Source organism: Formivibrio citricus (assembly GCF_900115065.1).
GTDB classification, from domain to species: domain Bacteria; phylum Pseudomonadota; class Gammaproteobacteria; order Burkholderiales; family Chitinibacteraceae; genus Formivibrio; species Formivibrio citricus.
Map to the genome: position 1 here is coordinate 1 of NZ_FOVE01000003.1, position 57,671 is coordinate 57,671.

44 protein-coding genes (1 of these 44 running past the window's edge) are annotated in these 57,671 nt (G+C 59.7%); 16 read left to right on the forward strand and 28 right to left on the reverse strand.

Features of this window, described 5'->3' with window-relative positions; translation table 11 throughout:
• The coding region (locus BMZ36_RS02375; RefSeq protein WP_143085952.1) for an IS3 family transposase at nucleotides 1–689 on the forward strand (689 nt) is incomplete at its 5' end.
• A 281-nt stretch (nucleotides 690–970) separates the two neighbouring features.
• Here BMZ36_RS02375 and BMZ36_RS02380 read toward each other — a convergent pair.
• Nucleotides 971–1,681 carry an REP-associated tyrosine transposase gene (locus BMZ36_RS02380; protein ID WP_091190893.1) on the reverse strand — a complete coding sequence of 237 codons (711 nt, stop codon included), beginning with the start codon at nucleotides 1,679–1,681 and terminating at the stop codon, nucleotides 971–973.
• Nucleotides 1,682–2,013: 332 nt separating this feature from the next.
• Here BMZ36_RS02380 and BMZ36_RS02390 point away from each other — a divergent pair, with 332 nt between their 5' ends.
• A complete protein-coding gene (locus tag BMZ36_RS02390; RefSeq protein WP_218142611.1) occupies nucleotides 2,014–2,400 on the forward strand; it encodes a hypothetical protein in 387 nt (128 codons plus the stop codon).
• A 103-nt stretch (nucleotides 2,401–2,503) separates the two neighbouring features.
• On the opposite strand, the gene BMZ36_RS02395 is transcribed toward BMZ36_RS02390, so the two are convergent.
• The 3 genes from BMZ36_RS02395 to BMZ36_RS02405 all read right to left on the reverse strand — a co-directional run bounded on the left by BMZ36_RS02395 (nucleotide 2,504) and on the right by BMZ36_RS02405 (nucleotide 5,705).
• Nucleotides 2,504–2,908, reverse strand: a complete 405-nt coding sequence (locus BMZ36_RS02395; RefSeq protein ID WP_091190897.1) for a gamma-glutamylcyclotransferase family protein — start codon at nucleotides 2,906–2,908, stop codon at nucleotides 2,504–2,506.
• Entirely contained in the window at nucleotides 2,868–4,553 is a 1,686-nt protein-coding gene (recJ, locus tag BMZ36_RS02400; protein WP_091190901.1) for a single-stranded-DNA-specific exonuclease RecJ, read from the reverse strand. Before recJ ends, BMZ36_RS02395 begins: the two co-directional genes overlap by 41 nt.
• Nucleotides 4,554–4,706: 153 nt before the next feature.
• On the reverse strand, nucleotides 4,707–5,705 hold the full coding sequence (locus BMZ36_RS02405) for a hypothetical protein (RefSeq protein WP_091190906.1): 999 nt from the start codon (nucleotides 5,703–5,705) through the stop codon (nucleotides 4,707–4,709).
• A gap of 99 nt (nucleotides 5,706–5,804) precedes the next feature.
• Between BMZ36_RS02405 and BMZ36_RS02410 the strand changes: the two genes are divergently transcribed.
• Both BMZ36_RS02410 and lolD read left to right on the forward strand, forming a co-directional pair.
• Nucleotides 5,805–7,040 (forward strand): lipoprotein-releasing ABC transporter permease subunit, encoded by a 1,236-nt coding sequence (locus BMZ36_RS02410; RefSeq protein WP_091190909.1) that lies wholly within the window; start codon nucleotides 5,805–5,807, stop codon nucleotides 7,038–7,040.
• Nucleotides 7,033–7,710: a lipoprotein-releasing ABC transporter ATP-binding protein LolD gene (gene lolD, locus BMZ36_RS02415; RefSeq protein ID WP_091190913.1), complete on the forward strand. Its 678-nt coding sequence runs from the start codon at nucleotides 7,033–7,035 to the stop codon at nucleotides 7,708–7,710. Before BMZ36_RS02410 ends, lolD begins: the two co-directional genes overlap by 8 nt.
• A gap of 140 nt (nucleotides 7,711–7,850) precedes the next feature.
• Here the strand turns inward: lolD and BMZ36_RS02420 are convergent, their stop codons facing one another.
• Both BMZ36_RS02420 and corA read right to left on the reverse strand, forming a co-directional pair.
• A complete protein-coding gene (locus tag BMZ36_RS02420; RefSeq protein WP_091190916.1) occupies nucleotides 7,851–8,444 on the reverse strand; it encodes a MarC family protein in 594 nt (197 codons plus the stop codon).
• Nucleotides 8,445–8,554: 110 nt separating this feature from the next.
• Nucleotides 8,555–9,520, reverse strand: coding sequence for a magnesium/cobalt transporter CorA (gene corA / locus BMZ36_RS02425; RefSeq protein WP_091191358.1), 966 nt, complete (start codon nucleotides 9,518–9,520; stop codon nucleotides 8,555–8,557).
• 161 nt (nucleotides 9,521–9,681) lie between these two features.
• Between corA and alaS the strand changes: the two genes are divergently transcribed.
• Both alaS and BMZ36_RS02435 read left to right on the forward strand, forming a co-directional pair.
• On the forward strand, nucleotides 9,682–12,312 hold the full coding sequence (alaS, locus tag BMZ36_RS02430; protein WP_091190919.1) for an alanine--tRNA ligase: 2,631 nt from the start codon (nucleotides 9,682–9,684) through the stop codon (nucleotides 12,310–12,312).
• A 112-nt stretch (nucleotides 12,313–12,424) separates the two neighbouring features.
• Nucleotides 12,425–12,745 (forward strand): hypothetical protein, encoded by a 321-nt coding sequence (locus BMZ36_RS02435; protein ID WP_091190921.1) that lies wholly within the window; start codon nucleotides 12,425–12,427, stop codon nucleotides 12,743–12,745.
• 149 nt (nucleotides 12,746–12,894) lie between these two features.
• Here the strand turns inward: BMZ36_RS02435 and BMZ36_RS02440 are convergent, their stop codons facing one another.
• The 9 genes from BMZ36_RS02440 to aroC form a co-directional block, all read right to left on the reverse strand.
• Nucleotides 12,895–14,520, reverse strand: coding sequence for a methyl-accepting chemotaxis protein (locus tag BMZ36_RS02440; protein ID WP_091190925.1), 1,626 nt, complete (start codon nucleotides 14,518–14,520; stop codon nucleotides 12,895–12,897).
• A gap of 180 nt (nucleotides 14,521–14,700) precedes the next feature.
• The gene (locus BMZ36_RS02445) at nucleotides 14,701–16,323 is read right to left on the reverse strand and encodes a methyl-accepting chemotaxis protein (protein ID WP_091190931.1); all 1,623 of its coding nucleotides are present in this window, start codon (nucleotides 16,321–16,323) and stop codon (nucleotides 14,701–14,703) included.
• A gap of 93 nt (nucleotides 16,324–16,416) precedes the next feature.
• Complete coding sequence (gene mltG / locus BMZ36_RS02450; RefSeq protein ID WP_091190934.1) at nucleotides 16,417–17,442, reverse strand: endolytic transglycosylase MltG; 1,026 nt, start codon at nucleotides 17,440–17,442, stop codon at nucleotides 16,417–16,419.
• A complete protein-coding gene (yoaA, locus tag BMZ36_RS02455) occupies nucleotides 17,423–19,369 on the reverse strand; it encodes a DNA repair helicase YoaA (RefSeq protein WP_091191360.1) in 1,947 nt (648 codons plus the stop codon). The genes mltG and yoaA overlap by 20 nt, the downstream gene beginning before the upstream one ends.
• Nucleotides 19,370–19,477: 108 nt before the next feature.
• Nucleotides 19,478–20,410, reverse strand: a complete 933-nt coding sequence (locus BMZ36_RS02460; protein ID WP_091190938.1) for a dihydroorotate oxidase — start codon at nucleotides 20,408–20,410, stop codon at nucleotides 19,478–19,480.
• Nucleotides 20,411–20,454: 44 nt separating this feature from the next.
• Complete coding sequence (locus BMZ36_RS02465) at nucleotides 20,455–21,132, reverse strand: DUF4197 domain-containing protein (RefSeq protein ID WP_091191362.1); 678 nt, start codon at nucleotides 21,130–21,132, stop codon at nucleotides 20,455–20,457.
• Nucleotides 21,133–21,176: 44 nt separating this feature from the next.
• Nucleotides 21,177–22,469 carry a hydroxysqualene dehydroxylase HpnE gene (gene hpnE, locus BMZ36_RS02470; RefSeq protein ID WP_218142612.1) on the reverse strand — a complete coding sequence of 431 codons (1,293 nt, stop codon included), beginning with the start codon at nucleotides 22,467–22,469 and terminating at the stop codon, nucleotides 21,177–21,179.
• A gap of 88 nt (nucleotides 22,470–22,557) precedes the next feature.
• Complete coding sequence (hpnD, locus tag BMZ36_RS02475) at nucleotides 22,558–23,394, reverse strand: presqualene diphosphate synthase HpnD (RefSeq protein ID WP_091190943.1); 837 nt, start codon at nucleotides 23,392–23,394, stop codon at nucleotides 22,558–22,560.
• A complete protein-coding gene (gene aroC / locus BMZ36_RS02480; RefSeq protein ID WP_091190948.1) occupies nucleotides 23,391–24,491 on the reverse strand; it encodes a chorismate synthase in 1,101 nt (366 codons plus the stop codon). The genes hpnD and aroC overlap by 4 nt, the downstream gene beginning before the upstream one ends.
• A gap of 345 nt (nucleotides 24,492–24,836) precedes the next feature.
• On the opposite strand from aroC, the gene BMZ36_RS02485 reads away from it, so the two are divergent.
• Nucleotides 24,837–25,220: a YXWGXW repeat-containing protein gene (locus BMZ36_RS02485; RefSeq protein ID WP_091190951.1), complete on the forward strand. Its 384-nt coding sequence runs from the start codon at nucleotides 24,837–24,839 to the stop codon at nucleotides 25,218–25,220.
• Between the two features lie 277 nt (nucleotides 25,221–25,497).
• Entirely contained in the window at nucleotides 25,498–26,073 is a 576-nt protein-coding gene (locus BMZ36_RS02490) for an acetate uptake transporter (protein WP_091190952.1), read from the forward strand.
• A 590-nt stretch (nucleotides 26,074–26,663) separates the two neighbouring features.
• Here the strand turns inward: BMZ36_RS02490 and pnp are convergent.
• From pnp to BMZ36_RS02545, 11 genes are all read right to left on the reverse strand, one after another.
• Nucleotides 26,664–28,823: a polyribonucleotide nucleotidyltransferase gene (pnp, locus tag BMZ36_RS02495; protein ID WP_091190956.1), complete on the reverse strand. Its 2,160-nt coding sequence runs from the start codon at nucleotides 28,821–28,823 to the stop codon at nucleotides 26,664–26,666.
• 205 nt (nucleotides 28,824–29,028) lie between these two features.
• Nucleotides 29,029–29,298, reverse strand: a complete 270-nt coding sequence (rpsO, locus tag BMZ36_RS02500; protein WP_091190961.1) for a 30S ribosomal protein S15 — start codon at nucleotides 29,296–29,298, stop codon at nucleotides 29,029–29,031.
• 110 nt (nucleotides 29,299–29,408) lie between these two features.
• Nucleotides 29,409–30,302 carry a tRNA pseudouridine(55) synthase TruB gene (gene truB / locus BMZ36_RS02505; RefSeq protein WP_091190966.1) on the reverse strand — a complete coding sequence of 298 codons (894 nt, stop codon included), beginning with the start codon at nucleotides 30,300–30,302 and terminating at the stop codon, nucleotides 29,409–29,411.
• 115 nt (nucleotides 30,303–30,417) lie between these two features.
• Nucleotides 30,418–30,792 carry a 30S ribosome-binding factor RbfA gene (gene rbfA / locus BMZ36_RS02510; protein ID WP_091190969.1) on the reverse strand — a complete coding sequence of 125 codons (375 nt, stop codon included), beginning with the start codon at nucleotides 30,790–30,792 and terminating at the stop codon, nucleotides 30,418–30,420.
• A gap of 150 nt (nucleotides 30,793–30,942) precedes the next feature.
• The gene (gene infB, locus BMZ36_RS02515) at nucleotides 30,943–33,579 is read right to left on the reverse strand and encodes a translation initiation factor IF-2 (RefSeq protein WP_091190972.1); all 2,637 of its coding nucleotides are present in this window, start codon (nucleotides 33,577–33,579) and stop codon (nucleotides 30,943–30,945) included.
• Nucleotides 33,580–33,595: 16 nt separating this feature from the next.
• A complete protein-coding gene (gene nusA / locus BMZ36_RS02520; protein WP_091190977.1) occupies nucleotides 33,596–35,071 on the reverse strand; it encodes a transcription termination factor NusA in 1,476 nt (491 codons plus the stop codon).
• An 80-nt stretch (nucleotides 35,072–35,151) separates the two neighbouring features.
• Nucleotides 35,152–35,613 (reverse strand): ribosome maturation factor RimP, encoded by a 462-nt coding sequence (rimP, locus tag BMZ36_RS02525; protein WP_373277397.1) that lies wholly within the window; start codon nucleotides 35,611–35,613, stop codon nucleotides 35,152–35,154.
• Nucleotides 35,614–35,747: 134 nt separating this feature from the next.
• Entirely contained in the window at nucleotides 35,748–36,233 is a 486-nt protein-coding gene (gene tadA / locus BMZ36_RS02530) for a tRNA adenosine(34) deaminase TadA (RefSeq protein ID WP_245747753.1), read from the reverse strand.
• A gap of 3 nt (nucleotides 36,234–36,236) precedes the next feature.
• Nucleotides 36,237–37,394 carry a GGDEF domain-containing protein gene (locus BMZ36_RS02535; RefSeq protein ID WP_091190981.1) on the reverse strand — a complete coding sequence of 386 codons (1,158 nt, stop codon included), beginning with the start codon at nucleotides 37,392–37,394 and terminating at the stop codon, nucleotides 36,237–36,239.
• Nucleotides 37,395–37,606: 212 nt separating this feature from the next.
• Nucleotides 37,607–39,265 carry a DNA repair protein RecN gene (gene recN, locus BMZ36_RS02540; protein WP_091190985.1) on the reverse strand — a complete coding sequence of 553 codons (1,659 nt, stop codon included), beginning with the start codon at nucleotides 39,263–39,265 and terminating at the stop codon, nucleotides 37,607–37,609.
• Nucleotides 39,265–40,149 (reverse strand): NAD kinase, encoded by an 885-nt coding sequence (locus BMZ36_RS02545; RefSeq protein ID WP_091190988.1) that lies wholly within the window; start codon nucleotides 40,147–40,149, stop codon nucleotides 39,265–39,267. Before BMZ36_RS02545 ends, recN begins: the two co-directional genes overlap by 1 nt.
• Before the next feature lie 430 nt (nucleotides 40,150–40,579).
• Here BMZ36_RS02545 and hrcA point away from each other — a divergent pair, with 430 nt between their 5' ends.
• The 4 genes from hrcA to BMZ36_RS02565 all read left to right on the forward strand — a co-directional run bounded on the left by hrcA (nucleotide 40,580) and on the right by BMZ36_RS02565 (nucleotide 45,854).
• Entirely contained in the window at nucleotides 40,580–41,641 is a 1,062-nt protein-coding gene (gene hrcA / locus BMZ36_RS02550) for a heat-inducible transcriptional repressor HrcA (protein ID WP_091190994.1), read from the forward strand.
• A complete protein-coding gene (gene mltB, locus BMZ36_RS02555) occupies nucleotides 41,638–42,684 on the forward strand; it encodes a lytic murein transglycosylase B (RefSeq protein ID WP_245747754.1) in 1,047 nt (348 codons plus the stop codon). Before hrcA ends, mltB begins: the two co-directional genes overlap by 4 nt.
• A gap of 78 nt (nucleotides 42,685–42,762) precedes the next feature.
• Complete coding sequence (locus BMZ36_RS02560) at nucleotides 42,763–45,135, forward strand: PAS domain S-box protein (RefSeq protein WP_091191002.1); 2,373 nt, start codon at nucleotides 42,763–42,765, stop codon at nucleotides 45,133–45,135.
• On the forward strand, nucleotides 45,132–45,854 hold the full coding sequence (locus tag BMZ36_RS02565) for an MMPL family transporter (RefSeq protein ID WP_091191006.1): 723 nt from the start codon (nucleotides 45,132–45,134) through the stop codon (nucleotides 45,852–45,854). The genes BMZ36_RS02560 and BMZ36_RS02565 overlap by 4 nt, the downstream gene beginning before the upstream one ends.
• A gap of 310 nt (nucleotides 45,855–46,164) precedes the next feature.
• Here BMZ36_RS02565 and rlmB read toward each other — a convergent pair whose 3' ends face one another.
• Both rlmB and BMZ36_RS02575 read right to left on the reverse strand, forming a co-directional pair.
• On the reverse strand, nucleotides 46,165–46,914 hold the full coding sequence (rlmB, locus tag BMZ36_RS02570) for a 23S rRNA (guanosine(2251)-2'-O)-methyltransferase RlmB (protein ID WP_091191013.1): 750 nt from the start codon (nucleotides 46,912–46,914) through the stop codon (nucleotides 46,165–46,167).
• 28 nt (nucleotides 46,915–46,942) lie between these two features.
• The gene (locus BMZ36_RS02575) at nucleotides 46,943–49,810 is read right to left on the reverse strand and encodes a bifunctional diguanylate cyclase/phosphodiesterase (protein WP_177187747.1); all 2,868 of its coding nucleotides are present in this window, start codon (nucleotides 49,808–49,810) and stop codon (nucleotides 46,943–46,945) included.
• Between the two features lie 151 nt (nucleotides 49,811–49,961).
• On the opposite strand from BMZ36_RS02575, the gene mfd reads away from it, so the two are divergent.
• The 4 genes from mfd to BMZ36_RS02595 form a co-directional block, all read left to right on the forward strand.
• On the forward strand, nucleotides 49,962–53,393 hold the full coding sequence (gene mfd / locus BMZ36_RS02580; RefSeq protein WP_091191023.1) for a transcription-repair coupling factor: 3,432 nt from the start codon (nucleotides 49,962–49,964) through the stop codon (nucleotides 53,391–53,393).
• A 147-nt stretch (nucleotides 53,394–53,540) separates the two neighbouring features.
• Nucleotides 53,541–53,864, forward strand: coding sequence for a ferredoxin FdxA (gene fdxA / locus BMZ36_RS02585; protein ID WP_091191027.1), 324 nt, complete (start codon nucleotides 53,541–53,543; stop codon nucleotides 53,862–53,864).
• Between the two features lie 132 nt (nucleotides 53,865–53,996).
• Nucleotides 53,997–54,308 carry an ArsR/SmtB family transcription factor gene (locus BMZ36_RS02590; RefSeq protein WP_177187748.1) on the forward strand — a complete coding sequence of 104 codons (312 nt, stop codon included), beginning with the start codon at nucleotides 53,997–53,999 and terminating at the stop codon, nucleotides 54,306–54,308.
• 133 nt (nucleotides 54,309–54,441) lie between these two features.
• A protein-coding gene (locus BMZ36_RS02595; protein ID WP_091191031.1) for a BadF/BadG/BcrA/BcrD ATPase family protein crosses the window boundary here: on the forward strand, nucleotides 54,442–57,671 show its 5' portion. It continues 1,534 nt past the right edge of the window; the window shows 3,230 of its 4,764 coding nt (coding positions 1–3,230); it begins with the start codon at nucleotides 54,442–54,444; its stop codon lies beyond the right edge, outside the window.

The following is a 57,671-nucleotide window of genomic DNA, read 5'->3' on the forward strand; positions in this document are numbered from 1 at the left end:
AACTGAACCGGGAAGGCATCACGGTAGCCCGCTGTACGGTCGAGCGGCTGATGCAACGCCAAGGCTTGCGCGGCGTGGTGCGCGGCAAAGTGGTCCGCACCACGATCAGCGACAGCAAGGCACCCTGCCCGCTGGATCGAGTCAATCGACAGTTCAAGGCCGAGCGCCCCAATCAGCTGTGGGTCTCGGATTTCACCTATGTCTCGACTTGGCAAGGTTGGCTGTATGTAGCCTTCGTCATCGACGTTTTTGCCCGACGCATCGTGGGCTGGCGCGTAAGCAGTTCCATGCACACCGACTTCGTGCTCGACGCCTTGGAACAAGCACTGTACGCCCGCCAGCCAAGCCCGGAGGAAGCCTTGATTCACCACTCGGACCGGGGGGCGCAGTACGTCTCGATTCGCTACAGCGAACGGCTGGCAGAAGCAGGGATTGAACCCTCCGTCGGCAGCAAGGGGGACAGCTACGACAATGCCCTGGCGGAGACGATCAATGGCTTGTACAAGGCGGAGATGATTCACCGACGGGCACCGTGGAAAACCAGGGAATCCGTGGAACTGGCAACGCTGGAATGGGTATCCTGGTTTAACCACCACAGGCTGCTTGAGTCGATCGGCTATATCCCTCCTGCGGAAGCTGAGGCAAACTACTACCGGCAACTCGCCAGTCAGGCCGCCATTGCGATCTGACTTAAATCAACCAGCCTCCACGAAACCCGGGGCGGTTCATAGGGTAAGAATCGATATTTCGATATTTTCCTCACCGACTAAGGCTTATGGTTATGTTTCCGGCGAAATGGAGCTCGACAAACTGCCGGAGCCAAATGCTCATTTGCCTTGGCCTGTGGCTTGGGTTCAAGAGCGCCCCTCTTACTTCACTCCAGAACAAAGTCTTGTTCAGTCAGTTCAGCCATGGTCTTTTGGTACAGATCAAAGGGGTCAGACTCGATTGATTTTACAGATCAAAGGGGTCAGACTCGATTGATTTTAAATTTCTCGGATTTCCTATCCCCTCCACGCTGCAATGGCTCCACCCTTCGATCCAGCAACGCAGCCACTTTTTCCTTGAACCGCGAATCTCCCAGCACCCACGCTTTGTTGATGGATGACCTCACCTCATCCAAAGTTTTCTGGTCAAGCAACACATTGAACAAGGCGCGGTACGCCGTTTTCCTGTCTTCGGCAGACTGTCCAAGTGACTGATACAGCGTATGCGGTACAAGCAAAGGATCGCTGACGCCCAGCGCATTCCCCCGGTAGCTGGACCATGGATAATCGGCAGGGTGGTCAACCATCCCCGCTCGCACAGGGTTCATCTCTATGTAGCGATAACACGTCAGCGCATAGGCATCGCCATCAATCAAGCTTGCCTTGTACCGCCCCTCCCATAGGGTTCCAGTTCGCTGGTAAAGATAGTTAAAGTACTGAACATAATAACGCCCTACCCGCTGGATCATCTTGGAAATGCCGTCTTCCATATGCGCGGTAACCAGTAAATGCACATGGTTGGTCATCAAAACATAGGCATGGATATCGCACTGATGCAACTTGGCCGCATCCTGCAATTTACCAAGATAAAATCGGTAGTCTTCTTCGGCACTGAAGATCGGTTCGCGGTTATTGCCGCGGACCATGACATGCTGGGGGTGGCCGGGTAGAACAAAGCGAGGAAGGCGAGCCATAGGAAAGCCTTATAAGAAGGGGCGCTTCAAGGATAACGGTTGATGATCAATAAATCAATCGAGTCTGACCCCATTGATTATTTTGACCCCATTGATTATTTTCAGCATCGCTTGGTGTACCAGGTTATTGATGATCAACACACCGTCAAAGTGCTTCGTATGTGGTCGCATTATGAATAAAGGCGCCGCAGGAAGTGAGCATTTGTTTATCGATTGAGAAACTTTGGCCCAAATAACTGCTATTTTGTGAAGCACAGCCGTACAACGCATAACGAAGTTGATGCGTACACGCTGCAGAACTTCACAGGCATCAATCATTTTTAAAGGCTCCCATGATCGATTGTTATGATCCGGAAATCGCTCCCGATCCGGAGGAGTGGCTGGCTCTCGATGAGGGCTCAAGAATTGAGCAAGTTGAACGCTTTCACCGGAATGCACGGATTCCGTTACCGAAAAGCGCCCGGCACATGCATGCGGTCATCCACAGCATCGTGGAAAACCAGTTGGCAATGGAAGATCAGGAGATTGTTCGAGCCGTCTTGCAGCGGCTGATTTTGGAGGGGCTAACCCGCCATGATGCCGTTCATGCCATCGGTTCCGTCTTGACTGAACATATTTACGATTGCCTTCACGGGGATAGCCATTTACCTGACTGGACCGCGCCCTACTATGCCGAGCTGCAGCAACTCACCGCGGAAAAGTGGCGTCACAATCATTGATCCAGCCAGGTGAAGTTTGCAAGACGAACTGAAGCCCGAGCAACGGCATGGTGCATGTAATACCGTGAAATTTCCGCCATTCGATGACAGTCTCAGACCACCATCACGGCAAATTCCAGCTCCCATCCGCCAGCAAATCACCCTCGGGCCGCACAGAAAAATACGCCCAGGCCCGGATCTCTTCATTACCTGCCGTACGTACGGCGATTTCTTTGCGCACATACAGTTGCGGACATTCTTCAAGCTCGTCGAGCTGGGCCAGTTCCTGCGGGATGACTGAATAGAGTTCGCCCTGCACGGGGTAGCGGGCTTCGCTTTCGACCAAGTGGGGCCACGGGTCGGCGCCCTGATAGAGCGCGTAGTGCTCGCAGGTTTCGCCCTCGCCCATGCAGACCGCTTGCGCCAGCCAGTGGTGGTTGCTGCCGCCACGCTTGAGCGTGCCGTAGACAAACACCACTAGCCGGTCGTCACTCGCAGTATTCGATCTGCAGTTGCAGGATTCTTTCATCGCGGAATTCGTTGACGCCGATCTTGTAGACGGCACAGATTCGCGCCGGCAAGGGCTCGGCAGACTGGAAGCGCATGGCGTCGAGCACCTGGCCGTGGGCATTGGCGAGCTTGAGCTTGAGATGGCGCGCGCCGACAACGCGCTGCTCCACCACGCGGAATTCACCCTGGAACAGCGGCGGGGGGAAATCCTGGCCCCAGACCTGTTTTTCCAGCTTTTCCGCGACTTCCAGCGCAAAGGCATCCGGCGGCAGTTCTCCGTCTGTCTCGATGATGCGGTCCAGATGTGCTTCGGTCATCAGTTCGCGGCAGACCGCTTCGAACGCGGCGCGGAAAACGGGAAAATCCGCCTCGCGCAGGGTGAGCCCGGCGGCAGCTGCATGCCCGCCGAAGCGCACGATCAGGCCCGGCTGGCGCTTGGAAACGAGATCCAGCGCATCGCGCAAATGCAGCCCTGGAATCGAGCGCCCCGATCCCTTGATGAGCCCTTCTCCGCCTTCGGCAAACACCAGCGTCGGGCGGTGGAATTTGTCTTTCACGCGGGAGGCAAGGATGCCGACCACGCCTTGGTGCCAGTCCGCCCGGTACAGGCAGATACTGTAATCGCTCTCGATCGACAACCCGGCGAGCAGGCCTTCAGCCTCTTCGCGCATGCCGGCTTCGATCTCGCGCCGTTCGCGGTTCATCTGATCGAGTTCGTGCGCCAGCGGCAGGGCAGCGGCTTCGCTGTCTGCCAGCAAGCAGGCGATGCCCAAGCCCATATCGTCCAGGCGACCCGCGGCATTCAGACGTGGCCCGAGCGTGAAGCCGAGATCGAAGCAGGATGCCTTGGCAAACTGGCGCCCGGCCACGGCAAACAGGGCCATGATGCCGGGCGAGGCGCGGCCGGCACGCATGCGTTTCAAGCCCTGTTCGACGAGGATGCGGTTGTTGGCATCGAGCTTGACCACGTCGGCGACCGTTCCCAACGCAACGAGATCGAGCCATTGCGCCAAGTTGGGCTCGGCCTTGCCGGCAAACGCGCCGCGCTGACGCAATTCGGCGCGCAGGGCCATGAGCACGTAGAACATGACCCCCACGCCGGCCAGGCTTCGCGACGGAAATTCGCAGCCGGGCTGGTTGGGGTTGACGATCAGCGCATCGGGCAGCTCGTCGCCGGGCAGGTGGTGATCGGTAATCAGCACTTCGATGCCGCGGGCATGCGCGGCTTGGACACCCTCAATGCTGGCAATGCCGTTGTCCACGGTCACGATCAGGTCGGGTTTGCGCGTGGCTGCGAGTTCGACAATTTCCGGCGTCAACCCGTAGCCGTACTCGAAACGGTTGGGAACCAGGAAATCCACACAGGCGCCGAAAGCCGCCAGCCCGCGCATGGCCAGCACCGTGGCCGTAGCGCCGTCGGCATCGTAGTCGCCGACGATCAGGATGCGCGCCTGCCGGGCAATGGCATCGGCCAGGCACTTGGCTGCCGCTTCGGCATTCTTCAGCCGGGAAAAAGACAGCAGGTTGGTCAGTTCGTGTTCGAGTTCGCTATGGCAGCGAATGCCGCGAGCGGCGTAGAGGCGCGCTTCCAGCGGCGAAAAACCATGTTGCTGCAAGGCGGATTCCAGCTCCGGCGGAGCGTGGCGGATACGGATTCGGGGCATTGAAAATCTACTTCGTTCTGTGCGGTTATTCTGAAATTCATTCAAGCGGATAAGGGATTGCCCGACTTCCGATTGCGAAGGCTTGGCCGCCCATTGATTCGGCCAGTGAAGCTTGGGGGGTGCCGTCATACCGGCGCCGGCCGGGGTGACGATCTACCACGGCAGCCAAGGACGTCGCCACATACACCACAAAGCCCGTCGATCCAGAGCAATGCGGAGCCCGGCTTCCGGCAAGATCAGTTCGAGTGTACTGATCTTGCCGGCGGAAAGCCACTCATGCGCGGGCGCGAACCAGTCGCCTTCCAGCATGGTCCAGCCCTCGCGCCACGTCAGCGCATCGCCCCACAAGGCGGGATAGGCCAGATCGTCGAGCACCACCAGCACCTTCTTGCCGGGCAGGTTTCCCAGCATGCCGGGGCGGGGCCCGCGATGACAGCCGGCCAGTCTGGCCAGTGCGGCAATCATCGGATCGTCGGCCATCAGCCACTCGGCCGGCTTTTGCAGATCGTGGCGCAGCGGATAGCGGCCGCCGCCCCACAACCACAGGCTGTTGATCAGCGGCAGGCCGAGGCTGGCGCGGATATCGTTCACCGGGTGGGCATAGAGCAGCATCTGCATTTCGTTGATGCGCCGATGCCAGCGCGCCGCATCCGGCCCTTGCGGCAGGAAGGCGCCGATATCCTCGTTGCCGAATGCGGATTCGAGCTCGGCGAATTTCACTTGCGGCGCGTCTGCAAGGCGCAGCAGCCACCGGTCCGGCGTGGCGGCGATGAAGTGCATGTCGTCGCCGGCGAACTGGTGGTTAAGCGTAGCCACCAGTTGCACAGCCTCGTCCGGACTGACATGCAGGCCACGCGGATCGGCCATGCAGGCGCCGAACTGGTTCGCCATCAGATGAACGGGGTCAGCGCGCAGCCAGTAGCCCGGCTCCGCATCAGCGTGTTCGGCTGCCAGCGTCAACGGTCCGGCGGGAAAATCATCCAGGCCGAACGCTTGCGCCAGCCAGTCAAGGCAGCGCACGGGCTCGAACCGTTCGCGCGCGCCGCGCCCGCAAAGCAGGGAAAAAGCCGCCGGCTTGAGGCCGACGGTAACTTCGGCGGCTTCGGTTTCTTTCGGCCAGACGGCATGGGGGATGACAAGTCGGAGGTGCATGGGTCCATGATAGCAGCAGCACGGTAACAATGAAGACCCCGCATCCGGACCCGCCTGCCGGCATGCTAAACTTCGCCGTCCCGAACAGATAAGACCACAATGTACGAACTCATGATCGGCCTGCGCTATATCCGCGCCAAACGCCGCAACAGTTTCATTTCCTTCATTTCGATGATTTCCATCGTCGGCATCGCGCTCGGTGTGGCCGCGCTCATCATCGTGCTGTCGGTCATGAACGGCTTCCAGCAGGAAGTGCGCACGCGCATCCTCGGCATGGCCGCGCACGTTACCCTCACCGGCCCTACCGGCCAGCTTGAAAACTGGCAGACCGTCAGCGCGCGGGCGGGCAAAGCGGAGCATGTGCGGGCCGTGGCACCCTACGTCAACGGCCAGGGGTTGATGACCAACGGCGAACAGGTCAAGGGCGTACTGGTGCGCGGTATCGATCCAGCACTCGAAAGCGGTGTCAACGAGGTAGCCGACAAGCTGATCGCCGGCCGGCTCGACAGGCTGGCTCCCGGCGAATTCGGCATGATTCTGGGCTGGCATCTGGCCGCAAACCTCGGCGCGCGTCCTGGCGACAAGGTCACGCTCATCACGCCGCAGGGCCAGGTCACGCCCGCCGGCATGGTGCCGCGCCTGAAGCAGTTCACCGTGGTCGGCATCTTCCGCGCCGATTACTACCCCTACGATTCCGGCTTGGCGCTGCTGCACCTGCAAGATGCGCAACGCCTGTTCCGCATGGGCGATACGGTAAGCGGCGCGCGCGTGAAGCTCGACGACCTCAACAACGCCCGCGCTGTCGGCGCCAACCTCAGCCGCCAGATGCCCAACGTACTGGTTTCCGACTGGACCCAGGAAAACCCCAGCTATTTCCGCGCCGTGGAAATCGAAAAACGCATGATGTTCATCATCCTCACGCTGATCGTTGCCGTCGCCGCATTCAATCTCGTCTCCACGCTGGTCATGGTGGTCACGGACAAACAGGCCGACATCGCCATCCTGCGCACGCTCGGTGCCACGCCGGGGTCGATCATGAAGATTTTCATGATCCAGGGCGCGGTTTCCGGCTGTATCGGCACGCTGTCCGGCGTGGTGGGCGGGGTGCTGGTTGCGTTGAACCTCAACGTGATCGTGCCGGCCATCGAACAGTTCTTCGGCGCGCGCTTTTTGCCTTCCGATGTCTATCTCATCAGCGAGATGCCATCCAAAGTGCTGTTCGGCGACGTTTCCAGCATCGGCCTGATCGCCCTGCTGCTCGCTTTCTCGGCCACCTTGTATCCAAGCTGGCGCGCTTCGCGCATCAACCCGGCGGAGGCGCTGCGTTATGAATAAGCTGATTCTCAAGGCCACGGGGCTCGCCAAGACCTACCGTGCCGGCAAGCTCGAAACCCCGGTGCTCGCCGACGTCGAATTTGAACTGAGCCAGGGCGAGACCGTTGCCGTGGTTGGCGCATCCGGCTCGGGAAAATCCACCCTGCTGCATTGCTTGGGCGCGCTCGACATCCCGAGCGCCGGCAGTGTCGAGCTCATGGGGCAGGATCCTTTCAAACTCGGTGAAGTCCGCCGCAGCCAGCTGCGCAACCAGCACTTGGGGTTCGTCTATCAGTTCCACCACCTGTTGCCGGAATTCACGGCACAGGAAAACGTTGCCATGCCGCTTTTGATCCGGCGCATGAACAAGGTCGAAGCACTCAAGCAGGCCGCAGACATGCTGGAAAAGGTCGGGCTGGGGCACCGGCTGGAACACAAGCCGGGCGAGATGTCGGGCGGCGAGCGCCAGCGCGCGGCAATTGCCCGCGCGCTCGTCACCCAGCCGGCCTGCGTGCTGGCCGACGAGCCGACCGGCAACCTCGACCGCCACACCGCAGCCACCGTGTTCGAACTCATGCTGGAACTCAGCAAAAACCTGGGGACCGGTTTCGTGATCGTTACGCACGATCCGGAGCTGGCAGCCAGATGCGGCCGGATCATGAAGCTGGCAGATGGCAGGATCGTGGATTGATGCGGTTGAACCACAGAGACACAGAGAAAAAACAAACAGCCGCCCTTGCGGGTGAACCACACAACAAGCTGATTTCTCGTCCCTCTCTGTGCCTCAGTGCCTCTGTGGTAAAAAATTCAAGATGAATCGATCCAACAGGATCAAGCCGGGACCACCAGATAGGCGCGGATTCCGGTCATCACCATGTGCACGGAAATGACCGCCAAAAGCAAGCCGGAAAGGCGCTCAAAAGCTTCCATCAAACGCGGCGGAATAAAGTGCCCGACGCGCACCCCCCCCACCAGCAGGATGGCCGATACCAGCCAGGCCAGCGTCATCATGCCCATGCCGACCAGCGGATTGGCTTCGGATTGCGCCGACATGATCATGACCGTCGCCAGCGCAGACGGGCCAGCCATCAGCGGAATGGCCAGCGGAACAATAAAGGGTTCCACCTCGGCTTCGCGCGCCACACCTCCGTTTTCGTCCGGGAACACCATGCGCAGCGCGATGATGCCCAGTACCACGCCGCCGCAGATCGTGAGATCGGACGAATCCACCCCCAGCAAACCGATGAAGCGCGCGCCCACGGCGTAGAACAGCACCAGCAAGCCCAGCGCGATGAACGATTCGCGCGCCACCACCTTCCAGCGGTGCTCAGGCTCGACCTTGCTCAGGAGACTCAGCACTACCGGCAGGTTGCCAAACGGATCGAGAACGAAAAACAGGGTGATGGCGAGGGAAAGGACTTGCATGGAATCGCTGCTTGGTACGTTGTTGGGCGCAAGTGTAGTGGATGTGCGGCTTGTACGGGTAGCGGCTATCCCCTATTCCGGCAAGCTGTCGGGATGGACAGCGCCGAACTTCAAAGCCAGCCGGCATGCCTGAAACGCCTGTACATGACCAGACTGGTCACGCCAATCACCGCAAGCGCCAGCGGGTAGCCGTACTCCCATTGCAACTCGGGCATGGATTTGAAATTCATCCCCCAGATGCCGACAAAAGCGGTGACCACCGCAAAGATGCCGGCCCAGGCAGCCAGCTTCTTGTTGACTTCGCTTTCCTCGATGGCAACCATGGAAAGGTTGACCTGAATCGCCGTCCCGATGGTATCCCGGATCGTGTCGATGGAGGCGTTGATGCGGCTCAGGTGATCGTGCACATCGCGGAAATACTCGCGCCCCCGCGCGCACACTTCGGGGCCGCGGTTGCCGAAAAGCTTGCCTGACGCTTCCATCAATGGCGCGACCGCGTGCTTGAGCAGCATGACCTTGCGCTTCAGCTCATACAACCGCTCGATGTTGGAACGCGCTGCATTCTTGGAAAAAATCTGCTCTTCGATCTCTTCCAGTTCGGATTCGAGCTGGTCCATGAGCGGGAAATAGCGATCCACGACCGCATCCATCAGCGCGTAAAGAACAAAGCCGGAACCATGCCGAAGCAGATGCGGTTCCCGCTCGCAACGCTCGCGCACTGCAACGAAATGGCGTTGACTGTGACTGCGAACCGAAAGAACGTAGTTATGCCCGACAAAGACGTTCATCTCGCCCAGGCGTAATTCGCCCTTCACCTGCTCCAGCAAATGCATGACGACGAAAAGCGATTCTCCATACTCCTCGATCTTCGGGCGCTGGTGACCGTGACGGGCATCCTCGACAGCCAGCTCGTGCAGGTGGAATTCCTTTTTCATCAACTCCAGCTCTTGCGCCGTGGCATCGCACAGGGCCACCCAGACGAAACAATCCGGTTTTTCCAGGTAATCGCTGATTTCTTCTTCCATCAAGTCCGCAAGACGTTCACCGTCCCGGTAGGCCACACAGTTGACAATCATGATTCCCCCTGTTTTTTCAGCGCTTCGTCTCAGGATCAGCGTTTCGCCAACAGCCATAACCACAGTACCAGCATATCAGATGGACGCCATCCCCTCCCGCGCCAGGCGCTTTTCCTTTAGAATTCCCGCCTTTACTGCTTAATTTTCCAGGCTGAGTTGCCATGAAATCTGCCGAGATTCGCCAGAAGTTCCTCGATTTCTTTGCCCAGAAGGGCCACCAGGTTGTCTCCTCGTCGTCGCTGATCCCTGCCAACGACCCGACCATCCTGTTCACCAACGCCGGCATGAACCAGTTCAAGGACGTGTTCCTCGGCTTCGACAAGCGCGCCTACAACCGCGCGGCATCCAGCCAGAAGTGCGTTCGCGCCGGCGGCAAGCACAACGACCTGGAAAACGTCGGCTACACCGCGCGTCACCACACCTTCTTCGAAATGCTGGGCAACTTCAGCTTCGGCGATTACTTCAAGCGCGATGCCATCGTCTACGCCTGGGAATTCCTGACCACGCCTGCCGGCCTCAACCTGCCCAAGGAAAAACTCTGGGTCACGATCTACGCCGAAGATGACGAAGCCTTCGACATCTGGCACGAAGTCATCGGCCTCGCCCCCGAGCGCATCATCCGCATCGGCGACAACAAGGGCGCCGAGTACGCCTCGGACAACTTCTGGGCGATGGGCGACACCGGCCCCTGCGGCCCCTGCACCGAAATCTTCTACGACCACGGCGCGCACATTGCAGGCGGCCTGCCGGGCTCGCCTGACGAAGACGGCGATCGCTACATCGAGATCTGGAACAACGTGTTCATGCAGTTCAACCGCGACGAGAACGGCGTGATGCACCCGCTGCCCAAGCCTTCGGTCGATACCGGCATGGGCCTGGAGCGCGTGTCTGCCGTCATGCAGCACGTGAACTCCAACTACGAGATCGACCTGTTCGTCGAACTGCTGAAGGCCGCGGCCAAGGCTACTGGCGTGGAATACAACCAGACCACCCCGTCGCTCAAGGTCATTGCCGACCACATCCGCGCCTGCGCCTTCCTGATCGCCGATGGCGCCCTGCCCTCCAACGACGGCCGCGGCTACGTGCTGCGCCGGATCATCCGCCGCGCGATCCGCCACGGCTACAAGCTCGGCCAGAAGGGCCTGTTCTTCCACAAGCTGGTCGCCACGCTGGCCGACGTGATGGGCGATGCCTATCCGGAACTGCGCAGCCGTCAGGCGCATATCGAGGACGCGCTCAAGCTGGAAGAAGAACTCTTCGGCAAGACCGTCAACCACGGCATGGAATTGCTGGAGCAGGCACTGGCCGGCGGCAAGACCGTACTCGACGGCGCCACGGCATTCAAGCTCGCCGATACCTACGGCTTCCCCATCGACCTGACCGCCGACATCTGCCGCGAACGCGGCCTGAGCGTGGACATGGAAGGCTTTGAAGCCGCGCTCGAAGCGCAGCGCCAGCAATCCAAGGCCGCCGGCCAGTTCAAGATGGCTGCGGGCCTCGCCTACGAAGGCAGCGCCTCGCATTTCCACGGCTACAGCGAAACCAGCTACGAAGCCACCGTTCTCGCGCTCTACAAGGGCAGCGAGCAAGTATCCGAACTCAAGACTGGCGACGAGGGCGTGGTTGTACTCGACCACACGCCGTTCTACGCCGAATCGGGCGGCCAGTGCGGCGACGTGGGCGAAATCTTCGCCGCCGGCGGGCTCGACACCCTGTTCGACGTGACCGACACGCAGAAGGTCAAGGCCGACGTATTCGGCCATCAGGGCAAGCTCGCGCGCGGCAGCCTCAAGGTGGGCGACAGCGTCACTGCCAGCATCGATCTGCACAAGCGCATCGCCACCACGCGCAACCACTCGGCCACCCACCTCTTGCACGCCGCGTTGCGCGAAGTGCTCGGCACGCACGTCGAGCAGAAAGGCTCGCTCGTGACCTGGGAGCGCACGCGCTTCGACTTCTCGCACCCGAAGGCCGTCACGGCCGAAGAAATCGCCAAGGTCGAGCAACTCGTCAACCATGTCATCCTGCACAACAAGCCGCTCGCCATCGCCCTCATGAGCTATGACGACGCCATCAAGGCCGGCGCCATGGCGCTGTTCGGCGAAAAATACGGCGACGAAGTCCGCGTGGTGAAGATGGGCGATTTCTCGACCGAACTCTGCGGCGGCACGCACGTGGCGCACACCGGCGACATCGGTTTCTTCAAGATCATCGCCGAAGGCGGTGTTGCTGCCGGCATCCGCCGTATCGAAGCCGTGACCGGCGAAGGCGCACTGGCGCTGGTGCAAGGCATGGAACGCGAAATCAAGGATGCCTTGGCTGCAGCTCAAGCCCAGCCGGGCGAGCTTGTCGCCAAGGTCGGCCGCATCCAGGATCAGGTCAAGACCCTGGAAAAGGAACTCGCCCGCCTCAAGGCCAAGCTCGCTGCCAGCCAGGGCGACGAGATCGCCAGCCAGGCTGTCGAAATCAACGGCGTGAAGGTGCTCGCCGCGCAGATGGAAGGCGCGGACACTGCGGCCCTGCGCGAAACGCTCGACAAGCTCAAGGACAAGCTCAAGACCGCCGCCATCGTGCTGGCCTCCGTCACCGACGGCAAGGTTGCACTGATCGCCGGCGTCACCGCCGACACCACGGGCAAGATCAAGGCCGGCGAGCTCGTCAACTTTGTCGCCCAGCAGGTCGGCGGCAAGGGCGGCGGCCGTCCGGACATGGCCCAAGCCGGCGGTACCCAGCCGGAAAACCTGTCTGCCGCACTCGATGGCGTAGCAGGCTGGGTGGCAGGAAAACTGTAAGCGGAAAGTTCGTGCATCCAGAAACAACGCCCGCGATTCGCGGGCGTTGTTGTATCAAACGGGGCTTTCTGTGGGAGCGGATGAAATCCGCGATTATTGACCCGGCCAGATTTTGTTTGAACTCGTCACCCCGGCGCAGGCCGGGGTCCAGTGGCATGAAGTGGCTTCGTTGCTGGATACCGGCCTGCGCCGGTATGACGGCAAAAATTCAAACTTCACTTGGCTGGATCAATACACCTTCCTGTGGAAGCGGGTGAAATCCGCGATGATCGACAGGCTCCTTCGCGGATTTCATCCACTCCCACACTCCAGCTCAATCACGCAGTGCGTGACGGCAAGCCGGACGATGGAGCCTTGCCAGCCCGCACCTTGTTTTTTCGGCTCGCAAAACATTGCAAACAAATTCGCCGGGGGCGGCCGTGGGCATCGGTGATCTCTCTGGCCTCGCCAGGCAAAACCCAGCGGTTGCATTTGTAGCAATAAATCTTCTCTTCTGAATTTCCCACTATCGCTCTTTCTGCAGTTCAATCGGCAACGAAAAAGGCGGGCATCCACCGCCCGCCCCGGCTGTCTCGAATCGGTTTAAAGCTTGTATGCCGCCACGATGCCGTGCATTTCCTTGGCCAGACGGTCCAGATCGCGCGCGGCGCGGGCGCTTTCTTCGGCGGCGGCGCTGCTTTCCTCGGACATCTGGGCAATCTTCTCGACCTGGATGGCGATATTGTTGGTGGCGGTGCCTTGTTCGCGGATCGCGGTGGTGATTTCTTCGACCATGCCCACGGCGCTACGGCTGCCCTCGCCGATCCGGCGGATCGAATCGTTGGCCTCCTGCGCGCGCTCAACGCCCTGGTTCACTTCCGCAACGGCGCCTTCCATGCTGCGCACGGCATCGCTGGCGCTGGCGCGCATGGTTTCGATGGTGCGGGCGATTTCCTGCGTGGACGAGGCGGTACGCTCTGCGAGCTTGCGCACTTCGTCGGCCACCACGGCAAAGCCGCGGCCCTGCTCGCCAGCGCGAGCCGCTTCAATCGCGGCATTGAGCGCCAGGAGGTTGGTCTGGTCGGCGACTTCCTTGATGACAGCCACGACATTGGAAATCTGGGCGCTGTGCTGCTCCAGTTCGTGGATGCGCTCGGCGGCATCGTGCACGGTGGCGGCAATCTGGTTGATGCCTTGCGCGGTGTGGCTGATAACCTCTTCGCCGGAAGCGGCCAACTGGCCGGATTCGCTGGAAATGCGATTGGCTTCCTGAGCGCGGTCGCCGACATGGTTGATGCTGACGGTCATCTCTTCAACCGTCGCAGCCATGCCGGAAGCGGCTTCGCTTTGCTGGTGCGAGGCGGTCGCAACCTGGGTCGAAGTTGCAGCCATCTGGTTGGCGGCAGCGGCAACGGATTGGGCGCCGGACGCGATGGATTTCAGGTTGCCCTGCAATTTGTCGAGCAGGTTGTTGAAGGCAAAGGCCGTCGAACCCAGCTCGTCCATGCGGGCAATGGGCAGGCGCGCGGTGAAATCGAGCGATTGACTGACCTGCTCCATCATGCCCTGCAGGCGACTCAAGCGGAAACGGAGTTCTCTGATCAGGAAGAAAGCCAGCAAGCCGATCGCGGTTACGCCGAACACGATGGCAAGCACCGTGAAGACCTGACCCTGTGCGGCCCTGGCAAGCGCAGCATTGGTGGTTTCCGTAGCCAGTTTCTTGTTGAATTCCAAGTGATTATCAAATCCTTGGCGAACCTTGGTTCCCAGCGGAGCGAGCTGTTTGGCGAGCACTTCGTTGGCCGCGTCTTTCTCGTTCTTTCGCGATTTCGGCAGCAATTGGCTATTGAGCAGTTCCGCGTATGCCTTCAGGTCGCGGACATTGGCTTCCAGCAGTTTCTTGTCTTCGTCGTTGGACAGCAGTTTTTCGTAATCCTTGAGCTGCTTCAAGCTTTTCTGCAATTGCTCTTCCAGGCCCTTTTCAACAGCCTGCATCCGGGCGGCATCGGTACTCATCACGTGCCGGTAGATGTTGATACGGACTTCCATGTAGGCCTGTCGCGCCTCGCTCAGGATTTGCACGCTGGCCAGGCTGTCGTCATTGATCTGATGAATACTTTCCGACCCCTTGTTCGCGACGTACAAGCCCACCGATCCAACAATCAACAGAGCAGATACGGAGACCACGATCATCATGATGATGCGCTGGGCTACTGTCAGATTTTTCATCGTTCATCACACCTTGATTGTTTAAATAAATCAGCTCGTTTTTTGAAGGCGCGAGTATACACAACTTCGTTGCATGAACAAGAACAAAAACCATATTGCCAAACTGGTTTTATACAATGCAAGCGGCAAGAAAAAACGGACTCATGAGTTGAGTCCGTTTTCAAGGAGACAGGGAAAGGATCAGAGTCGGTATGCGGCCACGATGTCATGCATCTCGCCAGCCAGACGATCAAGGTCATGCGCTGCGCGAGCGCTTTCTTCTGCTGCCGCGCTGCTTTCCTCGGACATCTGGGCGATCTTCTCAACCTGGATGGCAATGTTGTTCGTAGCCGTACCTTGTTCGCGGATCGCAGTCGTAATTTCTTCGACCATGCCCACGGCATTGCGGCTGCCCTCGCCAATCTGGCGGATCGAATCGTTGGCAACCTGAGCCTGTTCAACCCCCTTGCCCACCTTCGCAACCACTCCCTGCATGCTGGCCACGGCATTGCCGGCACTGTTGCGCATGGTATCAATGGTGCTGGCAATTTCCTGAGTGGACGAAGCCGTACGCTCGGCCAGCTTGCGCACTTCATCGGCCACTACGGCAAAACCGCGCCCTTGCTCGCCGGCACGCGCAGCTTCGATGGCTGCATTGAGCGCCAGCAGATTGGTCTGATCGGCAACTTCCTTGATCACGGAAACCACATTGGATATTTGCTGGCTATGTTGTTCCAGGCTGTGGATGAGGTCGGCAGCTTCGTTGACCGTCGTAGCGATATCCTGAATATCGCTGGCGGTTTGCCCGATCACCTGCTCACCCATATTGGCCAGCTTGCCGGATTCGCTGGAAATTCGGTTGGCTTCCTGCGCGCGATCCGCCACGTGGTTGATGCTGACGGTCATTTCTTCGACTGTTGCGGCCATGCCGGAGGCCGCCTCGCTTTGTTGCTGGGAAGCGCGGGCGACTTGGGTCGAAGTCGTTGCCATCTGGTTGGCTGCCGCAGCTACGGACTGCGCCCCTGCAGCAACCGACCTGAGATTACCCTGCAGGCGTTCCAGCAGTTTATTGAACGCATCGGCAGAGGCGCCCAATTCATCCAGACGTGCAACCGGGATGCGCAAGGTGAAATCCAGCGACTGGTTGACTTGCTTCATCATGTCCTGAAGCCGGTTCATTCGGAAGCGGATTTCTTTTGCAACCAGATAGCCAAGCGTCCCGACCACTGCCAATGCAAGCAAAATTGCCGAAACTTGAATCCACTTGGCTCTGGCATAGGCTGCTGCATTATCCTTGCGCAACCCTTCTGCCAGCTTCCAGTTGTAATCCATGTGATCGGCCAGATTCTTGGTCAGCCCTCTCGCGGTCTGGCTGAACTCACCCGTCGGCAGCAGCATGACATGCACGCCGTGCGTATCCTTGGCATCGGATTTTTGAAGAAGTGTCTTGACGATGCTCATGTACCGGGCAAGACTGGCCTTGTCCGCCTCAGTCATTTTTTTGTCGGTATCGTCAGACAGCAGTTCCTTTTCATAGCGGTTCAGGTTCTTCAGCGCCAATTGATAGTGTTCTGCTATGTGTTTTTCCGCTGCCTCTTTTTCTGCCGTATTTTCAGCCAACAAATGATCCCGCACCGCAATCCGGATTTGATCTACGGAAACTCGTGCTTCATCCAAGGCTTTCACACTTGGGACCGTATTTTCCTGGACATACTCAAAACGGGTTTGGGCCGCGCCCAACCCCCAGAGCGCATATCCCCCAACACCCAGCAGGGACAACAGCGCAATGGTCAGAATCATGATGATACGGTTTGCAATACCCATGGTTTTCTCCAGTCACCCAAGACACACCCGTTGGGGCGTCGATAGGGCAGGATAGCAAACGCCATCCGCCAATATCGGAGCTTTCTGACATATTCACCGATTTAAAATGTACTTTCTTACCGCTGCGTTGTGTTCTTCCAGCGAATTGGAAAACTGCGAACTGCCGTCACCGCGTGCGACGAAATACAGCGCCTTGGTCTGTGCCGGCTGGGTGGCCGCCCTGAGCGCGGCTTCGCCGACAAACGCGATCGGCGTCGGCGTCAGGCCGCTGCGGGTGTAGGTGTTGTACGCGGTGTCGGTTTCCAGATCGACCCGACGCAAGCTGCCGTTGTATTTCTCGCCCATGCCGTAAATGACCGTCGGATCGGTTTGCAAACGCATGCCGATTCGCAGCCGGTTGGCGAACACGCCCGCCACCATGGGTCGGTCCGAAGGTTTGCCGGTTTCCTTTTCCACGATGGAGGCCAGGATCAGCGCCTCCTGCGGGCTGTTCAGCGGCAGGCCGGGCGAGCGCAAAGACCAGGCGGCATCGAGCTTGCGCGCCAGCAGGCGGTTGGCACGGGCGAGTAATTGCAGCTCGGACGACCCCTTGTTGACGTAATAGGTATCCGGGAAGAACTGGCCTTCAACACTGGCAACGGGCAGCTTCAAGGCTGCAGCAAGATCGGCATCGGAGAGACTCGTGGCATCGTGTTTGAGTTCCGGCGTAGCGGCCAGCGTGGTCTTCAATTGCCGCCAGTTCCAGCCTTCAATGATCTTGACGGCCACCATTGCCGTATCGCCCGCGGTCAGTTTTTGCAGCAATTGCCACGGCGAAGTCGGCTCGCTGATTTCGTAACTGCCGGCCTTGATGCGCTTGTCGGCGCGCATCAGGCGCCCCAGCAGGGTGAACCAGCGTGTTTCCTGAATGACACCTTGAGCCTGCAATTGACTGGCTGCCTTGATGAAGCTGCCCGGTTCCAGTACGAAATCGGTGGGAGTTTTAACGTCCAGAGGCTTGTTGGCATAGGCAAACAGCCAAGCGCCCGCGGCGCCCCCCGCCACCAGCGTCAGGACCAGCAAGATTGCCAGCAAACGGCCCAGCGTGCTGGTGCCGCGTTCAGTTTTCCGTTTCGCCATGTTGGCGTTTCACCTCGAAAAAGCGTTGTACATTGGCCGTGTCACGGGTGCGATACATCGGCGGCAGGCTGTTCCAGACCATCTTGCCGTAGGGCTTCTCGACCAGGCGGTTGTCGGCGATCATCAGGATGCCGGTATCGGTTTCGTCGCGGATCAGCCGCCCCGCGCCCTGCTTGAGCGTGATCGCGGCATAGGGCAACTGGTATTCCATGAAAGCATTGCGCCCGGCTTTCTTCATCTGCTCGATCCGCGCCGAAAGCACGGGGTCGTCCGGCGGCGCGAATGGCATCTTGTCGATGACCACCAGCGAGAGCTGCTGGCCTTTCACGTCGATGCCTTCCCAGAAGGTCTGGCTCGCGACCAGCACCGCGTTGGGCGCGCGGCGGAAATTGTCCAGGATCTCGGTACGGCTGCCCTGCCCTTGCAGGAACACCGGCCAGTCGAGCCCGGCTTCCTTGAGGCGGGCGACGATCAGTTCATGCGCCTCGCGCATCGCGCGCAGGGAAGTGAACAGCATGAAAGCGTGGCCGTGGGTCAGGCGCAACAGCGGCCAGGCGGCGTCGATCACGGCACGCGTATAGTCCGGCGCGTTCGGGTCGGGCATCGCCGGCGGCACGTACAGCACCGCCTGCTGCTTGTAATCGAACGGGCTGTCCCAGAGCGCGGTTTGCGCATCCCACAGACCCAGCTCGTGCTTGAAGTGTTCAAATTTGCCATTCACGGCCAATGTTGCCGAGGCAAACACCCAGGCACGCGGATGGGTGTTGAGCTGTTTCCTGAATAATTCAGCGATGTTGAGCGGCGTGGCGTGCAGCATCAAGCCGAAGTTCGAGACGTCGATCCAGTGCACGGCTTCTTCGTGCTCGGTGGATTGCCAGCGCACCAGCGCCGCGATCAGCGCCTCGGCGCGCTGCTGGCATTTCTCCAGCTCTTCCGCGCGTTCGGCCTGTTTGGCAAGCAGCGCATTCAGGTTCTTCAGGCGTTCGATCACCTCGTCGAGCGCGGGCGCAAAATCGGGATACGCAGCAAGCTGATGCTGCGGCAGGCGGATGGCTTCGGACTTGAACACCAGCCGCAGATCCTTGGCCGCTTTTTCCAGCGCCTCGGCGGCCTGCGGCAGCATCACGAATTCCTTGGCAACGACAATCGCCTCGGCGCGCGCATCGCGGGCAAGTTCGATAATCTGGCCCGTGGTCACGCTCTCGCCAAAGAACAGGCTCGCGACATCGGGCAACTGGTGCGCTTCGTCGAAGATCACCGTATTGCACGCCGGCAGCAATTCGCCCGCCCCTTCGTCGCGCAACCAGACGTCGGCAAAAAACAGGTGATGGTTCACCACCACCACGTCGGCTTCCTGCGCTTCCTTGCGCGCCTTGAGCACGAAACAATCCTTGTGGTTGGGGCAATCCTGCCCCAGGCAGTTGTCGCGCGTCGAGGTTACGAAGCTCCAGACCGGCGCGTTTTCCGGTACGCCGGGGCAAGCCGCCTTGTCGCCGGATTGCGTCACCTTGGCGTAGCGCTCGACCGCGTGCAGGTGCACCACGTCTTCCTTGTTGAGGAAACGCCCCTCGTGCCGGGCGAGCTCCAGCCGGTAATGGCAAACGTAGTTGCTGCGCCCTTTCAGCAGGGCAATCGTGACTGGCACTTTCAGCACATCGCGCACAGTGGGAATGTCGCGCTGGAACAGTTGATCCTGCAAGGTCTTGGTGCCGGTGGAAACGATGACCTTGCCGCCGGACAAGAGCGCAGGAACCAGATAGGCAAAGGTCTTGCCCGTGCCGGTACCCGCCTCGGCGATCAACTGCCCCTTGGCGGTGATTGTCTCGGCCACGGCCTGCGCCATTTCCCGTTGCTGCGGGCGCAACTTGTAATCGGGAAATGCCGCGGCGAAAAGGCCGCCTTCGGCAAAGACTTCGTCAAGGGTCATCGGGAAGCTCTGTGGCAGGAAAAATAAGGCTCTGCTGTGGGAGCGGTTGCAAACCGCGAACAGGCCAACACCCATCACGGATTTCATCCGCTCCCACGTTGAAACCGGTTACAGCGTCTTGAGCTTGCCCTGGAAATCGCCGAGCGTCTTATAGCCCTTCTTCGCCATCAGCGCAGCCAGCTCATCGGCCAGACGTGCAAAGATCGCCGGACCTTCTTCCTGCAAGGCGGTGCCAACCTGCACCAGCGAAGCGCCCGCCAGCAAATGCTGGAACACCTGTTCGCCGGTCTTGACACCGCCGCAGCCGATCACCTTCTTGTCCGGGCAACGGCGGAAGAACGCGTTGACGTTGGCGAGCGCGGTCGGCAATACGTAGTCGCCGCCAATACCGCCAAAACCATCCTTGGGCTTGATCAGCACGGTTTCGGTTTCGGTATCAATGGCCAGCGCGTTGCCGATCGAGTTGATGCAGGTCACGAACGCCACTTGCGGATAACGGTTCAGGATTTCAGCCGCCGCATCGAAATGGGCGATGTCGAAATACGGCGGCATCTTCACGCCGAAAGGCTTGTCGTATTCGCGGCACACGGCGGCGAGCATGGCATCCATCGCATCGAAATCGTAGGCGATCTGCGGCTTGCCCGGCACGTTCGGGCAGGACAGGTTGAGTTCCATGATCGCCGGCACGTTCGCGGCCTTGATCTCGCGCACCATTGCGAGGTTGTCTTCCAGGCTCAGGCCCGCGACCGACATGAACAGCGGCTTCCTGGCGTAATCGTGTTTGGCCACGTAATCCAGATAGAAGCGATAGCCCAGGTTCGGCAGGCCCATCGAGTTGATGCTGCCCAGCGGCGTGGCTTTGTAGCGAGGCTCCGGGTTGCCGGCGCGCGGTTCCAGCGTGCAGCTCTTGGTCACATAGGCACCGGCGGCGCTCAGATTCAGGGCATCGAGTTCGGTCTGGTCGTAGCACCAGACGCCGGAAGCATTCATCAACGGATTGGCAAAGGCGCAATCCAGGAAACGGGTGGAGAGGTCCGTCATGGGGAAATTCCTTGGCTGGCGGGCATGTTTCAAAAGAGGGGATTTTACCGCAACAACGAGCCGAACACGGTGCGCAGAATCTTGCTTGACTGACCCAGCGGATCTGTGCGGATGGCTTTTTCCTGCTCCGCAATCATCAAGAACAGCCCGTCGACGGCCTTGCGCGTCACATACTGGTCGAGATCGGCATCCCGGGCATCGATCAGGCCGAACTGTGCTGCCGGTGCGGCAAAGCGGTTATAGCTTTCGGCCAGCTTGACGCGCGCCGTTGCAGTCTTCACCTTGGGCAGGAACTTCTGGGCAATCGCCTCACCGCTCGTTTTGCGGAAATACTGGGTAGCGCTGTCTTCGGGGCCGGTCAGAATGGCCTTGGCATCCGCCCAGGTCATCTTGCGGATGCCGTCGAGCAAGATCGGCTTGGCTTCAACCACCGCCGATTCGGCCGCACGGTTCATCGTGGTAACCAGCTCATCGGCTTGCCGCCCCATCCCCATGGTGCGCAGAACTTTTTCAGCTTTTTCCAGCACTGGGGGCAACGGAATCCTGACCTTGGGATTACCGAGGAAGCCATCCGTAGCCGAGAGCTTGCCCACGGCATAGCCCGTTCCCTGAACCAGCGCCTCCTTCAGGCCCTTGCCTGCATCCTGATTACTGAGCGATGACACATCGGCAGCCAATAACGGTGCAGCTAACAGACACAGCAACAAAATCAGTCGGCGCATGGGAAACTCCTTGAGCGAAAAAAGAAAGACGGCGAAATTGGCCATCAAAGCCGGGCCAGCAGCTCCCGAGCTGCGCCAACGCCACTTCTGACGGCACCTTCCAGTGTAGCCGGATAATCGCGAGGTTGGCCTTGTGTGTAATCCCCGGCCAAAAGCAAACCTGCAGCTGCCGTCTTGTGGCTTGGTCGTTGCATCTCCGGCACACAGGCAAACGTGGCCCGTTTTTCCGCGATCATGCCTCGCCATTCGGCCTGCGCCGGCAGGCCAAGCCGGGCATGTAGTTCGCGTTCGACAGCAGCCATCAGCGCCTCGCGCCCCAGCTTCTGGTGCTCGCCCTCTGCCGAGATCACCACAGCGATCAGGCCCGGCGTGGCATGGGTATAGCCGCGATCAAACACCCACTGCGCCAGCGAATCGGCCAGCCCGGTCATCGGGCGCGACAGGTGCACATCGGCGGCATATTGCAGGTATACGGTCACGATGGGCTGGTATTCCCAAGCTTCCAGTTGCGCCGCCAATCCGGTCAGCTCCGGCAACCCTTCCATCACCATGCCGGCCCGGTGCGGCGGCAAGGCGCAGATCACGGCGGAGAAGCGCTCTTCGCCCTCGCCCACCTGCCAGCCGTCATCGGCACGGCGCAGGCTTTTCACCATCGCACCCAAACGCACTTCCCCGCCGTGAGCTTCGACGAAGCGCGCCGCGGCCTCGGGGAACAGCGCTGAAAAATCCAGTTTGGGGAACAGCAGATCGGAGGCTTCGCGCGCACCGCCCAAGCTGTCGCGCAGCACGTTGAGCAACACCTGCGTCGAGGCTTTTTCGATGGGGGTATTGAGCGCTGCCACAGTCAGCGGCTGCCAGAAGCGAGCGATCAATTCGTCGGGTTGCCGGTTTTGCTGCAACCAGACCGATACCGTGCAATCTGCCGGCAGCATCCAGCCGGCATTTTCTGCGCCGCGTATGGCCATGATCAAACACCAACGCTCGGTCACACTCAACCCGCGCGCCAGCAATAACCCGGCCGCCAGATGCAATGGTGCAGGCAAGCGGGGACACGCCAGCCGGAACCCCGGCTCGACCGCCAGCTCCAGCGGCTGACGAAGAAAAGCCATTTCAGGATCGACGCCGACAGTTTGCATCAAACGCAGCAATTCGCCATAGGCACCGATCAGCAAATGCTGGCCGTTGTCGACCTCGCGCCCCTCCAGCGTCACCTTGCGCGCCCGCCCACCGAGCACCTTGCCTGCCTCGAACACGGTCACCGGCACACCGGCCGCAGCCAGCTCCACCGCTGCAGCCATGCCGGCATAGCCGCCACCGAGAATGGCGATTTTTTTCATGCACGCATTTCCGGGAAAAAGAAGGCTGAAATCAAGCCCCCTCTCCCTTGCAGGGAGAGGGTTGGGGTGAGGGTCGAATGCCCGTGGACTAGGCTGTCAGCCACGCTTTCCACGCCAGCCAAACCTTGCGCAGCTTGCCCAGCGACAGGCGCTGGTTCAGCACCTTGCCGGCGCCGTGGTGTTTGATTTCCTGCAGCGTGGTGCGGTAGATGGCGGCCATGATCAGGCCGCAGCGTTGCGCTTTGCGGTCTGCGGCAGGAAGTTCGGCGAGCGCCTTGGCGTAAAACGCTTCGGCGCGTTCGATCTGGAACTCCATCAGCGCGTTGAATTCTGGAGTTTCGCGCAGGTTGAAGAGATCGTCGGCAGTGACGTTGAAACGCTGCAATTCGTCGAGCGGTATATAGATACGGCCGCGGCGCACATCTTCGCCTACGTCACGGATGATATTGGTGAGCTGGAACGCCAGCCCCAGGTCGTGGGCGTATTTCTGGGTGCGGCGGTCGGTGTAGCCGAGAATCTGCGTAATCAGGAAGCCGACGACCGAGGCCACGCGGTAGCAGTAGAGCTGCAGCTCTTTAAAGCTTGCATAGCGCGGAATGTCGAGGTCCATCTCCATGCCGTCGATGATTTCGAGGAAATGCTCGCGCTGCATGTCGTAAGCCTTGACGTGCGGCAGCAAGGCGCGGGTGACGGGGTGTTGCGGGTTGCCGGAGTAAAGATGATCGATCTCGGCGCGCCACCAGTTGAGCGTATTGCGCGCCACGGCATCGTCGTGCGTTTCGTCGACCACGTCGTCCACTTCGCGGCAGAACGCATACAGCGCAGTGATGGCACGGCGCTTTTCCTCCGGCAGGAAGCGGAAGCTGGAATAGAAACTGGAGCCGCTTTTTACGGCCTTGTCCTGGCAGTATTGATCGGGGGTCACAGGATGCGCCCCGGAATCTTGGGAGTGGCCACGGCCACATCACCGCACTGGGCACGATGGCGCAGGGCATGGTCGATCAGCACCAGCGCGAGCATTGCTTCGGCAATCGGCGTGGCGCGGATTGCCACGCACGGGTCGTGACGACCGGTGGTGGCCATCAGTTGCGGCTCACCTGCCTTGTCGATGGAGTGGCGCTCCTTGGCAATGCTCGGCGTGGGCTTGACCGCCAAGTTGACGACGATGTCCTGCCCCGAGGAAATGCCGCCGAGAATGCCGCCGGCATGGTTGCTGGCAAAGCCGGCGGGGGTCAGTTCGTCACAGTGCAGCGAGCCGCGCTGGGCGATGCTGGCGAAGCCATCGCCGATCTCCACACCCTTGACGGCGTTGATGCCCATCATCGCGTAGGCAATCTCGGCATCGAGGCGGTCGTAGACCGGCTCGCCCCACCCCACGGGCACGTTCTCGGCCACGACGGTGATCTTGCCGCCAATGGAGTCGCGCTCGCTGCGCACCTGATCGAGATACACTTCCAGTTGCGGAACGATTTCCTGATTGGGCGCAAAAAAGGCGTTCTGCCCGACTTCGTCCCAGCTTCTGAACGGAATGGCGATTTCGCCCATCTGGCTCATGTAGCCGCGAATCACGATGCCGAACTTTTCCTTGAGCCATTTCTTGGCAATCGCGCCGGCCGCTACGCGCACGGCGGTTTCCCGCGCCGATGAGCGCCCGCCGCCGCGGTAATCGCGAATGCCGTACTTGTGCCAATAGGTATAGTCGGCATGGCCGGGGCGGAAAGTTTCGACGATCTTGCCGTAATCGTGGCTGCGCTGGTCCTGGTTGCGGATCAGGAGCGCAATCGGCGTGCCGGTGGTCTTGCCCTCGAACACGCCGGAGAGAATCTCGACCGCATCCGGCTCCTTGCGTTGCGTCACATGCCGGCTGGTGCCGGGTTTGCGGCGATCGAGTTCGATCTGGATATCCTCGGCGCTGATTTCCAGGCCGGGCGGGCAGCCATCGACCACGCAACCGATTGCCGGGCCATGCGATTCGCCGAACGAGGTAACCGCAAACAAAAGACCAAAGGTATTACCGGACATGCCAATCACTCCGCGCACGGATCAAATTTGCGCAAATTCTAGCACAGCCCTTCATCCGACCAGCGTCGGCCTGTTGCAGAAGTACACATCCCACTTAGAGCCTGTTCACGATCTGTCGCGAGAAGCCGTCAGCGGGGTGAAGAGCAGCGCAAAAACCGGAGTGTAAAAATAGTACATGAGGATTTTGAGCAGCGCATGAGCCCCGATCACGGCTTCGCAGCAAGAGCGTGAACAGGCTCTTACACGGCGTTACGTTCACTTTGTATATCCGATTTCCATCTGCTGCGTTGTTCACAGGGAGTCGTGCATGAACGCACCAGATCAAACAAACCGAGGAGAACCATCATGAAACCGCTTGCCCGCACCCTTGCCCTGCTGCTCACGGCCTCCACCCTTTATCTGGCCGCAGCCCCAGCCAACGCCCGTGTGGATGTCAGCATCGGCATCAATGTGCCTCCGCCAGTACACCATGTAGAAGTGGTGCCTGCCCCGCGCCACGGTTATATATGGGCTCCGGGTTACTGGCGTTGGGACAATCACCGTCATGTCTGGGTAGACGGCTACTGGATCAAGGCGCGACCCGGTTATATCTGGACACCGCATCGCTGGGATCACCGTGGTGATCGCCATCATTTCGTCCCGGGCCGCTGGGAACGCGACCATCACTACAAACCAGGGCATGGACGTGATCACGGACATGGCTACAAGCATCATGACCGGAACCGGTAATTCACGAAACGGCACGCACATCAAACGCTGCAGCTGACAGCCCCACCACGCCCCTGGAATGAGCAATCCAGGGGCGCATGTTTTCACTCTCTTCTCCGATTCTCAGTCCAACTGATTGATATTTTGACCTTTAACGTCACGAAAGGCCGTGAATTTACCCTATTGATCAAGGTCAAAACGCCCGACATTTTTCAGGCATACTTACAAGCATCCGTGTAGATTCGCGCGCGGTCTGGCTGAACTCTTCTCAGCCAGTTTTTCTTTAACGGAGTTACCAATGTCGCAAAACACTCACGGCGCATACGCCAATCCCGCTCCGCTGGGCCTCTTGGGCTTCGGCATGACCACCATCCTGCTGAACATCCACAACGCCGGTTTCATCGAACTGAACGTTGCCATCCTGGCCATGGGCATCTTCTACGGCGGCATCGCCCAAGTGATCGCTGGCGTTCAGGAATGGAAGATGGGTAACACCTTCGGTGCCACCGCCTTCACTTCCTACGGTTTCTTCTGGCTGGTTCTGGTCGGCATCATCCTCATGCCGAAGTTCGGCCTGCCTGCCGCCAACGGCGCCACCATGGCCATCTGGCTCGGCATCTGGGGCATCTTCACCCTGTTCATGTTCTTCGGCACCCTGAAGCTGAACCGCGCCCTGCAAGTGATCTTCGGCTCGCTGGTCGTCCTGTTCGGTCTGCTGGTCGTTGACAAGGCCACCGGCAGCGAAACCGTTGCCCACATCGCCGGCTTCGAAGGCATCTTCTGCGGCGCTTCCGCTTTCTACGCCGCCGTTGCCCAGATCCTGAACGAAGTCTACGGCAAGACCGTACTGCCGCTGGACTGCGCCAAGAAGTAATCTGGCCCCCGTCCGGTAGTACACAGCAAAAACGCCACGGATTTTCCGTGGCGTTTTTTGTTGCTCTGGATAGCAGCGAGAAGCCCCTGTTACCGTTAGGCTCTGTTGACGCTGGTTACAAATCTGCGTTTAGGGTAGTTCGAGATGGTTTTCAAGGCGCAAAGCGCGCCGCAATACGGGTATTGCAAGCGGTTTGCAACGCAGAAAGCCGCTCGAAATACCCCAAACCCGAAGGGCTGGGACGGAAAAACGCCATTCACCGCGTTATGCGCCTTGAAAATAACCGGTTATTGTCTGCGTCGCATGCCTTGTGACTGGCATTTTCCGGCCCAGCGCAGATTTGTAACCAACGTCAACAGAGCCTAAGACCACTGGCCAAGTTGCGCAGCCGGCAGCCCAACAAAAGGCTGCGTACCAGTGCATCTACTTCGTCATTCCAGCGCAGGCCGGAATCCAGAGGTTTGCACAGATTGCGGCCGGATTTCGGCGCAAGCAATCAAATTTGCGGCCTGCGACACAACTTTGGGGCAGAGCAGCCAAAAAAACGCCAGCCTTTTGGGCTGGCGTTTTTGCTACTGCCTATCTGCGAATCATTCCGCAGCCGGTGCTTCCGGTGCAGCTTCTACAGCAGGAGCTGCGGCTGCCGGCGGGTTTTCTTCGTTCATCACAGCCTTGATCGAGAGGCGCACGCGACCGCGTTCGTCCTGCTCCAGCGCCTTCACGCGCACGACCTGACCTTCCTTGAGGTAGTCGCTCACGTTCTTGACGCGTTCGTTGGCGATCTGGCTGATGTGCACGAGACCATCCTTGCCCGGCATGATGGAAACGATGGCACCGACGTTGTTGTCGAGGATCTTGACCACCGGACCTTCGTAGATCTTGCCGATTTCAACCTCTGCGGTAATTTCGGAGATCCGCTTCTTGGCCGCATCGGCGCCTTCGGCGCTGACGGAAGCGATGGTGATGGTGCCGTCGTCCTGGATGTCGATGCTGGTACCGGTTTCTTCGGTAATGGCACGAATCACGGCACCGCCCTTGCCGATCACGTCACGGATCTTCTCGGGATTGATCTTCACCACGTACATGCGCGGGGCATGCTCGGAAACTTCCTGGCGAGCGCCTTCCAGCGTGCCCTTCATGATGCCGAGGATATGCATGCGGCCTTCCTTGGCCTGATCCAGCGCCACCTTCATGATTTCCTTGGTGATGCCGTTGATCTTGATGTCCATCTGCAGCGCGGTTACGCCGGAATCGGTACCGGCCACCTTGAAGTCCATGTCACCGAGGTGATCTTCATCGCCCAGGATGTCGGTCAGTACGGCAAAACGGTTGCCTTCCTTGATCAGACCCATGGCAATACCGGCCACGTGGTTCTTCAGCGGTACGCCGGCATCCATCAACGCCAGGCTGCCGCCGCAAACGGAAGCCATCGACGAGGAGCCGTTGGATTCGGTGATTTCGGAAACCACGCGCATCGAGTAGCTGAAATCTTCCGGCTTCGGCAGCATGGCGATCAACGCACGCTTGGCCAGACGACCGTGGCCGATTTCGCGACGCTTCGGGCTGCCGACGCGGCCGGTTTCACCAGTCGAATACGGGGGGAAGTTGTAATGCAGCATGAAGCGGTCGGTATATTCGCCGGCCAGCGCATCGATGATCTGCTCGTCGCGGCTGGTGCCAAGGGTAGCAACAACCAGCGCCTGGGTTTCGCCGCGGGTAAACAGCACGGACCCGTGGGTACGCGGCAGCACGCCGGTACGGATGCTGATCGGACGCACGGTGCGGGTATCGCGACCATCGATACGCGGCTCGCCGCGCAGGATCTGGCCACGCACGATTTCTGCTTCCAGTCCGTGGAAGATGTCCTTGATCTCGTTGGCTGCCAGCGTACCGGTTTCTTCGGTAATCAGCGCCTCCTTGACCTTGGCCCAGACTTCGTTGACGGCGGCGGTACGCAGTTGCTTGGAACGGATCTTGTAAGCAGCGTCGAGGCCAGCGCTGGACAGGTCGCGAATCTTGGCGATCAGTTCTTCGTTCTTGACCGGCTCGGTCCAGTCGAAGAGTTCCGGATTCACTTCGTCGGCCAGTTCGTTGATGGCCTTGATCGCAGCCTGCATCTGTTCGTGACCGAACACCACGGCACCCAGCATCACATCTTCCGGCAGCTCGTCGGCTTCGGATTCGACCATCAACACAGCCTGTTCGGTACCTGCCACCACGAGGTCGAGCTTGGAATTCTTGAGCTCTTCAGCAGTCGGGCACAGCACGTACTGGCCATCGACATAGCCGACGCGTGCTGCACCGATCGGGCCATCGAACGGCACGCCGGAAACCGCCAGGGCAGCGGAAGCACCAATCATGGCGGCAATATCGGAATCAATCTGCGGATCGACCGAAATCACGGTCGCAACGATTTGAACATCGTTATAGAAGCCTTCCGGGAACAGGGGGCGGATCGGGCGGTCAATCAGACGGGAAGTCAGGATTTCCTTCTCGGAAGGACGACCTTCGCGCTTGAAGAAACCACCGGGGATCTTGCCGGCAGCATAGGTACGTTCCTGGTAATCCACGGTCAGCGGGAAGAAATCCTGACCGGGTTTCACATTCTTGGCAGCAACAACGGTTACAAGCACGACGGTATCGTCAATGCTGACCAGTACGGCACCGGTCGCCTGGCGGGCGATCTCGCCGGTTTCCAGGGTCACGGTATGCTTGCCGTAAGGGAAGGTTTTGATGATTTTATTGAACACTGTCTTGGTTCCTTTTCATTCGTCTGTCCCCAGCCGGGACATGATTGCATTCCGCTGCAGTTCGGCTGGAGGAAATCCGGGAAGATTTCCGAACTGCCAGCCCAGGCACACCACTACTTTTTCCAACCCGCCTGAGCCGCTGTTGAGGCAGGAAAAAGGTACAAACAAAAAGGTCGCAGCCTTGGCTGCGACCTTTTTGCCGGTATTACTTGCGCAGACCCAGCTTGGCGATCAGATCGCGGTAGCTGTCGGCGTTGGTGCGCTTGAGGTAGTCAAGCAGACGACGGCGACGGGAAACCATCTTCAAGAGACCGCGACGGGAGTGGTGATCCTTGGTGTTGGCTTTGAAGTGGGGGGTCAGGTCATTGATGCGGGCGGTCAGCAGAGCGACTTGAACTTCCGGGCTGCCGGTATCGCCTTCAGCGCGCTGGAATTGCTTGACGATGTCTGCCTTCTGGGTAACGGTAACTGCCATTTCTAAAACTCCTTGATTGATGGAATGGACTCTCGTCCGACGAGCCGGAAGGAGCTTGCACCCCCTCTGGCTTCTTTCACCGTCCGGTCTCGATTTACAGCCGCAGCCGTTCAAAGGCCGGAGAGCAGTCGTTTGGGCCGCAGCAAACCATCCACCACTTCGCCCAAACCGATGAACCGCGCATTATCCCTGCTTTCGCCTGGCGCGTAAAGGCGGAATTCACCCTCTCCCGCCATGCGGCAGGTCATGCCATGACGGATACGTTCAAACTCATCCGCGCTCAAATCAAGGCGCGGCAAATCCTGAATCAACACATCCACCGGCAGCAGGCTGGCATCGCGCGCCGCCAGATCCATGGCCTCGAAATCGACCAAGGTGCGGGCATCTTCCAACCGGAAACCGGCTGTCTGAGTGCGACGCAAGCCAGTCAGGTAAGCTCCGCAACCGAGCGCCTTGCCAATATCGTCGGCCAGTACGCGGATGTAGGTTCCCTTGGAGCAACGCACGTCCACCATCAGGATGTCATCGGCAAAATCGATGAGATCCAGCGCGTAGATTTCAATTTGCCGTGCCGCGCGTTCGATTTCGACACCTTTGCGCGCATATTCGTAGAGCGACTTGCCTTCGAACTTGAGCGCGGAATGCATGGGCGGGATCTGGCTGATCTTGCCCAGAAAGGTATCCAGCACCCGGCGTACTTCGATTTCGTCGCACGTCACCTCGCCCGAGCGCGTAATCTCGCCCTCGCCATCGAGCGTAGTCGAAACTTCGCCGAGCTTGATCGTGGCGCGATACCCCTTGTCGGCATCAAGCATACGCTGGGCGAACTTGGTCGCCTCGCCGAAACACAGCGGCAACAAGCCGGTAGCAAATGGATCGAGCACGCCGGTATGCCCGCCCTTCTCGGCCGAAAGCAGCCAGCGGCATTTCTGCAAGGCGCCGTTACTGGAAAAGCCGAACGGCTTGTCCAACAACAGCACGCCATCAATTTTTCTTTTTGCCATAACAAGTCAAAACCTTGAACCACAGAGGCACAGAGGCACAGAGACACAGAGAAAATCAAGCCACAAAAACAGGGGCTACTTTCTCCCCACCTCTGTGGCTCTGTGGTGAAGAGGGTCAGCCTTCTTCGTCCGGCGCCTTGGGCAGGCTGGTGGCTTCGTTGATCAGACGGGTCAGCGCCACACCGTGCTCGACCGAGTGGTCATACACGAAATGCAACTCCGGCATTTTATAGAGCGAAATACTGCGGGCGATCTGGCTGCGCAGGTAGCCCTTGGCATGCTCCAGTATCTTGCCAATCTCGGTCGCCTCTTCTTCCGTACCGAGCACTGTGTAGAAGATTTTGGCATGCGAGTAGTCGCGCGTGACTTCCACGTCGGTAATTGTCACCAACTTGGCCTTGGGATGATCCAGCTCGCCGCGGATCAATTCAGCGATGTCGCGCTGGATCTGTTGCGCCACACGGTCGGCGCGGGAAAAATTCTTGGGCATTTCGCTTCCTCCTGTGAGGAGTGAGGGGTAAGGCGTGAGGTGAACGGCCTATCTACCCGAATACGATCTTTAAAAGGAAAAGGCGCAAGACATCCGCCTTGCGCCAATCGAAGCAGAAGGAGCAACACCTCACTCCTTCCCCCTCACGCCTTACAGTGTCCGGGCCACTTCGACCACTTCGAAGATTTCCAACTGATCGCCAACAATCAGATCGTTGTAGTTCTTCAGCGACAAGCCGCATTCGGTACCGGCACGCACTTCCTTCACGTCGTCCTTGTAGCGCTTCAGGCTTTCCAGCTCACCCTGGTGGATAACCACGTTATTGCGCAACAGACGAACACCCGCACCACGCTTGACCATGCCTTCCATGACCAGACAACCCGCGATCGTACCGATCTTGGAAACCGTGAACACCTGACGTACTTCAACCATACCCAGGATTTGTTCGCGTTTTTCTGGTGCCAGCATGCCAGACAACGCAGCCTTCACATCATCCACCGCATCGTAAATGATGTTGTAGTAGCGGATATCGACGCCTTCGTTCTCGGCCAGCTTGCGCGCAGCGGCGTCGGCACGGGAATTGAAGCCGATCACAACAGCCTTGGAAGCCAGAGCCAGGTTGATGTCGGATTCCGAGATGCCGCCCACGGCCGAGTGCAGGATCTGCACGCGCACTTCGTTCGTGGAAAGCTTCTGCAGCGATTGCGACAGCGCTTCGGAAGAACCCTGCACATCGGCCTTGATGATGATCGGCATGGACTGCACTTCGCCTTCGGTCATCTGGGCCATCATGTTTTCCAGCTTGGAAGCCTGCTGACGCGCCAGCTTCACATCGCGGAACTTGCCTTGACGGAACAGGGCAATTTCGCGCGCCTTCTTCTCGTCAGCCAGCACCATGGCGTCCTCACCGGCAGCAGGAACATCGGACAGACCGAGAATTTCCACCGGAATCGACGGGCCAGCTTCATTGATCGACTGACCGTTCTCATCCAGCATGGCACGAACACGGCCATACACCTGACCGGCAAGGATCACATCGCCCTTGCGAAGCGTACCCGACTGCACCAGCAAGGAAGCCACCGGACCACGCCCCTTGTCGAGACGCGCTTCGATAATGATACCCTTGGCAGGCACATCGGCAGGCGACTTCAACTCCAGCACTTCAGCCTGCAAGAGGATGGCATCCAGCAGGGCTTCAATGCCCAAGCCCTTCTTGGCCGACACTTCAACAAACATGGTATCGCCGCCCCAGTCTTCGGAAACCACTTCATGGGTAACCAGTTCCTGGCGGATACGTTCCGGATTAGCTTCGGGCTTGTCGATCTTGTTCACCGCCACCACCATCGGCACGCCGGCGGCCTTGGCATGGTGAATGGCTTCAATGGTTTGCGGCATCACACCGTCATCAGCCGCCACCACCAGCACCACAATATCGGTCAGTTTGGCGCCGCGAGCACGCATCGCAGTAAAGGCTTCGTGACCCGGCGTATCGAGGAAGGTAATCATGCCCTTCTCGGTTTCCACATGGTAGGCACCGATATGCTGGGTAATGCCGCCCGCTTCACCGGCCGCAACCTTGGCACGGCGGATGTAATCCAGCAGCGAAGTCTTGCCGTGGTCGACGTGGCCCATGACGGTCACAACCGGAGCACGCGGCAAGAGATCGTGTTCGGTGCTCTCGGCATCTTCAAGATAGGTTTCCGGATCGTCGAGCTTGGCGGCAATCGGCTTGTGGCCCATCTCTTCAACGACGATCATCGCGGTTTCCTGGTCCAGAACCTGGTTGATGGTCACCATCATGCCCATCTTCATCAGCGCCCTGACCACTTCCACGCCCTTCACGGCCATCTTGTGCGCCAGATCGGCGACAGAGATGGTTTCAGGAATGGCGACTTCCTTGATTTGCGGTTCAGTCGGGGCCTGGAAGGCGTGGACATTGGAGTCGTCGCTCCGGTGCTTGCCGCCGCCCTTCTTGGACTTCCAGCCACCTCCCGACGCATCGCCGCCGCGGGTTTTCAGGCCACCCTTCTTGCCGCGCTTGTCGTCATCCCAATCCTTCTTGCCGGATTTCTTGTCATCCTTCTTGGGCGCGGAGGGCGCAGCCTGGGGAGCGGGCTTGGCGGGCTCGGGCGCACGCAGCGGCTGACTGCTCGGCTTGCGCAGCTCGACGCGCTGGCCGACTCGCGGGCGGTCGCCCACCGGCTCTACACGCGGCTTGTGAGCTGGCGCAGCAGGGGCTGCAACCGGCTTTTCTTCAACGACAGGCGCAACCACGTGGGGTGCCGGTTCCTGTTGCGGTTCTTCTGCCTTGGCCGACGCTTCGGGCGCAGCCTTGCGTGCCTCGCGCTCCTGACGGGCGCGCATGTCGGCGGCCTGGCGGGCGAACAGCTCGGACTGGCGACGCGCCTCTTCCTCGCGCACCTTGCGCTCTTCCTGATCGATCACGTTCGACACCGCGCCCGCACGGCTTGTTGCCAGTGCGGCCTGAGCCGCATCCGGTGCCTCGACCACGCGCTTCTTGCGCACCTCGACCTGAATGGTCTTGGCCTTGCCGGTAGCATCGGTCTTGCGAATTTCGCTGGTCTGCTTGCGCGTCAGTGTGATCTTGGACTTTTCGCCACTGCCGTGCTTCTGCTTCAGGTGTTCGAGCAGGCGCGCCTTGTCGCCGGCGGAGAGGGTGTCGTCCACCGATTTCTTGCTGACACCTGCTGCGCCCAGTTGTTCCAGAAGCTCCTGCGGCGGTATTTTCAGCTCCGCTGCAAATTGGCTGACATTCATTTCACTCATGCCTTGTCCTCCTGGCTTACGCGAACCAGTGTTCGCGAGCCTTCATGATGAGGCGCTTGGCGGCTTCCTCATCCATGCCGGTCATTTCCGTGAGTTCGTCCACGGCCAACTCGGCAAGCTCATCGCGGGTATGGATTTCGTGCTCGGCAAGCTGAGCCGCCAATTCCGGCGTCATCCCTTCCAGCGACTTGAGATCCTCTGATTGATGTTCGAGCTTTTCCTCGCGCACGATGGCTTGCGTCAGCAAGGCATCGCGGGCACGGGCACGCAGCTCGTTGACGGTATCTTCGTCAAAAGCTTCGATCTCGAGCATTTCGTTGAGCGGCACATAGGCCACTTCTTCCAGCGTGCTGAAGCCTTCCTGCACCAGCACATCGGCAACATCATCGTCCACGTCTAGCGCTTGGGCGAACATGCGGCGCACGTCGTCGAATTCGGCCTGATGCTTCTGTTCAGCCTGGTCAACGGTCATGATGTTGAGTTTCCAGCCGGTCAGCTCGGAAGCGAGCTTGACGTTCTGGCCGCCACGGCCAATGGCCATCGCGAGGTTTTCTTCGTCGACCACCACATCCATGCTGTGACCATCTTCATCGACAATGATCGAAGTCACTTCTGCCGGCGACAGGGCGCCGATGACGAATTGCGCCGGATCGTGCGACCACAACACGATGTCGACACGCTCGCCCGCGAGTTCGTTGCTCACTGCATTGACGCGCGCACCACGCACACCGATGCAAGTGCCTTGCGGATCAACGCGCTGATCGTTCGACTTGACGGCGATCTTGGCACGCATGCCGGGATCACGCGCTACGGCCTTGAGCTCGATGAAACCGTTTTCGATTTCCGGCACTTCCAGCTCGAACAGTTTAGCCATGAACTCGGGCGCGGTACGGGAGAGGATGATCTGCGGGCCACGCGCCATGCGGTCGATGCGCAGCAGGAACGCTTTGGTACGGTCACCCACGCGCAGGTTTTCCTTCGGAATCATCTGATCACGCGGAAGCAGGGCTTCGAGCTTGCCGTTGATTTCGACGATCGCGTTGCCGCGCTCGATACGCTTGATCGTGCCAGAAACGATATGCTCGCGGCGCTGCAGGAAGTCGTTGAGGCTTTGCTCGCGCTCGGCATCGCGAATCTTCTGCAGAATCACCTGCTTGGCCGCCTGAGCGCCGATACGGCCGAATTCGATCGGCTCAAGTTCGACTTCCCAGGTATCGCCCACCTTGAGATTGGCGTCATATTCCGGCGCATCGGTAATGGCAATCTGACGAGCCGGCTCCTCGTGGTCATTATCCTCGACCACGGTCCAGACACGGAACGAGCGCTGCTCCCCGGAGATGCGATCAATGGAAACCCGAACCTCCACCTCGTCTTCAAACCGCTTCTTGGTCGCGGAAGCCAGCGCGGACTCCAGCGCGCCAAAGACGATTTCACGGTCCACGTTCTTTTCATGTGCCAGCGCATCGACCAGCACCAGGATTTCACGATTCATTTTGCACACACCTCCACGGCGGAATTCACCCGCCCCGATTCAATACGAAATTCTCTTCGACCACTTGCGTGGGCGCACCTTTATTTCTTCTTGTTGGCACCCGGCTCCGGAAACTGCGGGTCCAGACGCACGCGATCCACGGTCTGACGCGGAAAACGCAAGGTCTCGTTCTGCTGCTCGATCGTCACGTTGCCATCGATCAACCCCAACAGCTTGCCGGAAAAATGGCGACGACCATCTTCCTGCGGCACGCGCAATTTCACCTTCACCGCCTCGCCGGCAAAGCGCTCGAAATCCGCCACTTTCTTGAGCGGGCGATCCATGCCCGGCGACGAAACCTCGAGGCGCTCGTAGGCAATGTTTTCCACCATGAAAAGCCGCGTCAGGTGGTTGCTCACCGCCACGCAGTCGTCGATGGTGAGGCCCTCGGGCTTGTCGATGAACACACGCAGCAAGCCGCGCGAACCGAACTCGACATCGACCAGCTCATACCCCATACCCGGGACGGTTTCTTCCAGCAGCGTTTGCAGATTCAGCGCCATTTCAACTTTCTTTGCTTCAGGAACGACACAAACAAAAAATGGGCTGCAAAACTGCGCCCATTCGGTAAGCACACCCTGATAAAACTCGGGTTTTCGGCATTGTAACAAATAAACCCGCCCAAAGGAACCGGCAATCACCCGCTCAGCACATCCCGGGCGGCTTTCTGCTGCCGGCGACGCTCCGAAAAAAAGGCCGACAACATTTGAGAGGCCTCCTCCGCCAGCACCCCTCCCACGACCTCGGTATGGTGATTGAGCCGGCGATCCTCGAACGGGTTGATCACGCTTCCCGCCGCCCCCGTCTTCGGATCGGTCGCCGCATACACCACACGCGCCAGCCGCGCATGCATGATCGCCCCAGCGCACATGATGCAGGGTTCCAACGTGACGTACAGCTCACAACCCGGCAAGCGGTAGTTGCCGAGCTTTCCGGCCGCCGCACGCAGCGCAACCATCTCGGCATGCGCGGAAGGATCGCTGCGGCTGATCGGCTGATTGAAACCCGTGGCGACTATTTCGCCATCCAGCACCACCACTGCGCCGACCGGCACTTCACCAAGCTCGGCCGCTTTTTGCGCCTCGGCGAGCGCCAGACGCATAAAATCACTATCCATCATCATCCATCAACCCACACAAACCCGATTGCGTCCCGATTCCTTGGCCACATAAAGTGCCCTGTCGGCACGGCTCATGAGCATATCCAGCCTACTGTCTTCACGCACAAATTGCGTCACGCCAAAACTCGCAGCCACGGACAGATGTTGTCCTGCATATTGCAGCGACAACTGCCCGATCAACTGACGTATACGTTCACTCCAGGCGCGGGCGGAGTCGAGATCAGTGTGCGGCAACAGCACCATGAATTCCTCTCCGCCCACTCTGGCAACCAGATCGTAGTTGCGCGTCGCTTCAAGAATGGTTTGCGCGATTTTTTTCAAAGCCATATCCCCTGCCTGATGGCCATGGCTATCGTTGATTTGCTTGAAATGATCGATATCGAGCATGACCAGCGAGAGCGGCACATTCAAGCGTCGCGCCTCTTCCAGCCGATGCAGCGCCTGCGCAAGAAAAGCGCGCCGGTTAAGAATGCCAGTCAAATCATCATGACTGGCAGCATGCTCAAGTTGCTGCAACAACCATTCCGAATTCATCAACAGGAAACAAAAGGATGAGCAAAGAATAGCGGCCAAGGTCAGGGCAAACACGGCCAGATTGCTCCACTGCGCTGTCAACAAGCCGCCACCGGATTCGCCCATCAGCAAAACAACACGCAACAAGCTGATCGCAATCATGACCAGATGCAGGTGACCGCAGGTTTTTCTGCCTATCGAGCCTGACGGGCACACTTTCAGGCAAGTCGCCGCACAGAGCAACGAGATCCCGGAAAAAAACAACGAAAACACAACAACCCGCGCCAGATAACTTGCCCCCGCATAAAACATCCAGAGCGTCAGCAAACCCGCCAGCGGCCCAACCGGCAACAGCAGCAGATCACGCGGTCCTTGCGTCGCGGTATAGCGCCGCAACCCAATCCATATCGCGGCATGCCCCCCGAGCAAAGCGGCAGTACTCAGCCCATAGGTAATCCAGTCAGGAGCCAGATCGCGCAATACAAAACCAACCATGCCGGAAGTCATCAGGTATAAGCCAGCGCTCCACCAACGCAAACCCGGGGAGGGACGATTTACGGAAACCAGCAGGACATGCAGAGCCATACTGGCAATGGCGCCGATAAATATACCCATCAGGACGACGGTTCGTGGATCAAGGATAAAGGTCATTCTGATTCAGTTTATTTGCATGCTGCGCCACATCGTGCAGCACGCTCCGTAGCATGTAGGTGCGATCAACCTAGCGTTAATCACAGATATTCCACCAGCGCCATTGGCCAGGCAAATGCACTGCGCTACTCGCTCCGACGTGGTCTTTTCTCATTACCTGCAGCGCAGTGGGCAGCATTCCTGATTTGGGAAACACTTCATTTTGCCAAGCCTTACCCTTGCAGCATCTCCCGCGCATGACTGCGCGTGGTCTCGGTGATCTCCACACCACCCAACATGCGCGCAATTTCTTCGATGCGCTCGGTCTGCTCCAGTTCGCGGATCGCGCTGGCAACGCCGCCCGCATCCTGTGATTTGCTCACTTGCAGATGGTTTTGCCCACGCGCAGCGACTTGCGGGAGGTGGGTGATGCACAGCACTTGCCGACTCTGGCCAAGATCGGCGAGCAGGCGCCCGACGATTTCCGCCACGCGGCCGCCGATGCCGACGTCTACTTCGTCGAAGATCAGCGTCGGGGTGCCGGCGACCTGGCTGGTGATGACCTGCAACGCCAGGCTGATGCGCGAGAGCTCGCCGCCGGAGGCGATTTTCGCCATCGGCTTGGCCGGGGCGCTGGCATGGTTGGCGACGAGGAATTCCACCTGCTCCAACCCGAACGCGGCGGGTTTTTCCAGCAGATTCAAGGCAATTTCGAAGCGGCTTCCGGCGAGCGCCAGATGCTGCAATTCGCCGGTAACAGCGGCAGCGAGTTTTGCCGCGGCAGCCCGGCGTTGTTCAGAGAGCTGACTGGCGAGCTTGCGGTAATGCGACTCCGCCCGCGCTACGCTTGCACGCAGGGCATCCAGCCCGGCGCTGCCACCGAGCTCTTCGAGCCGTTCGCGCCAGCTTGCAAGCCGCGCGGGGAGTTGCTCGGGCTCGACCCGGTATTTGCGCGCCATGCGGAACACGGCATCCATGCGTGCTTCGACTTCGGCGAGGCGCTCTGGGTCGAGTTCCAGCCGGTCCGCGTAATGGCGCAAGGCGCTCACTGCTTCGGCCAGTTGCGCCTCCGCGCCTGCGAGCAACTCAAGCGTTTCGTTCACACCGGCATCGTAATCGGCCAACTCGGCGAGGCGCGAACCGGCATTTGCGAGCCAGCCCTGGCAATTCTCGTCGCCATCGGCAAGCAGGGCAAGACCAGCCTGTACGCCATCGATCAGGCTGGCAGCATGGTTCAGGCGCTTGTGCTCGGCTTGCAGCTCCGGCCATTCGGCGGCGGTGAATTGCAGTGCGCCGACTTCATCCACCTGCCATTGCAGGCGTTCGCGTTCGGCCTCGAACGCTTCGGCATTGGTTTCCGCCTCGGAAAGATCGTCCGCGAGCCGCCGCCAGTCGCGAAAAGCTGCGGCCACCTCTCGCGCGAGTCCGGTTGCATTGGCGTAGCCATCGAGCAAGCTACGCTGCGCGTCGAGCTTCAGGAGCGTCTGGTGTTCATGCTGACCGTGGATTTCGACCAGCATCTCGCCCAGCTCCCGGAGCTGCGCCAGCGTGGCCTGCGCGCCGTTGATCCAGGCGCGCGATTTGCCGCTGGCGTCGATGACGCGGCGTAGCAGCAACTCGTCCGCCTCGTCGCCGGTCAGTTCGTTGTCGGCAAGCCAGGCTTGCGCGTCTTCGAGCCCCGCCAGTGCGAAGGTCGCGGCGAGTTCGGCCTTTTCCGCGCCGTGGCGCACCACACCGGGGTCGGCCCGATCGCCAAGCAAGAGTCCCAGCGCATCGATCAGGATCGACTTGCCCGCGCCGGTTTCGCCGGTCAGCACGGTCAGACCGCGGCGCAGGTCGAGTTCGAGTTCACGGACAATGACGAAATTGCGGAGCGTGAGTGTTTGCAGCATCAGAGTAATTGCGGTTGGGCACTCCAGCGCAGCTTCTCGCGCAGGGTGTCGTAGTAGTGGTAACTGTGGGGATGCAAGATACGCAAAGTGTTGCGGAAACGGCGGATCACCAGGCGGTCCTGCTCCTGCAAACGGCATTCGGACTGGTTGTCGTAGAAGACGTGCACGACATCGCGCGCGCCGGTCAGCACCAGTTCGACACGGCAACTGTCCGTGACCACGATCGGGCGATTGGATAGCGATTGCGGGCAGATCGGCACCAGCGCAATCGCCGGCAGGCTGGGATGCAGGATCGGCCCGCCGGAAGCCAGCGCATAGGCCGTCGAACCGGTCGGCGTGGAAACGATGATGCCATCGGCGCGCTGACGGCAGACGAACTTGCCGTTGATGAACTGTTCGAACTCGATCATCGAACCGCAACTGCCGCGGCTCATGACCACGTCGTTGAACGCCAGCTGGCGGTCGATCTCACGGCCTTCACGCATGACCCGCGCTTCGAGCATGATGCGGTCTTCGGGGTTGAAGGCGCCCTTCAGGATGGCTTCAACCTGCGCCTCCATCTCGCTGACGGAAAGGTCGGTCAGGAAGCCCAGCCGCCCCATGTTCACGCCAACGACCGGCACATGGTAAGGCGCGACCATGCGCGCCGCGCCCAGCATCACGCCGTCGCCGCCCAGCACGATCACGAGATCGGCAAGCTTGCCGATATTCTCCTGACTGACGGCCTGGCAGGCCGTCACGTCATGTTCCTGCGCGGCACTTTCCTCGACCAGCACCCGCACTCCGCTGGAGGACAACATGCTGACGAGCCGATGCATGGGTTCACCCAGGGCAGGAGTCGCTGGCCGGCCGACAATGGCGATGGTCTTGAACAGGCTATTCATGAGCAGAAATATTCATATCGAGTTAGCGCATTAAACCCACATTGTCCATTGGGCGCAAGATGATGGCGAGCGGGATTGCGAGGCAGTTTGGCCTCTAGAGAGGAGTCCATGGTCATTCCATGGACGACGAACAAGGGGGCAAAATGACCGCAAGCCGGCCGCCAGCGCTTGCGTAGACCCGAAGGGCCGTCTAACAGAGTGGTGAAAAAATCTGTTTCTCCACCCGCACCAAGCATCAGGCAAAGCCTGACGCGAAATAGCATCTAAAATCAAAAGCTTATTTTTTATTTCCATACATTTCCCCCGGCTACGCCGGTGAAAACGGTACACAGGCTGGTTTTTCACCAGCCTGCTAATGGACAATATGGGTTAAAACACATAACCCGCGCTAAAATCCAGCACTACAATTTTCCAACAGAGGGACACCGACATGGGCCGCCCCGCCGCGCTCAACGACCGCGCACAGATCCTGCTTCGAACCCTGATCGAGCGTTACATCGCCGAAGGGCAGCCTGTCGGCTCGAAAACGCTTTCGCAGCATTCGGGACTGGAGGTCAGCCCGGCCACCATCCGCAACGTGATGTCCGATCTGGAGGAAATGGGCTTCGTCAGCAGCCCGCATACCTCGGCCGGGCGCATTCCGACCGTGCGCGGCTATCGCCTGTTCGTCGATTCACTGCTGGCCGTGCAACCGCTGAAAACCCTGGAAATCCGCGAGATCGAGGAGCAATTGCCTGTCGACAGCCCGCAGCGCACCATCGCTGCGGCGTCCCAGCTGCTTTCGCAATTCACGCATTTTGCCGGCGTGGTCATGGCGCCCAAGCGCCATGAGGTACTGCTCAAGCATGTGGAATTCCTGCAGCTTTCCGACCGGCGCGTGCTGTTGATCCTCGTCACCGGCGACGGCGACGTGCAGAACCGCATCATCCAGACCATGCGTCAGTTCGGACAAAGCGAACTGCAGGAAGCCGGCAACTTCCTCAACCAGCATTGCGCGGGAAAAACGCTGGCAAGCCTGGTGCAACTGGTGCAAAGCGAGCTGGTGCGCCTGAAAGGCGACATCGTGGCGCTGATGAATGCCGCCGTCGACGTCTCGACGAGCCTTTCAAGCCGTACCGAGGAAGTCGTCATCGCCGGCGAACACCAGTTGCTCGGCATCAGCGACCTGTCCTCGAATGTTTCCCGCATGAAACAGCTTTTCGATCTTTTCGAGCAGAAGACCTCGCTTCTGCAACTGCTGGAACTGGGCAGCCGCGCCGAGGGGGTGCAGATCTACATCGGCAACGAAGCCGGTCTTGCTCCGCTCGACGAATGCTCGGTCATCGCCGCGCCGTACAAGGTACAAGGCGAAGTGGTCGGCACGCTCGGCGTGATCGGCCCAACCCGCATGGCCTACGACCGGGTGATCCCGATCGTGGACATCACCGCGCGCCTGCTCTCCAGCGCGCTTTCATGGGGAAGCCTCGAAGGCTCCCGAAAGGAACCGGTTTGAACAAGCTCCTCGCCATTCTCTTCCTGTCCTGCGTCTGCCTCGTGGCAAACGCCGACCAGGCACTGGTCAACCGGGCCGAAGTCCAGGAATACATCGCCAGCACGGCACGCGAGCACGGCTTCAGCGAAGCGGAGCTCACCAACCTCTTCACCCGCATCCAGCCCAGGCCGCAGATTCTCGACATCTTCGAGCGCCCCGCGACGGCGCGCCCCTGGTACGTGTTCCGCCCCAACTTCGTCAACAAGAAACGCATCGACGCCGGCGCCGCGTTCTGGCGCAAGCATGAAAAGGAAATCGCCGAGATCAGCCGCGCCTATCAGGTCGACCCTGCCGTTGTCGTGGCCATCCTCGATGTCGAAACGCTGTTCGGCAAGAACATGGGCAACTTCCGTGTTCTGGACGTGCTCTCAACCGCCGCCTTCGACTACCCGCGCCGGGCGGAATTCTTCCGCAAGGAAATGACCGAATTCCTGCTGCTCGCGCGCGGCGAGAAACAGGACCCGCTCTCGTTCCGCGGCTCCTACGCCGGCGCGATGGGCTGGCCGCAGTTCATGCCCTCCTCGTTCCGCGCCTACGCCGTAGACTGGGATCGCGACGGGCGTCACGACATCTGGAATACGCCGGTCGATGCGATTGCCAGCGCCGCAAGCTATCTCGCCCAACATGGCTGGCTGGTCGACGGCGATACCTTCGCGCCGGTCAACGTTGAAGGCGAACATATTGCCGGCCTCATCGCAGACAAGTTCAACCTGCACTACACGGTTGCAGAATTGATGCAGAAAGGCGTCTCCCCGATCAGCGAACTCAAAACCGACCAGAAAGCCGTGCTGTTCGTGCTGGAAACCGAACCTGGGCAGATGAAGTACTACCTCGGCTTCAACAACTTCTACGTCATCACGCGCTATAACAAGAGTACGCTCTACGCGACTGCGGTACTGGAGCTCGCCCAAGCCATCCGGGAAGCCAGGATGCGCTTGGCATCAGCCCCAGCCAATCCGGACAAACCGGTCAAAACAGCAACAAAAAAGAAGAAGCGGGTGTGATTTTTCATTTGAAATCATCAGACCCCCAAGCCCCTTCTCGTCAGCCATACGTGGACAATCAGGAGCGATCCCCAAGAGATGTCAAACAATATTTCGTCCCCTGACAATTGGCTGCACGCTCTGGTCGAACAGACACTTGCCGGCATCTATGTTATCCAGAACGGTCACTTCCGATATGTGAACCAGGGTTTCGCCGACATATTTGGCTACGCTTCGCCGAGCGATATCATTGACCAGGTAAGCATCGACCAGCTGATTGCGCCAGAAGACCGACAAAAAGTCGCTGACAACGTGCGTCGCCGCGAAGACGGAACGGTCGCCGAAATGCGTTACACCTTCGTCGGACTGCGCCGGGATGGTCGCCGCATCAATATCGAAGTTCACGGCCGCAACATGGCTTTCAACGGTGCTCCTGCGGTGATCGGGATGCTCCTGGATGTAACCGAACGCAAACTGGCTGAAGCCGCGAGCAACGAAAAATTACGCGCGCTGTTTGAATTGTCGCCACTCGGTATCGCGCTCACCGACATGCAGGGGCGCTATGTGGAATTCAATGAAGCATTCCGGCGCATCTGCGGGTACTCGACCGAGGAATTACTGGCTCTGGACAACTGGAGCCTGACTCCCAAACGCTTCGAGTCCGACGAGGCCAGGCAACTTGAATCGCTTCAAAAATCGGGGCGTTACGGCCCCTACGAGAAAGAATACCTGCGCAAAGACGGCACGCCGGTGCCAATCCAGCTCAGCGGCATGCTGGTAACGGGTGGCGACGGCAAGAAATACATCTGGTCCATCGTTGAAGACATCAGCGCACGCAAACTGGCAGAAAAAAAACTCATCGAAAGCGAATCGCACCTGCAAACCCTGATTCATGCGATCCCCGACCTGATCTGGCTGAAAAATCCCGATGGCGTTTATCTGGCCTGCAATCAACGTTTTGAGCATTTTTTCGGCGCACCGGAAAAAGGCATTGTAGGCAAGACGGACTACGATTTTGTCAGCAAGGAGCTCGCCGATTTCTTCCGCGAGCACGACCGGCTCGCAATGGCGAAAGGCGCACCCAGCGTCAACGAGGAATGGATCACTTTTGCCAATGATGGTCATCGGGAGTTGCTTGAAACGACAAAGATGCCGGTACTCGATTCCCGTGGGCATTTGGTCGGTGTTTTGGGAATCGGCCACGACATCACCGAACGGCAGCTTGCCGCACAAAACCAGCGGATTGCTGCGATTGCCTTCGAATCCCAGCAGGGCATGGTCATTACCGATGCAAACAACGTCATCATCCGTGTCAACCAGGCTTTTTCCCGCATCACTGGTTACAGCACCGAAGAAGCCGTGGGACAGACGCCAAGCCTGCTCCGTTCCGGCCATCACAGCGGTGATTTTTATGCTGCCATGTGGGATAGCATTTTGACAAAAGGATCATGGCAAGGAGAAATCTGCAATCGGCGCAAGAATGGCGAGATATATCCCGAGTTGCTGACAATCACGGCAGTAAAAAACGATAGTGGTCAAATCACCCACTATGTCGCTGCGCTGATGGACATCACCGAACGCAAACGTCTCGAAAGCGAAATGGCTCAGCGCATCGAGGAACTCAAACTACTCAACCAGAAACTCGAAGAAGCGCAATCCCAGCTGATCCAGGCCGAAAAAATGTCGGCGGTCGGCCAGCTCGCGGCCGGCATCGCCCACGAGATCAACAACCCGGTCGGCTTCGTCAACTCCAACCTCGGAACGCTCAGGGAATATGCGCTCGACATGATGCGGTTGATTGATGCCTATCACCTGGTCGCTGAAACCTGCCAGCCCAATGTACCTGCCGTGGCCCATGCAAATACGCTCAGCAAGGAGATCGACATCGACTTCGTGCGTCAGGATGTGCTGTCACTGCTCAATGAATCCCGTGAAGGCCTGGAACGGGTCAAGCGCATCGTCGCCGATCTGAAGGATTTTTCGCGCGTGGGCGAATCGAAGTGGCAACTGGCCGACGTGCACAAATGCCTGGACAGCACGCTGAATGTGGTTTCGAACGAGATCAAGTACAAGGCAGAAGTCATCAAGGACTATGGCCCCCTGCCGGAAATCATGTGCATGCCGTTCCAGTTGAACCAGGTTTTCATGAACCTCATGGTCAACGCCGCGCATGCCATCAAGGAGCGTGGCACGATCTGGTTACGAACCAGACATGACGCGGGATCGCAAACCGTCTGGGTCGAGGTGGAAGACAACGGCAACGGTATCCCGCCAGAAAACCTGCAGCGGATTTTCGAGCCTTTCTTCACCACCAAGCCAGTCGGTGCCGGCACCGGGCTCGGCCTCTCGGTTTCCTACGGCATCGTCCAGAAGCATCAGGGGCAGATTGACGTGCGCAGCGAACCGGGCCAGGGCACCGTGTTCCGCGTTACCCTGCCGGTCAATCCGCAATTAACAGAAGGCTCCGCATGAAAAACATTGCAATCCGTCTGTGCCTGGCCTGGTTGACGATGGTACCGGCTTGGAGCCTGGCAGGAGAAGAACTCGGCACGGCGCTGTCCGCCAAAGGCGGGGAACCCGTTCCTTATGTCCTGAATTTCAAGAATCTCGCGCCGAAATATGTGCTGGTGCTGTTCCCCGGAGGGTCAGGCGTAGTCGACCCGCGAATGGAAGACGGGGAACTGGTTTATCGCGCCAAGGGCAATTTCCTGTTGCGCGCCCGGAAATTCCTGGTCGACGACGAATTCGTCACGGTCGCAACCAACTCCACCAGCGATACGGAAAAGGTTCAGACCCTGATCGACGATCTGAAAAAACGTTTTCCGCAAGCCCGAATCTATTTCATGGGAACCAGCCGGGGAACCTACGCCACCCTGGAATTGGCAGACTATCTAGCCGACAAAGTAGCCGGCGAAATCCATACCGCATCCATGGCCCGGATTGATGCCTTTGACGCGCGAAAACATGCCAACCGGCATTTGATTGTGCATCACAAGGATGACCCATGCTGGGTGACGCCGTTTGCTTCTGCAGAAGCGGCCCACAAGAAATACGGCAACGACTTCATCGCCATGGAAGGCGGAATCTCCGTGGGGAAAGCGTGCGAAGCTCGGTCTCATCACGGCTTTAACGGCATCGAGCAAGAAACTGCCGAAGCCATCAAGACGTGGGTGCGGCGCGACCACAAATAGCCAGGATCAGACGCACACCGCTTCAATCTGCGCCATTCCCGTGTGCGCACCCTGTCCCCCTCCACGGCAGACGGTTTTCCTTTCCCCCTTGGCCGGCGCCGAGGAAGTGGAGTGAGACAAGTTTGTTTACAAAATTGGCTCGCGACCGCCCGAGGGCAGCCCGGAGGGCCGCCAGGCGGGGTCGCCTTGGGGATGAAAGGGGGATTGGCGAGACAATCCCTCTTTCCCGCAGGCGGGGCGGAAACCTGCATTCAAAAGCACCGCGCCGCAGGCGCTTAGAACCTGGATTCCGGCCTGCGCCGGAATAGACTCACCCGCGTTCTGCCAGCATCTGCCGCTGCCTACGGCTTTCGGCCAGCACGATCCCGGTCGCAACCGACACATTCAGGCTTTCCACAGAACCGAACATCGGAATCGATACCAGCGTATCGCAGTGTTCGCGCGTCAGGCGGCGCATGCCATGGCCCTCCGCACCGAGCACCCACGCCAGCGGCCCGGTCTGCTCGAAATGGTAAAGGTCGGCGCTGCCTTCGGCATCGGTGCCGACGATCCAGACGCCGGCATCCTTGAGCTCGCGCAAGGTGCGGGCCAGGTTGGTGACCATGATGTAGGGCACGACTTCGGCCGCCCCGCAGGCCACCTTGGACACCGTGGCATTGATGGAAACGGACTTGTCCTTGGGCGCAATCACCGCATGCACGCCCATGGCATCGGCCACGCGCAGGCACGCGCCCAAGTTGTGCGGATCGGTGATGCCGTCGAGCACCAGCAGGAACGGCGGTTCCTCCAGGTCTTCGAGCACGTCTTCGAGCGCCACGAAGTTCTTCGAGGCATCGATCAGCGCCGCCACGCCCTGATGGCGCGCAGAACCGGCCAGCCCCTGCAAGCGCTCGGCATCGACCGGGAGCACGCGCCGCCCCTGTTTTTCCGCCAGCGCCAGGAGATCGCGCATGCGCGGGTCGCTGCGGCCTGCACTGACATAGACCTCCTGCACGCTGTCGGGCAAACGGCTCAAACGCGAACGGACGGCATGGAAGCCGTGGATGATTTTTTTCTGCATGAAGTCAATCTCTTATAAATCTGGAAGATCAGAGGGCAGAGCCCATATCGAGCACCTGCCGCACCGACTTGGGAAGAAGGTCGGCGGCCAGCGGCTTGCTGTAATGATACCCCTGCGCCACGGTACATCCTATGTGGCGAAGGTAACTGGACTGGGTGGAATTTTCCACGCCCTCGGCCACGACCGTCAGGCGCAACTTGGTCGCCATCTCGACGATGGCCTCGACAATCGCGGCCATGTCGCCGTCTTCCGGCAAGGGAGAGATAAAGGAACGGTCGATCTTGAGCGTATCGAGCGGGAACTGCTTGAGGTACGACAGTGAGGAGTAGCCGCTGCCGAAATCGTCGATTGCGATACGCACGCCCATTTCACGCAACTCTGCCAACACGGCGCTGGCGTTTTCCGGATTTTCCATCAGGGCGTTTTCGGTAATTTCGAGCTCCAGCCGCTCGCCCTCCAGTCCTGACTCATCCAGCGCGCTGCATACGATATCCAGCAAGTGCCCGCGGCGGAACTGGCGCGGCGACAAGTTGACGGCGATACAGCGCACGTCGATTCCCTCATCCAGCCAGGTCCGCATCTGGCGGCAAGCTTCGCGGATCGCCCATTCGCCGATGATCTCGATGATCCCTGTTTCTTCCGCCAACGGAATGAAGCTCCCCGGCGGCACCATGCCCAGTTCCGGATGCTGCCAGCGGATCAGGGCTTCGACGCCGTGGAACTCTTCGCCAGCCAGCACGAACTGTGGTTGGTAATGCAGTACGAACTGGCTCTGAGCTACCGCCGTATGCAGGCAACCTTCCATGCGACCGCGCTCGAAAACCTGGGCGATCATTTCCTGGGAGTGGAAGGCAAAGGTGTTCTTGCCCATATCCTTGGCGCGGTACATCGCCAGATCGGCGGCCTGCATCAACCCGGAAGAATCCTTGGCATCGACAGGGAAACGGCTGATACCGATACTGCAGGTTACGAACAATTCATGTCCGCGCACCGCACAGGGACGAGCAATTTCATCGATGATCCGGCGCGCGATCGTTGCCAATCCGGCGTCGGGCAACGTCTCTTCCAATATCACCATGAATTCGTCGCCGCCGAAACGGGCGATGAAATCGCGCTCCTTCAGGCAATGGCACAAGCGTTGTGCAATCACCTGCAAAAGCTCGTCGCCAACCGCATGGCCCAGCGTATCGTTGACCGTCTTGAAACGGTCCAGATCGATGAACAGTACTGCGAGCCGCCCATCTCCGCAGCAGACCTGCTCCAGCCTCTCCTGCAGCGAGGAACGGTTGAACAACTGGGTCAGCGGATCGCGCTGCGCCAGGAACTGCAGGCGGCTCTCGGCCTCCTTGCGCGCGGAAAAATCGCTGAACACGGCCACGCGATGCGTGATTCGCCCGCTTTCGTCGCAAACGTTGCTGATCGATCCCCAAGCAGGGTAGGTCTCCCCGCTCTTGCGCCAGCCGGGTATCTCGCCCTGCCAGCTCCCCAGATCGCGCAGGCTGTTTTCCACTTCCTGCCCGAAAACCGTACCTTGGGCAATTTGCCGGAAGGTGGCGCACATCTTGCCGATGGCTTCTTCCGGAGCAAAACCGGTGATACGGGTAAACGCCGGGTTGACCGCAATGATCCTGCCCACCACGTCGGTGATCACGATACCTTCCGAGGCGTTCTCGAACACCTGCGCGGAAAGCCGCAGTTGCTGTTCGGCAACCAGCCGCTCGCTCATGTCGGTGGCAACGAAACAGTTGCCCAGGAGCTTGCCGTCCAGATCGAGCAGCGGTTGCTGGTTGCACATCAGGGTGCGGGGCGCGGTTTGCGCGTTGACGGTGCACTCGAACGAGCAGCTCTGCTGCGCGCTTGTGAGCGCCGGCAAACCAAGGTGTTCGCGCAACGGCGCAGAAGGAAAACCGGCCAGGTTGCGGTTCTGCCCGCCCACCAGTTGAAGCAGGGACTGGTTGGCATAGACCAGCCGCCCTTCGACATCCTCGAAAAACACCGGATTAGGCATCGCGTTCAGAATGGCATCGAGCTTGTGGCGTTCGGCGGCCAGTTCACGCCGGGAGTTCTCCTCTTCGTCGCTGGATGCAGCGAGCAACACACCGGTCACCGTCACCATCAGCAGGAAAAGCTGCGCTGGCAGAATCGCCACGCTGTATACGCCAGCCAGGGAATGCGTCAACGAAAACGCCAGCGTCAACGCCACCAAGGCAGCGCCGGTCTGCCCGATCCGCAGCGCGGCCCAGATGGCCACAGGCAGCAGCAGGAACTGCCAACCGGAAGGATTGGGGCCTTCAAGGCTGTAGATCAGACAAGCGCCTGCAGCACAGGCCATCACGGCCAGCATCAGTTCCAGAAAACGCTGGCGGAATGCGGGCCTCCATCCCTCGCGCATGGACAGCACCAGCGGCACCATCACCAGAAAACCGACCAGATCTGACGACCAGAAAGAAAAGAAACGATGCCATGCCGGCATGTCCGAAGAAAGTATCAAGTACCCGCCCGGTATCAGCCCTCCCAGCAGAGTGGAAAGCAGCATCAGGCCGGCCCCACCCAGCACCAGGTGCGAAGCAGCCTCACGCAACCTTATCCTTGGACTCGACAGCAAGGATTTCAGCAACCAAGCGCCAAGCGCTGCCGTACCTACGGAAACAAGCGCCAGCCAGACAGCCGCCTGTCCGGAAAAACCGCGCAACAAGGGCACCGCCAGTGCAACAGGTACAAAAAACAGGCTGTAGTGCACCCCGTTGAGCAGCATGAGCACGGCCATGAGTCCGATCAGCGGGCAAACGAAGAGCATGTCGCAGAAAAGAAATCCCGCGACCTTGCTCAACAAAGCCATCAACAGCAGGCCGCCGCCCAGGAGTAACCCGGCGCGCCAATCGGAGGAGCGAAACATCTTTGGATACAGGGGCATGCTTGTAAGGAAGCCCCGATATTCTTTGATATACGGTCAAAAATCAATCGAATCCGTACATATTTTCGGCCCGCCACCGCTGGCGCGTATAATCCCGCCAACTGATTCGCCAACCGATTGATCCCCCGCTCCCATGCAACTCCCTGCCCTGCCCCGCCCTCAGGAACGCCTGCAACTCGCCACCCCGCACGGCTCGGCCGATGCCTTGCTGCTGGCGCATTACGCCACGCAAGCGCAGCCGCTCGTCATCCTCGCGGCCAGCGCCCAGACCGCCTTGCGCCTGAAAGAAGAGCTCGCCTTTTTCCTGCCGCAGAAAACCATCGTCCTGCTGCCGGACTGGGAAACGCTGCCCTACGACCATTTCTCGCCGCATCACGACCTGATCTCGGAACGGCTCGCGAGCCTGTGGCAGATCAGGAACAACGAAGCGCAGGTCGTGATTGTTCCGGTGCAGACCGCCATGGGGGTACTGCCTCCCGTCGAGTACCTGACCGCGTATTCGTTCTTCCTCAAGAAGGGGCAGAAATTCGACGCCGACAAGCTGCGCGCCGATCTCGCGTTTGCGGGTTACAGCAACGTTACGCAGGTGTACGGGCCGGGCGAATTTTCGATCCGCGGCGGACTGATCGACCTTTTCCCGATGGGCTCACCGCTGCCCTACCGCATCGATCTCTTCGGCGACGAGATCGAAACCATCCGCACCTTCGACGTGGACACCCAGCGCAGCCTCTACCCGGTGCCGGAGATCCGTCTGCTGCCCGCCCGCGAATTCCCGCTTGACGACGGCGGGCGCAGCAAGTTCCGCCAGCGCTTCCGGGAGGAGTTCGAGGGAGACCCGTCGAAGTCCCGGCTCTACAAGGACATTTCTGCAGGCAGCACGCCTGCCGGTATCGAGTATTACCTGCCGCTGTTCTTCGACCACACCGCCACGCTGTTCGATTACCTGCCCAAGGAAGCCGTACTCACCCTGCATGGCGAGATACTGCCAGCCGCCGAGCAATTCTGGCGCGACGTGGAATCGCGCCACCGGCTGCTGGCCGGCGAGAAAGACCGCCCGCTGCTGCCTCCCGCCAGCCTGTTTCTGGCCCCGGATCGTTTCATGGGCGCACTCAAGGATTACCGGCGCATTGAACTGACCGCGCCAGAAATCCCCCCTGCCCCCCCTTTGGCAAAGGGGGGTACTCCCCTGTCCATCCCGCTCCCCAGCCTTGCCGTCGACCGCCGCGCCGAAAACCCGCTCAAAAAACTGCAGGATTTTCTGGCCGGTCACGCAGGCCGCACGCTGATCTGCGCCGAAAGTCTGGGGCGGCGCGAAACCATGGCACAGTACTTTGCCGAGTACAGCCTGAAACCGGCCCTGGCCGAGTCCTGGGAAGATGCGCTGACGCGCAGCGACCCCGTCCTGCTCATCGCCGCACCGCTGTTCAACGGCTTCATCCGCACCGAAGACGGATTGGCCCTCATCACCGAGGCCGACCTCTACCCGAGCGTAGCGCAAAGCCGCGGCAAGAAGCAGCAAAAGCGCAGCAACACCGATGCGATGCTGCGCGACCTCTCCGAACTCAAGATCGGCGATCCGGTGGTGCACGAAGCGCATGGCATCGGCCGCTATCAGGGCCTGATCTCGATGGATCTGGGCGAAGGCGAAACCGAATTGCTGGTGCTGGAATACGCCGGCGACGACAAGCTCTACGTGCCGGTGAGCCAGTTGCACGTCATCAGCCGCTACTCGGGCGGCGCCATGGATACCGCGCCCCTGCACAAGCTCGGTTCCGGTACTTGGGAAAAAGCCAAGCGCAAGGCCGCCGAGCAGGTGCGCGATACCGCAGCCGAACTCTTGAACCTTTACGCCCGCCGTGCAGCGCGCCAGGGGCATGCCTTCGACTGGTCATTGCACGACTACGATGCATTTGCCGAGGGCTTTGGCTTCGAGGAAACCGCCGACCAGGCCGCCGCCATCGAAGCCGTTCTCGTCGACATGCGTATCGGCAAGCCGATGGATCGGCTGGTCTGCGGCGATGTCGGCTTCGGCAAGACCGAAGTCGCGCTACGCGCCGCGTTTGCCGCAGTCACCGGTGGCAAGCAGGTCGCCGTACTGGTGCCGACCACGCTGCTCGCCGAACAGCACTTCCAGACTTTCAGCGACCGCTTTGCCGACTGGCCGGTGAAGATTGTCGAGCTATCGCGCTTTCGCTCACAGAAGGAAACCACCGCCGCGCTCAAGGGCATTGCCGATGGCTCGGTCGATATCGTGATCGGCACGCACAAGCTGGTGCAGCCCGACGTGCAGTTCAAGCAATTGGGCCTCGTCATCATCGACGAGGAACACCGCTTCGGTGTGCGCCAGAAAGAGCAGTTGAAAGCCCTGCGCGCCGACGTAGACGTACTGACCCTGACCGCCACGCCGATCCCGCGCACTTTGGCGATGTCACTCGAAGGGCTGCGCGATTTCTCGGTCATCGCCACCGCGCCGTCCAAACGCCTCGCAGTCAAAACCTTCGTCGCCAAATACGGCGACGGTGTGATCCGCGAAGCCGTGCTGCGCGAGCTCAAGCGCGGCGGGCAGGTGTTCTTCCTGCACAACGAAGTCGACACCATCGAGAACATGCGCGAAAAGCTCACCGCCCTGCTGCCGGAAGCGCGCATCGGCATGGCACACGGCCAGATGAAGGAGCGCGAACTCGAACACGTGATGCGCGATTTCTACCAGCAGCGCTTCAACATCCTGCTGTGCACCACCATCATCGAAACCGGCATCGACGTCCCCAACGCCAACACCATCCTCATGAACCGCGCCGACAAATTTGGGCTGGCACAACTGCACCAGATGCGCGGCCGCGTCGGGCGCTCGCACCACCAGGCTTATTGCTACCTGCTGGTCAACGAGCCGGAAGCCCTCACGGCCGGGGCCAAGAAACGTCTGGAGGCAATTCAGGCCATGGAAGAACTTGGCTCAGGCTTCTATCTGGCCATGCACGATCTGGAAATCCGCGGCGCGGGCGAAGTGCTGGGCGATTCGCAATCGGGCGAAATGCAGGAAATCGGCTTTGCGCTCTACTCGCAAATGCTCAATGAAGCCGTCAAAGCCATGAAGGCCGGCAAGGAGCCGGATCTGACCCAGCCGCTGGGCGTGACCACCGAAATCAACCTCCACGCCCCGGCGCTGCTGCCCAACGACTACAGCCCGGACGTACACGAACGCCTGTCGCTCTACAAACGACTGGCGAACTGCGAAACCGGCGAGGACCTCGACGACCTGATGCAGGAACTCATCGACCGTTTCGGCCTCTTGCCCGACGCCGCACGCACCCTGCTCGATTGCCACCGCCTGCGCATGCTCGCCAAGCCGCTCGGCATCCAGAAAATCGACGCCGCCGACAGCGCCATCGTCATCACTTTCGGAGCCAAAACGCCGGTCGATCCGATGCGTATCATCGGCCTGATCCAGAGCAAAAAGAACTACAAACTCGCAGGGCAGGATCGCCTGCGCATTGAAGGCAACTGGCCGGAAGCCAGCCTGCGGGCGGTACGGGTCAAGGAAATACTGGGGGAATTGAAGGGATGAATCGTCTTGGTCTTGGTACCACCCTGGTTCCGGTGGAATCGATTGTTTTTGAAAACTTCAGAAACCCGCAATCCTGGCGAGTCTTGCAACCATCCTCTAGAATCTTTCCACGCCCCCAATAACAACCATCCGCACAAAGGACACATCATGGCCCACGTTGTTACCGATGCCTGCGTCAAATGCAAATACACCGACTGCGTCGATGTCTGCCCGGTAGACTGCTTCCGCGAAGGCCCCAACTTCCTGGTCATCAATCCGGACGAATGCATCGACTGCACGCTGTGCGTGGCCGAATGCCCGGTCGAGGCCATCTACTCGGAAGACGACGTGCCGGAAAACATGCAGGAATACATCGCCCTGAATGCCGAACTCTCGCAAATCTGGCCGCCGATCGTCGAAAAGAAAGACCCGCTGCCCGAACACGAAAAATGGGCTTTGGTTTCGGGCAAGAAAAACCAGATCGAGCGCTGATCCGCTCCTGCCCATTTCTATTCAACGCCGTGCATGGTCTGTACGGCGTTTGAATATCCCGTCCATTTCATTTCGTCACGCTGACACACAGAATGCTTGACCCATCATGTCGACATATCTAAGATCGTCGACATGAAAACACGCTACCAGAAAGTCATCCCGGACGAATGGCTCGACATGTCCAGAGTTTTCACCGCTCTGGGCGATCCGCATCGGCAACGCATCCTGCTTCTCTTCGAGCCAGGCGAACGGCTCAATGCCGGGCAGGTAGCCGATGCCTCCACACTGTCGCGCTCCACCGTATCTCACCACCTGAAGATTCTGCGTGAAGCACAGGTTCTGGATGCCGAAAAAATCGGCAAGGAAGTCTGGTTTTCGATCAACAAACCTTTTCTGGAAGAAGCCCTTGGCAACGTGCTCGGTTATATACGCGAACACGTCTGACAGGTTTTGTTATGTAAAACAAAAAAACACCCTACCCAATCAACGCAAACATTGACACAAGCGTTGCTTGCCTGCACATTCAGCACCCTGTTTTTTGCGGCGACAAGACGCCCAGATATCGGAGACCTCCTGCATGAACCTGGCCGATGCCAATGCTCTTCAAAAACCGGATATCAACCAGAACAAGACCGGCGAACGCCTGTATATCGATGCCGGCGTGGGCCATCTGCGACTGCGCGTCTGCGCCGCAGACGGCACCCAAATCGAGAACGTCGTCCTGCCCAGTAACCGCGACCTGCGCGGCGTGTTCGAGGAGCAACGGGTCACCGAACGCTTCGGCGGCGGCGAGGATTGCGCCGTGTTCATCACCGGTAAACTGGCACCGATGGTTCGCCAGGCATTGGGCGGGGGCAAGGTATTCCTGCACGCTGCGGCACAGTGGCTGGCTGCGCGCGAGCGGGTTGCGGCAACCCATGCAGCATCGCTGGCGATGATCGAGATTTCCGCCTCCGGCTACGGCCTGGTCGGCGTGGATAAAGAAGGCCAACTCAAGGACGACCTGCTGGTCGCCAACCCGCGCTGCGGGGCCGGTTCGGGCGTCAACCTCGATCGCGTACTGCAGAAACTGGGACTGAATCGCAGCCAGGTGGACGAAGTGCTCGCCGACTATCTGGGCGAAATTGGCCGTGAACGGCGCGAAAAGATCACCACCCGCGCCGACCGCTGCGGCGTGTTCGGCTCGTCGGCCACGATTTCCGACAAGAATCAGGGCATCCCGCTCGCCGTCGCACTCGCCACCACGATCAAATCCGAAGTACTGAAGGTTTGCCGCAAACTGCCGGAGGGCTTCGAGCACGCCATCATGCTCGGGCGTTTCTTCAACTGGCAGTTCGTGCGCGACTGCGCCGAAGACCACCTGCGCGCGCTCGGCGTCAAGACCATCGAATACGATCCGGACAATACGCTGGTGCTCGATGCGCTGCACCGCATGATCGAGCGCGTCGGCCCGGATGCACTGGCCCAGCCCGATACACGCCTCTTGAGCGAACCCAGCCTCAAGGAATATCCGCCCTTTACCGAGCGCAAGGCCAGTTTCGAAGCCGCCCACCTCTACACCCGCATGCCCTCCCCCGGCATGAAAGTCGCCCCCCCCGCAAACATGGCCGCATTGCCGGTGCATATCGGGCTGGATGTCGGCTCGACCATGGCCAAGGTCGCCATGACGGACGACAGCGGCGAGCTGGTTTTCCTGGATGCCTATAGTAATGCAGGCGACACGATTGCCACCGTCAAGCGCGTGCTGACCGATCTGCGCGAGCGTGGCATCGAATCGCTCAACGTGCGCTCGATCGGCATTACCGGCTCAGCGCGCTATCAGGTGCGAGAAGCGCTTTCGCGCATCTACCCGCAGCTCGATTCGCGCATCGCCGTGCTGGTGGAAAACTACGCCCATGCCCGTGGCTCCATCGACCAGGCGCGGCAGCATCTCGTCGATCTCAAGGCCGCCGGCATTACCGATCTCAACGAGGATTTCTGCATCCTGGTCGACATCGGAGGCGAGGACACCAAGATTTCCACGCTGGCGCTGAAAGAAGCCGAACTCTTCAACAACGCCATGAACATCAAGTGCTCGGCCGGCACCGGCAGCCTGATGGATACGCTTTCGACGCTGTTCGGCATCCCCGGCGCGGGCGAAGCCAGCAAAGCCGCGATGGCCGCGCCGCGCTCGTTTGAAATCAACGCCACCTGCGCCGTGTTCCTGATGGAAAACGCGCAGAAGCTGCAAGCGCAGGGCATCCCGCGCGACGAAATCCTCGCCTCGGCCAACTGGGCCATCGTCGAGAACATGGCGCGCACGCTGTGGAGCCAGGTCGAACTGCCGCCGCGCACCGTCGTGCTGCTGCACGGCCAGACCATGCTCTCCGACCCGTTGCCGCTCGCCGTCACCCACCGCCTGCAGGAATACCTGGGCGAGCCATCCTACAGCCTGGTTCCGCCCTACCCCGGCCACCGCGCCTGTATCGGCCTGATTCGCACCATGCTGCGCACCGCGCCCGAAGGCGCGGAGGCGATGCCGTTTGCCGATTTCATCGATGCCGAATTCGAAAAGCGCATCATCCAGTGCAAGGGCGCGGCCTGCGAAGACCCGGAAGCCGTCTGCAACCGCACCAGCCTGAAATGCCGCGGCTCGGACGGCAAGAGTTTCACTTTCACGCTCGGCGGCTGCTCGGCGATCAACGAACTTTTTGCAAAAGCCAAAGACAACAAGGCCGGCAAAACAGCCGCGACCGCGCAGGCCCGCGATACCTACAAGGAAATCTGGGATTTCATCGACAGCCGCCACCCGCGCAGCGACGACCCGTACCGCCTGGTCATCCCCCGCAGTTTCGTGGTTTCGGAATGGGCGCACTTCCTGTCGCAGATTTTTGTCACGCTCGGACTGCCGGTACACGTCGACAACGTGCGCGACCAGGATCTTTCCCGCGCCCAGCCGCATTTCGACGTGGACAGTTGCGCCCCGCACATGGGCGCGGTCGGCCAGTTCACACGGCTGGCAGGTGAGCCGCACGGCATCATCCTCGCGCCGCAAATCGAAATCCTGCCCACCAACGGCAAAAGCATGGGGCGCACCTGTACCCTGAACCAGGGCGGAGTGGCCGTTGCCAAGGGGCTCGCGGAAAACGCACACCCCAATGCACGCTTCCACCTCTTCAACGTCAACCTGTCCGCGCTGGAAGCGGGTGCGATCTGCGATCAGCTTTTCGACCGTCTGCAAGCCGTATTCCGTTTCTACAACATCACCCCGGACCGGGCCGGCTTCACAGCCGCAATCCAGAGCGCGCTTGACGCTCGCCAGACCCTGCGTGCCGAAACCGCCGATCTTGCCGCCGGCATGATCGAAGAAGCCCATGCCGCCGGGCAGCGCATCGCGCTCGTCGTCGGCCGCGAATACCTGCTCAACCCCGGAATCTACGACAGCCACGTGCGCCGCCTGCTGCGCGACAAGCAAATGCTCGCCATCCCGAGCTACGTACTGGACGTGGAACTCGACGAGGACTTCGGCCATATCTACTGGCGCAACCCGCACCTCATCGCCAGCATCCTGCACGCTGTAGCGGAAAAGCGCCTGCACGAACGCGTCAAGCAACCGCGTCTCGCGGCAATCCTCGGGCAGATCGAATCCGGCGAAGACCTGTTGCCGGTGGTGCAGATTTCCACCTTCTGCTGCGGCCCGGACAGCGTCACCCAGCCCCTGATGTCGGAGCTGATGAAAAAGCGTCCCTTCCTGCTGATCCAGTCCGACGCGATCATCAAAGAACTCGCGCACCTGGAAAACCGCGTCAACACCTATGTGCGGCAACT

Coding starts and splice junctions, on each gene's coding strand:
- recJ (WP_091190901.1), bottom strand. CDS start 4,553: ATGCCCCGAATCCGTATCCGCCACGCTCCGCCGGAGCTGGAATCCGCC.
- infB (WP_091190972.1), bottom strand. CDS start 33,579: ATGAGTGAAATGAATGTCAGCCAATTTGCAGCGGAGCTGAAAATACCG.
- BMZ36_RS02465 (WP_091191362.1), bottom strand. CDS start 21,132: ATGCGCCGACTGATTTTGTTGCTGTGTCTGTTAGCTGCACCGTTATTG.
- tadA (WP_245747753.1), bottom strand. CDS start 36,233: ATGATGATGGATAGTGATTTTATGCGTCTGGCGCTCGCCGAGGCGCAA.
- alaS (WP_091190919.1), top strand. CDS start 9,682: ATGAAATCTGCCGAGATTCGCCAGAAGTTCCTCGATTTCTTTGCCCAG.
- BMZ36_RS02410 (WP_091190909.1), top strand. CDS start 5,805: ATGTACGAACTCATGATCGGCCTGCGCTATATCCGCGCCAAACGCCGC.
- BMZ36_RS02485 (WP_091190951.1), top strand. CDS start 24,837: ATGAAACCGCTTGCCCGCACCCTTGCCCTGCTGCTCACGGCCTCCACC.
- yoaA (WP_091191360.1), bottom strand. CDS start 19,369: ATGACCCTTGACGAAGTCTTTGCCGAAGGCGGCCTTTTCGCCGCGGCA.
- corA (WP_091191358.1), bottom strand. CDS start 9,520: ATGATTGTCAACTGTGTGGCCTACCGGGACGGTGAACGTCTTGCGGAC.
- mltG (WP_091190934.1), bottom strand. CDS start 17,442: ATGGCGAAACGGAAAACTGAACGCGGCACCAGCACGCTGGGCCGTTTG.
- rpsO (WP_091190961.1), bottom strand. CDS start 29,298: ATGGCAGTTACCGTTACCCAGAAGGCAGACATCGTCAAGCAATTCCAG.
- truB (WP_091190966.1), bottom strand. CDS start 30,302: ATGGCAAAAAGAAAAATTGATGGCGTGCTGTTGTTGGACAAGCCGTTC.
- BMZ36_RS02565 (WP_091191006.1), top strand. CDS start 45,132: ATGAAAAACATTGCAATCCGTCTGTGCCTGGCCTGGTTGACGATGGTA.
- BMZ36_RS02590 (WP_177187748.1), top strand. CDS start 53,997: ATGAAAACACGCTACCAGAAAGTCATCCCGGACGAATGGCTCGACATG.
- rbfA (WP_091190969.1), bottom strand. CDS start 30,792: ATGCCCAAGAATTTTTCCCGCGCCGACCGTGTGGCGCAACAGATCCAG.
- fdxA (WP_091191027.1), top strand. CDS start 53,541: ATGGCCCACGTTGTTACCGATGCCTGCGTCAAATGCAAATACACCGAC.
- aroC (WP_091190948.1), bottom strand. CDS start 24,491: ATGTCCGGTAATACCTTTGGTCTTTTGTTTGCGGTTACCTCGTTCGGC.
- BMZ36_RS02395 (WP_091190897.1), bottom strand. CDS start 2,908: ATGAAAGAATCCTGCAACTGCAGATCGAATACTGCGAGTGACGACCGG.
- recN (WP_091190985.1), bottom strand. CDS start 39,265: ATGCTGCAAACACTCACGCTCCGCAATTTCGTCATTGTCCGTGAACTC.
- hrcA (WP_091190994.1), top strand. CDS start 40,580: ATGGGCCGCCCCGCCGCGCTCAACGACCGCGCACAGATCCTGCTTCGA.
- BMZ36_RS02445 (WP_091190931.1), bottom strand. CDS start 16,323: ATGGGTATTGCAAACCGTATCATCATGATTCTGACCATTGCGCTGTTG.
- BMZ36_RS02460 (WP_091190938.1), bottom strand. CDS start 20,410: ATGACGGACCTCTCCACCCGTTTCCTGGATTGCGCCTTTGCCAATCCG.
- BMZ36_RS02545 (WP_091190988.1), bottom strand. CDS start 40,149: ATGAATAGCCTGTTCAAGACCATCGCCATTGTCGGCCGGCCAGCGACT.
- BMZ36_RS02380 (WP_091190893.1), bottom strand. CDS start 1,681: ATGGCTCGCCTTCCTCGCTTTGTTCTACCCGGCCACCCCCAGCATGTC.
- lolD (WP_091190913.1), top strand. CDS start 7,033: ATGAATAAGCTGATTCTCAAGGCCACGGGGCTCGCCAAGACCTACCGT.
- BMZ36_RS02535 (WP_091190981.1), bottom strand. CDS start 37,394: ATGACCTTTATCCTTGATCCACGAACCGTCGTCCTGATGGGTATATTT.
- rimP (WP_373277397.1), bottom strand. CDS start 35,613: ATGGCGCTGAATCTGCAAACGCTGCTGGAAGAAACCGTCCCGGGTATG.
- nusA (WP_091190977.1), bottom strand. CDS start 35,071: ATGAATCGTGAAATCCTGGTGCTGGTCGATGCGCTGGCACATGAAAAG.
- BMZ36_RS02420 (WP_091190916.1), bottom strand. CDS start 8,444: ATGCAAGTCCTTTCCCTCGCCATCACCCTGTTTTTCGTTCTCGATCCG.
- hpnE (WP_218142612.1), bottom strand. CDS start 22,469: ATGAAAAAAATCGCCATTCTCGGTGGCGGCTATGCCGGCATGGCTGCA.
- BMZ36_RS02575 (WP_177187747.1), bottom strand. CDS start 49,810: ATGTTTCGCTCCTCCGATTGGCGCGCCGGGTTACTCCTGGGCGGCGGC.
- BMZ36_RS02390 (WP_218142611.1), top strand. CDS start 2,014: ATGATCGATTGTTATGATCCGGAAATCGCTCCCGATCCGGAGGAGTGG.
- BMZ36_RS02440 (WP_091190925.1), bottom strand. CDS start 14,520: ATGAAAAATCTGACAGTAGCCCAGCGCATCATCATGATGATCGTGGTC.
- rlmB (WP_091191013.1), bottom strand. CDS start 46,914: ATGCAGAAAAAAATCATCCACGGCTTCCATGCCGTCCGTTCGCGTTTG.
- BMZ36_RS02560 (WP_091191002.1), top strand. CDS start 42,763: ATGTCAAACAATATTTCGTCCCCTGACAATTGGCTGCACGCTCTGGTC.
- BMZ36_RS02490 (WP_091190952.1), top strand. CDS start 25,498: ATGTCGCAAAACACTCACGGCGCATACGCCAATCCCGCTCCGCTGGGC.
- BMZ36_RS02405 (WP_091190906.1), bottom strand. CDS start 5,705: ATGCACCTCCGACTTGTCATCCCCCATGCCGTCTGGCCGAAAGAAACC.
- mfd (WP_091191023.1), top strand. CDS start 49,962: ATGCAACTCCCTGCCCTGCCCCGCCCTCAGGAACGCCTGCAACTCGCC.